This window comes from Lysinibacillus sp. 54212, from assembly GCF_036662795.1.
Classification (GTDB): Bacteria; Bacillota; Bacilli; order Bacillales_A; family Planococcaceae; genus Lysinibacillus_B.
This window is the reverse complement of sequence record NZ_JBAFWZ010000022.1, coordinates 1-57,671: the sequence shown is the minus strand read 5'-3', so window position 1 is coordinate 57,671 and position 57,671 is coordinate 1. Positions and strand designations below refer to the sequence as shown.

56 protein-coding genes, 1 pseudogene and 1 other annotated feature (1 of these 58 running past the window's edge) are annotated in these 57,671 nt (G+C 37.9%); of the genes and pseudogenes, 15 read left to right on the top strand and 42 right to left on the bottom strand.

The features are described 5' to 3' along the window. Both V4T18_RS14195 and V4T18_RS14190 read right to left on the bottom strand, forming a co-directional pair. On the bottom strand, positions 1 to 799 hold the 5' portion of the coding sequence (locus V4T18_RS14195) for a thermonuclease family protein (RefSeq protein WP_332650395.1). 11 nt of this gene lie to the left of the window's left edge; 799 of the gene's 810 nt are visible here — the first part of the coding sequence; it begins with the start codon at positions 797 to 799; its stop codon lies off the left edge, out of view. A 255-nt stretch (positions 800 to 1,054) separates the two neighbouring features. Beyond that, positions 1,055 to 1,636, bottom strand: a complete 582-nt coding sequence (locus V4T18_RS14190; RefSeq protein WP_332650393.1) for a phosphatidylglycerophosphatase A family protein — start codon at positions 1,634 to 1,636, stop codon at positions 1,055 to 1,057. 113 nt (positions 1,637 to 1,749) lie between these two features. On the opposite strand from V4T18_RS14190, the gene V4T18_RS14185 reads away from it, so the two are divergent. The 3 genes from V4T18_RS14185 to V4T18_RS14175 all read left to right on the top strand — a co-directional run bounded on the left by V4T18_RS14185 (position 1,750) and on the right by V4T18_RS14175 (position 3,505). Next, positions 1,750 to 2,469: an alpha/beta hydrolase gene (locus V4T18_RS14185; protein WP_332650392.1), complete on the top strand. Its 720-nt coding sequence runs from the start codon at positions 1,750 to 1,752 to the stop codon at positions 2,467 to 2,469. 84 nt (positions 2,470 to 2,553) lie between these two features. Next, on the top strand, positions 2,554 to 3,069 hold the full coding sequence (locus tag V4T18_RS14180; protein WP_332650391.1) for a YjcG family protein: 516 nt from the start codon (positions 2,554 to 2,556) through the stop codon (positions 3,067 to 3,069). Between the two features lie 64 nt (positions 3,070 to 3,133). After that, positions 3,134 to 3,505: a GNAT family N-acetyltransferase gene (locus tag V4T18_RS14175; protein ID WP_332650401.1), complete on the top strand. Its 372-nt coding sequence runs from the start codon at positions 3,134 to 3,136 to the stop codon at positions 3,503 to 3,505. Positions 3,506 to 3,580: 75 nt separating this feature from the next. Here V4T18_RS14175 and V4T18_RS14170 read toward each other — a convergent pair whose 3' ends face one another. The 6 genes from V4T18_RS14170 to V4T18_RS14145 all read right to left on the bottom strand — a co-directional run bounded on the left by V4T18_RS14170 (position 3,581) and on the right by V4T18_RS14145 (position 6,272). Then, positions 3,581 to 3,829 carry a stage VI sporulation protein F gene (locus V4T18_RS14170; protein ID WP_332650389.1) on the bottom strand — a complete coding sequence of 83 codons (249 nt, stop codon included), beginning with the start codon at positions 3,827 to 3,829 and terminating at the stop codon, positions 3,581 to 3,583. 13 nt (positions 3,830 to 3,842) lie between these two features. Beyond that, a complete protein-coding gene (locus tag V4T18_RS14165; protein WP_332650387.1) occupies positions 3,843 to 3,986 on the bottom strand; it encodes a YjcZ family sporulation protein in 144 nt (47 codons plus the stop codon). A gap of 63 nt (positions 3,987 to 4,049) precedes the next feature. Beyond that, complete coding sequence (gene spoVAE, locus V4T18_RS14160) at positions 4,050 to 4,424, bottom strand: stage V sporulation protein AE (RefSeq protein ID WP_442916945.1); 375 nt, start codon at positions 4,422 to 4,424, stop codon at positions 4,050 to 4,052. A gap of 5 nt (positions 4,425 to 4,429) precedes the next feature. Further along, entirely contained in the window at positions 4,430 to 5,422 is a 993-nt protein-coding gene (locus tag V4T18_RS14155; RefSeq protein WP_332650384.1) for a stage V sporulation protein AD, read from the bottom strand. Next, positions 5,416 to 5,871, bottom strand: coding sequence for a stage V sporulation protein AC (spoVAC, locus tag V4T18_RS14150; RefSeq protein WP_332650382.1), 456 nt, complete (start codon positions 5,869 to 5,871; stop codon positions 5,416 to 5,418). The genes V4T18_RS14155 and spoVAC overlap by 7 nt, the downstream gene beginning before the upstream one ends. Continuing rightward, positions 5,871 to 6,272, bottom strand: coding sequence for a YhcN/YlaJ family sporulation lipoprotein (locus tag V4T18_RS14145; RefSeq protein ID WP_332650380.1), 402 nt, complete (start codon positions 6,270 to 6,272; stop codon positions 5,871 to 5,873). The genes spoVAC and V4T18_RS14145 overlap by 1 nt, the downstream gene beginning before the upstream one ends. A gap of 136 nt (positions 6,273 to 6,408) precedes the next feature. On the opposite strand from V4T18_RS14145, the gene V4T18_RS14140 reads away from it, so the two are divergent. Beyond that, positions 6,409 to 6,924: a CotY/CotZ family spore coat protein gene (locus tag V4T18_RS14140; protein WP_332650378.1), complete on the top strand. Its 516-nt coding sequence runs from the start codon at positions 6,409 to 6,411 to the stop codon at positions 6,922 to 6,924. 321 nt (positions 6,925 to 7,245) lie between these two features. On the opposite strand, the gene V4T18_RS14135 is transcribed toward V4T18_RS14140, so the two are convergent. The 6 genes from V4T18_RS14135 to V4T18_RS14110 all read right to left on the bottom strand — a co-directional run bounded on the left by V4T18_RS14135 (position 7,246) and on the right by V4T18_RS14110 (position 11,931). Further along, entirely contained in the window at positions 7,246 to 7,542 is a 297-nt protein-coding gene (locus tag V4T18_RS14135) for a 4-diphosphocytidyl-2C-methyl-D-erythritol kinase (RefSeq protein WP_332650376.1), read from the bottom strand. Between the two features lie 53 nt (positions 7,543 to 7,595). Next, entirely contained in the window at positions 7,596 to 8,972 is a 1,377-nt protein-coding gene (mgtE, locus tag V4T18_RS14130; RefSeq protein WP_332650375.1) for a magnesium transporter, read from the bottom strand. A 135-nt stretch (positions 8,973 to 9,107) separates the two neighbouring features. Continuing rightward, positions 9,108 to 9,998 carry an RluA family pseudouridine synthase gene (locus V4T18_RS14125; protein WP_332650374.1) on the bottom strand — a complete coding sequence of 297 codons (891 nt, stop codon included), beginning with the start codon at positions 9,996 to 9,998 and terminating at the stop codon, positions 9,108 to 9,110. Positions 9,999 to 10,009: 11 nt separating this feature from the next. Beyond that, a complete protein-coding gene (locus V4T18_RS14120) occupies positions 10,010 to 10,804 on the bottom strand; it encodes an NAD kinase (protein ID WP_332650373.1) in 795 nt (264 codons plus the stop codon). Next, positions 10,804 to 11,475, bottom strand: a complete 672-nt coding sequence (locus tag V4T18_RS14115) for a GTP pyrophosphokinase (RefSeq protein ID WP_332650372.1) — start codon at positions 11,473 to 11,475, stop codon at positions 10,804 to 10,806. The genes V4T18_RS14120 and V4T18_RS14115 overlap by 1 nt, the downstream gene beginning before the upstream one ends. Positions 11,476 to 11,544: 69 nt before the next feature. Beyond that, on the bottom strand, positions 11,545 to 11,931 hold the full coding sequence (locus V4T18_RS14110; RefSeq protein WP_332650370.1) for a hypothetical protein: 387 nt from the start codon (positions 11,929 to 11,931) through the stop codon (positions 11,545 to 11,547). 128 nt (positions 11,932 to 12,059) lie between these two features. Between V4T18_RS14110 and V4T18_RS14105 the strand changes: the two genes are divergently transcribed. From V4T18_RS14105 to V4T18_RS14090, 4 genes are all read left to right on the top strand, one after another. Further along, a complete protein-coding gene (locus V4T18_RS14105; RefSeq protein WP_332650369.1) occupies positions 12,060 to 12,668 on the top strand; it encodes a CYTH domain-containing protein in 609 nt (202 codons plus the stop codon). 28 nt (positions 12,669 to 12,696) lie between these two features. After that, positions 12,697 to 13,422: a lytic transglycosylase domain-containing protein gene (locus V4T18_RS14100; RefSeq protein WP_332650367.1), complete on the top strand. Its 726-nt coding sequence runs from the start codon at positions 12,697 to 12,699 to the stop codon at positions 13,420 to 13,422. A gap of 161 nt (positions 13,423 to 13,583) precedes the next feature. Next, positions 13,584 to 13,988 carry a globin domain-containing protein gene (locus tag V4T18_RS14095; protein WP_332650365.1) on the top strand — a complete coding sequence of 135 codons (405 nt, stop codon included), beginning with the start codon at positions 13,584 to 13,586 and terminating at the stop codon, positions 13,986 to 13,988. Next, the gene (locus V4T18_RS14090) at positions 13,985 to 14,791 is read left to right on the top strand and encodes a DsbA family protein (protein WP_332650363.1); all 807 of its coding nucleotides are present in this window, start codon (positions 13,985 to 13,987) and stop codon (positions 14,789 to 14,791) included. Before V4T18_RS14095 ends, V4T18_RS14090 begins: the two co-directional genes overlap by 4 nt. Before the next feature lie 550 nt (positions 14,792 to 15,341). Here V4T18_RS14090 and pepF read toward each other — a convergent pair. The 4 genes from pepF to spxA form a co-directional block, all read right to left on the bottom strand. Then, on the bottom strand, positions 15,342 to 17,150 hold the full coding sequence (pepF, locus tag V4T18_RS14085; RefSeq protein WP_332650361.1) for an oligoendopeptidase F: 1,809 nt from the start codon (positions 17,148 to 17,150) through the stop codon (positions 15,342 to 15,344). Between the two features lie 49 nt (positions 17,151 to 17,199). Next, positions 17,200 to 18,336, bottom strand: a complete 1,137-nt coding sequence (locus V4T18_RS14080; RefSeq protein ID WP_332650360.1) for a competence protein CoiA — start codon at positions 18,334 to 18,336, stop codon at positions 17,200 to 17,202. A gap of 225 nt (positions 18,337 to 18,561) precedes the next feature. Further along, positions 18,562 to 19,215 carry an adaptor protein MecA gene (gene mecA / locus V4T18_RS14075; protein WP_332650359.1) on the bottom strand — a complete coding sequence of 218 codons (654 nt, stop codon included), beginning with the start codon at positions 19,213 to 19,215 and terminating at the stop codon, positions 18,562 to 18,564. A 406-nt stretch (positions 19,216 to 19,621) separates the two neighbouring features. After that, complete coding sequence (gene spxA / locus V4T18_RS14070) at positions 19,622 to 20,020, bottom strand: transcriptional regulator SpxA (RefSeq protein WP_332650358.1); 399 nt, start codon at positions 20,018 to 20,020, stop codon at positions 19,622 to 19,624. A gap of 441 nt (positions 20,021 to 20,461) precedes the next feature. Next, positions 20,462 to 20,676 (top strand) — a binding site (T-box leader). A 55-nt stretch (positions 20,677 to 20,731) separates the two neighbouring features. Between spxA and trpS the strand changes: the two genes are divergently transcribed. Then, the gene (gene trpS / locus V4T18_RS14065; protein WP_332650356.1) at positions 20,732 to 21,721 is read left to right on the top strand and encodes a tryptophan--tRNA ligase; all 990 of its coding nucleotides are present in this window, start codon (positions 20,732 to 20,734) and stop codon (positions 21,719 to 21,721) included. Between the two features lie 248 nt (positions 21,722 to 21,969). Here trpS and fabF read toward each other — a convergent pair whose 3' ends face one another. Both fabF and V4T18_RS14055 read right to left on the bottom strand, forming a co-directional pair. After that, on the bottom strand, positions 21,970 to 23,208 hold the full coding sequence (fabF, locus tag V4T18_RS14060) for a beta-ketoacyl-ACP synthase II (RefSeq protein ID WP_332650354.1): 1,239 nt from the start codon (positions 23,206 to 23,208) through the stop codon (positions 21,970 to 21,972). A gap of 17 nt (positions 23,209 to 23,225) precedes the next feature. Beyond that, the gene (locus tag V4T18_RS14055; protein ID WP_332650352.1) at positions 23,226 to 24,161 is read right to left on the bottom strand and encodes a beta-ketoacyl-ACP synthase III; all 936 of its coding nucleotides are present in this window, start codon (positions 24,159 to 24,161) and stop codon (positions 23,226 to 23,228) included. Positions 24,162 to 24,367: 206 nt separating this feature from the next. Between V4T18_RS14055 and V4T18_RS14050 the strand changes: the two genes are divergently transcribed. Then, entirely contained in the window at positions 24,368 to 24,559 is a 192-nt protein-coding gene (locus tag V4T18_RS14050) for a YjzD family protein (RefSeq protein WP_332650350.1), read from the top strand. Between the two features lie 206 nt (positions 24,560 to 24,765). Here V4T18_RS14050 and V4T18_RS14045 read toward each other — a convergent pair whose 3' ends face one another. Next, positions 24,766 to 26,886: an ATP-dependent Clp protease ATP-binding subunit gene (locus V4T18_RS14045; RefSeq protein WP_332650348.1), complete on the bottom strand. Its 2,121-nt coding sequence runs from the start codon at positions 26,884 to 26,886 to the stop codon at positions 24,766 to 24,768. Positions 26,887 to 27,065: 179 nt separating this feature from the next. Between V4T18_RS14045 and V4T18_RS14040 the strand changes: the two are divergent. Next, positions 27,066 to 27,380 (top strand): annotated as a pseudogene (locus V4T18_RS14040) (cyclic nucleotide-binding domain-containing protein); the annotation flags it as partial. Continuing rightward, positions 27,381 to 27,761 carry a Crp/Fnr family transcriptional regulator gene (locus V4T18_RS14035; protein WP_332650346.1) on the top strand — a complete coding sequence of 127 codons (381 nt, stop codon included), beginning with the start codon at positions 27,381 to 27,383 and terminating at the stop codon, positions 27,759 to 27,761. It begins immediately after the preceding pseudogene. Positions 27,762 to 27,816: 55 nt separating this feature from the next. Here the strand turns inward: V4T18_RS14035 and V4T18_RS14030 are convergent, their stop codons facing one another. Together V4T18_RS14030 and V4T18_RS14025 are read right to left on the bottom strand one after the other, a co-directional pair. Then, positions 27,817 to 28,131, bottom strand: a complete 315-nt coding sequence (locus V4T18_RS14030) for a metal-sulfur cluster assembly factor (protein WP_442916944.1) — start codon at positions 28,129 to 28,131, stop codon at positions 27,817 to 27,819. Positions 28,132 to 28,185: 54 nt separating this feature from the next. Beyond that, positions 28,186 to 28,944, bottom strand: coding sequence for a prolyl oligopeptidase family serine peptidase (locus V4T18_RS14025; protein ID WP_332650345.1), 759 nt, complete (start codon positions 28,942 to 28,944; stop codon positions 28,186 to 28,188). A 124-nt stretch (positions 28,945 to 29,068) separates the two neighbouring features. Here V4T18_RS14025 and V4T18_RS14020 point away from each other — a divergent pair, with 124 nt between their 5' ends. Continuing rightward, on the top strand, positions 29,069 to 29,875 hold the full coding sequence (locus V4T18_RS14020; protein ID WP_332650344.1) for a Cof-type HAD-IIB family hydrolase: 807 nt from the start codon (positions 29,069 to 29,071) through the stop codon (positions 29,873 to 29,875). Between the two features lie 62 nt (positions 29,876 to 29,937). Here V4T18_RS14020 and V4T18_RS14015 read toward each other — a convergent pair whose 3' ends face one another. The 12 genes from V4T18_RS14015 to V4T18_RS13960 form a co-directional block, all read right to left on the bottom strand. After that, the gene (locus V4T18_RS14015) at positions 29,938 to 31,746 is read right to left on the bottom strand and encodes an oligopeptide ABC transporter substrate-binding protein (protein ID WP_332650342.1); all 1,809 of its coding nucleotides are present in this window, start codon (positions 31,744 to 31,746) and stop codon (positions 29,938 to 29,940) included. Positions 31,747 to 31,957: 211 nt separating this feature from the next. Next, positions 31,958 to 32,854 (bottom strand): ABC transporter permease, encoded by an 897-nt coding sequence (locus tag V4T18_RS14010; RefSeq protein WP_332650341.1) that lies wholly within the window; start codon positions 32,852 to 32,854, stop codon positions 31,958 to 31,960. A gap of 31 nt (positions 32,855 to 32,885) precedes the next feature. Further along, positions 32,886 to 33,848, bottom strand: coding sequence for an oligopeptide ABC transporter permease (gene opp4B / locus V4T18_RS14005; protein WP_332650339.1), 963 nt, complete (start codon positions 33,846 to 33,848; stop codon positions 32,886 to 32,888). A 1-nt stretch (position 33,849) separates the two neighbouring features. After that, the gene (locus V4T18_RS14000) at positions 33,850 to 34,806 is read right to left on the bottom strand and encodes an ATP-binding cassette domain-containing protein (RefSeq protein ID WP_332650337.1); all 957 of its coding nucleotides are present in this window, start codon (positions 34,804 to 34,806) and stop codon (positions 33,850 to 33,852) included. Then, the gene (locus tag V4T18_RS13995) at positions 34,803 to 35,816 is read right to left on the bottom strand and encodes an ABC transporter ATP-binding protein (RefSeq protein ID WP_332650334.1); all 1,014 of its coding nucleotides are present in this window, start codon (positions 35,814 to 35,816) and stop codon (positions 34,803 to 34,805) included. Before V4T18_RS13995 ends, V4T18_RS14000 begins: the two co-directional genes overlap by 4 nt. A gap of 971 nt (positions 35,817 to 36,787) precedes the next feature. Further along, on the bottom strand, positions 36,788 to 38,266 hold the full coding sequence (locus V4T18_RS13990; RefSeq protein ID WP_332650333.1) for an alpha-amylase family glycosyl hydrolase: 1,479 nt from the start codon (positions 38,264 to 38,266) through the stop codon (positions 36,788 to 36,790). Between the two features lie 167 nt (positions 38,267 to 38,433). Beyond that, positions 38,434 to 38,796, bottom strand: a complete 363-nt coding sequence (locus V4T18_RS13985) for a YisL family protein (RefSeq protein ID WP_332650331.1) — start codon at positions 38,794 to 38,796, stop codon at positions 38,434 to 38,436. Positions 38,797 to 38,918: 122 nt separating this feature from the next. After that, positions 38,919 to 39,821, bottom strand: a complete 903-nt coding sequence (locus tag V4T18_RS13980; RefSeq protein ID WP_332650329.1) for a fumarylacetoacetate hydrolase family protein — start codon at positions 39,819 to 39,821, stop codon at positions 38,919 to 38,921. A 57-nt stretch (positions 39,822 to 39,878) separates the two neighbouring features. Then, entirely contained in the window at positions 39,879 to 41,054 is a 1,176-nt protein-coding gene (locus V4T18_RS13975) for a DUF418 domain-containing protein (RefSeq protein WP_332650327.1), read from the bottom strand. 119 nt (positions 41,055 to 41,173) lie between these two features. Then, positions 41,174 to 44,905: a helicase-exonuclease AddAB subunit AddA gene (addA, locus tag V4T18_RS13970; protein ID WP_332650325.1), complete on the bottom strand. Its 3,732-nt coding sequence runs from the start codon at positions 44,903 to 44,905 to the stop codon at positions 41,174 to 41,176. Beyond that, the gene (addB, locus tag V4T18_RS13965) at positions 44,883 to 48,422 is read right to left on the bottom strand and encodes a helicase-exonuclease AddAB subunit AddB (protein ID WP_332650324.1); all 3,540 of its coding nucleotides are present in this window, start codon (positions 48,420 to 48,422) and stop codon (positions 44,883 to 44,885) included. Before addB ends, addA begins: the two co-directional genes overlap by 23 nt. A gap of 99 nt (positions 48,423 to 48,521) precedes the next feature. Beyond that, the gene (locus V4T18_RS13960; RefSeq protein ID WP_332650321.1) at positions 48,522 to 49,133 is read right to left on the bottom strand and encodes a TVP38/TMEM64 family protein; all 612 of its coding nucleotides are present in this window, start codon (positions 49,131 to 49,133) and stop codon (positions 48,522 to 48,524) included. 213 nt (positions 49,134 to 49,346) lie between these two features. On the opposite strand from V4T18_RS13960, the gene V4T18_RS13955 reads away from it, so the two are divergent. Together V4T18_RS13955 and V4T18_RS13950 are read left to right on the top strand one after the other, a co-directional pair. After that, positions 49,347 to 50,015: an AzlC family ABC transporter permease gene (locus V4T18_RS13955; protein ID WP_442916946.1), complete on the top strand. Its 669-nt coding sequence runs from the start codon at positions 49,347 to 49,349 to the stop codon at positions 50,013 to 50,015. Positions 50,016 to 50,031: 16 nt separating this feature from the next. Continuing rightward, positions 50,032 to 50,340: an AzlD domain-containing protein gene (locus V4T18_RS13950; protein ID WP_332650317.1), complete on the top strand. Its 309-nt coding sequence runs from the start codon at positions 50,032 to 50,034 to the stop codon at positions 50,338 to 50,340. Between the two features lie 265 nt (positions 50,341 to 50,605). On the opposite strand, the gene V4T18_RS13945 is transcribed toward V4T18_RS13950, so the two are convergent. From V4T18_RS13945 to ftsE, 7 genes are all read right to left on the bottom strand, one after another. Further along, positions 50,606 to 50,830: a DUF2198 family protein gene (locus V4T18_RS13945; protein ID WP_332650316.1), complete on the bottom strand. Its 225-nt coding sequence runs from the start codon at positions 50,828 to 50,830 to the stop codon at positions 50,606 to 50,608. A gap of 12 nt (positions 50,831 to 50,842) precedes the next feature. Next, on the bottom strand, positions 50,843 to 52,045 hold the full coding sequence (locus tag V4T18_RS13940; RefSeq protein WP_332650314.1) for a PDZ domain-containing protein: 1,203 nt from the start codon (positions 52,043 to 52,045) through the stop codon (positions 50,843 to 50,845). A gap of 44 nt (positions 52,046 to 52,089) precedes the next feature. Continuing rightward, positions 52,090 to 53,523 carry a S41 family peptidase gene (locus V4T18_RS13935; RefSeq protein ID WP_332650313.1) on the bottom strand — a complete coding sequence of 478 codons (1,434 nt, stop codon included), beginning with the start codon at positions 53,521 to 53,523 and terminating at the stop codon, positions 52,090 to 52,092. A 79-nt stretch (positions 53,524 to 53,602) separates the two neighbouring features. Continuing rightward, positions 53,603 to 54,172 (bottom strand): TlpA family protein disulfide reductase, encoded by a 570-nt coding sequence (locus tag V4T18_RS13930; protein WP_332650312.1) that lies wholly within the window; start codon positions 54,170 to 54,172, stop codon positions 53,603 to 53,605. Between the two features lie 251 nt (positions 54,173 to 54,423). Then, positions 54,424 to 55,683: a murein hydrolase activator EnvC family protein gene (locus V4T18_RS13925; RefSeq protein WP_332650310.1), complete on the bottom strand. Its 1,260-nt coding sequence runs from the start codon at positions 55,681 to 55,683 to the stop codon at positions 54,424 to 54,426. Between the two features lie 25 nt (positions 55,684 to 55,708). Then, positions 55,709 to 56,605: a permease-like cell division protein FtsX gene (ftsX, locus tag V4T18_RS13920; protein WP_332650308.1), complete on the bottom strand. Its 897-nt coding sequence runs from the start codon at positions 56,603 to 56,605 to the stop codon at positions 55,709 to 55,711. Beyond that, a complete protein-coding gene (ftsE, locus tag V4T18_RS13915) occupies positions 56,595 to 57,281 on the bottom strand; it encodes a cell division ATP-binding protein FtsE (protein ID WP_332650306.1) in 687 nt (228 codons plus the stop codon). Before ftsE ends, ftsX begins: the two co-directional genes overlap by 11 nt. Between the last annotated feature and the right edge of the window lie 390 nt (positions 57,282 to 57,671).

Below are 57,671 nucleotides of genomic sequence, written 5' to 3'. Positions count from 1 at the left end.
CTGGAATAAATCCTGCAGCTTCTGCCTCTTCTTCTGTACAGAACATTTCTTCTGCTACTGTATTTTCATAATCCCGTTGACCCGGCATATGGTAGATTTTATTACCTTTTGAATTAATGTTTCCTTTAATTACACAACTGTTATTTGGGTTAGTTGTATTAGATTCGTCATTTTCTGTACCGGACTCATCTTTTGTAGCGGCAAAATAAACCTCTTTGTCATAGCCACGATTCGTCACATAATCCTCAACTGACCAAATACCTGCTGCTGATACTTGTGCCGTTTTTTGAATCGACTTAAACCAATCTGCATGCTTTGTATTTGGATCATAAATATAAGCTACACGTGCTAATCCATTTTTCAACAATTGCTCTTGGACACTAATACCTTCTTTTGTATAAACATATGCTAACAATCGTTTATATTTATCACGATAAGAAACATCAAATTCTAAATAAACCGTATCTTGTCCAGCTAATAGCCCCTTTACAAACTCTTTAGCTTCTGGTCCATACGGTTGCTCCCCTAACGTTTCATGATTAGTTTCGGGCGTGTCTACAAGTAGAAAGCGCACTTTTTCTGAGCTTCCATTATATTTTACTCTTATCGTGTCGCCATCGATGATTTCTTGTAGCGCGTATTCTTCAAATTGGCTTACATCATGCTTTTCAGCCGCTTCCTTTGTTGAAGCTACAATAGCTTGTATATCCTCTGTTTTAATAATATCTGTGCTTGTTTCTTCTGTACATGCACTTAAAAGTAATGTAGAAAAGAACAAAGCTAAATAGAATTTTTTCAAATCCGTTTCCTACTTTCTTTTCATAAAACCAAAAATCCCCAGTTAATTTAGAAACTGAAGAGCTGAAACTTTATTTAAATATTAAATACAACACAACAGCAAAAATAACAGTTCCGCTAGTAATTAACGTTTTAATATCTTTGTCACTCATTTTCAGTACCTCTCTTCTAACTTAATACTTAGCTTGTACATTTATTAAATAATACGTCAATACCATTAAAAACGCCATTTACATGAATAGTAAATGGCGAAAAGTTATAGATCCTCTTTTGATTTTGCCTGCGGTCCAAGCACTACTGGCGGCACATCAGCAAATGTCTCGCCCTCTTCCTCTAAATCGCGCATACGGTGAGCGATTCGAGAAGCCGCGCAAGCCGCAATGCTTCCGATTAAATCGTCTAGGAATGTATGCACTCCATGACCTGTTTTTGTATCAAGCTTTTCAATAATTCCAATTTTCTTTTTATCTAAATGACCGAATGTAGTTACAGCTATACTTCCATATGTAAAAACAGATCCTAGTGCAATAGTTTCATCAACACCAAATAATCCTTCGTCATTTTCAATGATCGATTGTAGAGGCTCGGATAACATTTTCTTTTCTGCTAATTCATCCAGCTCGATACCCACAAGTACTGCATGCTGTACTTCACGCTTACGCAATACACGCTCAACAGATTGAGTACAATGCTCAATCGTTAAGCCTTTATTGTATGGCACTTGCATTTCATACACAATTTCAGCTATATCTAATACTTTTACTCCACGACGTTCTAACGCGTCATGTGTTGCCTTCGATACTTCCTCAGAAGAAATTCGCACATTTTTATTTTGCATTGGATATCCTCATTTCTTTTTTAATTCCTAAAACTTTTAGACCACCTTCATCATACAACTTTATTTTTCAATATGATACAATTTCTGTACAACTTAGAGAAGGAGTGACAAATGTGGAGAAAGGAACGGTGAAAGACTTTACTTTTTATAGTGAAGCTTTACAAGAAGAGTTACAGCTATTAATTTATATCCCAGCTAATTATACTCCACTATATAAATATAATATTTTAATTGCTTCAGATGGAAAGGATTATTTCCAATTAGGAGGCATTCCGCGCTTAGCAGATGAACTTATTGACGATTATGAAATTGAACATTTAATAATCGTCGGTGTACCGTATAAAAGCGTACATGATCGCAAGCTGAAGTATATCCCTTCTGGCGAGCAACATGAGGCATACCTACGCTTTTTGGCGCATGAATTAGTGCCATATTTAGATGGAGAATTTTCTACAAATGCACTTGGCGCCTGCCGCGGTCTTATAGGAGACTCGATGGCTGCAACCGTGTCCTTACTAGCTGCAATAAAATATCCAAATGTGTTTGGAAAAGCAATATTGCATTCTCCATATGTAGACGAGCTCGTTATGGAACGCGTTCGTCAGGCACAGCATTATGAAGCATTGTCGGTTTATCATGTTATTGGGACAGATGAGGATGAGGTCGTTACAACCGATAAAACAGTGAAGGACTTTTTAACGCCCAATCGAGAATTGCATTCACTGATGGTAGAGATGGATTTTAACACATTTTATGATGAATTCAAAGGGAACCATACATGGAAATATTGGAAGCCTGACTTAAAGCGGGCTCTAATAGAAAATTTCGGTTAAGCTGTGGTATTCCGGTGCGCAAAATATGTTCAATCTGTTATACTTAAAGAAATTGAAAATTATAATTTCGGGAGGTAATGAACTTTGAAATACGGCATTGTTGCATTTCCGTCAAAAAGATTACAAGATTTAGCGAATATGTATCGTAAACGTTATGACCCACATTATGCACAAATAACGCCACATATGACGTTAAAGGATACATTCGAAGCGGACGAAACACAGATAGAAGAAATTTCTAAAAAGCTAGGTGAAATTGCGAGTAGATTCGCTCCGTTAAACGTTCATGCGTCACGTGTCAGTTCGTTCTTCCCAACTACGAACGCAATTTACTTCCGTGTTGAACCTACTCCTCAGCTTGAAAAAATTCAAAAGGAAATTCAACAGAGGCTACAAATCGGTGAACCGAAGCATATTTTCGTTCCGCATATTACGATCGCTCAAAAAATGACTGATTCAGAACATGATGATATTTTCAGTCAGCTTCGTATGATCGGTGTAAATGAGCAAGAATCCATTGACCGTATTCACCTTCTCTACCAGCTAGAAGATGGCTCATGGACAACATATGAAACCTTTAGATTGAGTGGAGCTGAATAAGTTGACGTTTCTTGTAAAATTAGTAACAAATGATAGTGAAAAGAAGTTAGCTTTCGATGTACGTATGAAGGTATTTGTTGAGGAGCAAGGAATACCTCATCATTTAGAGGTGGATGAGTTTGATGATCAGGCCGCTCACTTTATTGTTCAGGATGGCAATCAAACCATTGCTGCAGCCAGGCTTCGGGAAATCTCCCCAGGAATCGGGAAAATTGAGCGAGTTTGTGTATTAAACGAATATCGTGGAAAGCGGCTTGGTATTCTAATAATGGAGCATGTTGAAAAATATGCTGCCGAACATCGATTCAATACATTAAAGCTAAACGCTCAAGTGTATGCCATTTCTTTTTATGAGAAGCTTGGCTATAAAGTAACTTCACCTGAGTTTTTAGATGCCCACATTCCACACCGGGCAATGGAAAAAGCGATTAAATAGTTCGCGTGCAAGAGCATCTCAAGGTAAGAATCCTTGAGATGCTTTTTTAGTGTTGGCTAGTGTTAGGGTGTCCCTTTATTTCATCATTTTTTGAATTTGGCTTAAGTCTAGCGATTTACCGTCTCGTAAAATGGAATGTACAATTTTATCTTCTAAGTCTTGTGATATTGGTTTTTTAGCTAATTTGCTAACTTTACGAACAATTTTTCGTACTTGTCGTTCATCAGAAAAGTCGGCATACTGAATTGCATTAGCTAATGCTAAAATTTCTTCAAATTCAACACCCGTCTTACGCTCGATTTGCTTAAAGAAATTCGATTCCACTTATCGTTCCTCCTTATACAATGACGCTACCGACGATAATTAATAAAATAAATAACACAACGATTAATACGAAAATGGAGCCATTATTAGTATCCGAATAATTTGGACTACAGCCTTGCTGCCAGCCTTGTTGCCAACCACAACCATATCCGCCCATAAAAAACCCTCCCTTCTAATTTGTAGTGTATGTTAGCACTACATTAAAAGGGAGGATATTTGTCTAGTCGATTGTTCCTTTTGGACGAAAGATTAAAGCGGCAATAAATCCGAAGACGATTGCAGCACTAATACCTGAGCTTGTTACCTCAAACATACCAGTTAATACGCCAATCCAGCCATGTTTTTCAGCCTCTGCAAGCGCACCATGTGTAAGCGAGTTCCCAAAGGACGTAATGGGTACAGTTACCCCAGCACCAGCTAAATCGATAAGTGGCTCATACAATCCAAAGCCATCTAAAATGGCGCCAGCAACTACAAGCGTCGATAATGTATGACCTGGTGTCAATTTAGCAACATCCATTAAAACTTGTCCTATCATACAAATAATCCCACCTACTACAAACGCAAATAAGAATGAAAAGCCGATTTTCCTCACCTCTTTTAAATAGAAATTTCAACTGCATGCGCGATACATGGAATAGTCTCACCCTGTTGAAACGATAAAGGTGATAGGAGAGCCCCTGTTGCAACAAGTAGTATTCGTTTATAGCGCCCTGTTTTTAGTTGTGCATCTACATAGCTAAAAAAGACAGCCGCTGAGCAGCCTGCACCACTTGCCCCTGCATTGAAGCGTTCATCTTCTCCAAAAAATTCATCACCAGCATCCCGTAGCTTTTGCAATTGCTCTTTTTTAATACCATCCTCAGCTAACATTGCCTTTAATAGCTTCAAGCCGATTTTCCCTAAATCACCTGTAAAAATCGCGTCATATTCATTTAATGTTTGATTACGTTTCTTTAAATGAGTTTGAATTGTATCACAAGCGGCAGGTGCCATCGCTGCCCCCATATTAAACGGATCATCCTGTCCATAATCTACAATCTTCCCAACCGTTGCAGCAACGACAAACGGTAACCCCTTATGATATTTACCGATAAGTGTATAGCCTGCAGCAGTAACAGTCCACTGAGCTGTAGCAGGCTTCTGTGCTCCATAATCTAATGGGTAGCGAAATTGTCTTTCTGTCGCATTATGCTGACTACTTGCACCAGCAATCGCTAGCTGAGAGGCACCCAGCTCCGTTAATAGGCTCGCAACAATAACAGAGGATATAGATGTCGCACATGCTGAAAATAAGCCTATAAAGGACACGGCAAGCTCCCTAGCCGCAAAATTTGTCGGTGTCATTTGATTCACTAAATCTCCACTTAAAAAGAAATCTACATCTAAGTTTTTTATTTCTGCCTTTTTCATAATTAAATCACAGGCCTCTTGAATTAACGTCATTTGCCCACGCTCGTTTGTTTGCTCGTGAAACCGCTCATCATCCATTATTGAATCAAAATAAGATTTAAAAACACTTTGCTTTTCCAACGGTCCTGTTACTGCAGCACATGCAAGCATAGATGGTTTAGTTTGAAAAACAATTACCATGTAACCACCCCTAATGACACGAGAATTAATTTAACTAAGGCGACAAAAAAAGCGGACACAACACCGAATAAAATGACAGACCCGGCAAGCTTAAACATATTGCTGCCTACCCCTAAAACAAGCCCCTCAGAACGATGCTCAATAGCTGCCGAGATAACCGCGTTACCAAACCCTGTTACAGGAACTGCACTACCAGCACCAGCAAACTGTCCGATTTTTCTATATAACCCCAGCCCCGTCAGGATCATTGCTAAAAATATCATTGTAGCGACAGTAGGATTCCCTGCTGTTCTTTCTGTAAAATCAAAAAAAATAATATAAAAGAAGGAGATAGCTTGTCCTATTGCACAAATTATTCCACCTACTAAAAATGCTTTAAATAAATTCATCCCATACGGTGTTGGTGGGCTTATTTGCTGCTCTATCTCTTTATAGCGTTCCTCGTTCATTATGTTTCCTCCTTGGATAGCTTTTTTAAATTGTCAACTTCATCCCTTATTTTTTGTGTATCCTCTTCTGTAATTAGCTTGGATGATTCCCAAAATATTTTAAAATCGGTTGAGATAATGAGCTCTAAATTCGGAAAAGCTTCTTCTAATTTTTCTGTAATATCCTTTTCAATACTTTGCTTTTTTAAGCGCAGCCATGGCTTTACCTGAACTGCCACAAGCATTTTGTCATCGATTATAATAATATTTGCTTCTTCAATTTTTCCATTATCAGTCAAAATTTCCTGTGCCGCTATTTGTTTTTCCTCGTCGTATGTAGCATGATACGTTTCTATTTTTTCCTTCGAATTACATGCGGAAAGAATCATTGATAAGCATACGATACAAAAAATCTGCCTCATGCATGCGCCTCCTTTTTAATTAAAAGTATTCTCTGCAAAATAAAATTTTATTCATATGTACCCTAATCAATCGCCCGATTCACACTTTATTACTGTCATATTGTAGAAAGGACATTACGTTCAAGGAGGTGAAAAAATGGGCTGTGGAAGAGAAGGATCAGTAGGTTCACGTCATTCAAGTGGCTGTGTATGTGAAGTCGTTCAGGCGATTTTAGATATTCAAAATCAAGCTGTGCGCGACGATTGTTCTTCATGTACAACAAACTGCTTTTTAGAACCACTTGGTGGAATTGTTAGCCCTGCTCGTAAGTCAGCAGATACACGTGTATTTACACTTTCTACGAAAACTGGAGTACCATTTTTAGCATCGTTTACATCATCAGAAGAAAATTATTGCAATTACTGCTTCTCAATTTACTTTAGAGTTGAAGACGTCTTTGATGATTGCTGTGCAACTTTAAGGGTGTTAATACCATTAGATGAATCAGGCAATGTTGTTGACTTACTAAATGAAGATGGCACAAAGTTAGCACTAGGCAACGTTTGCGAAGTAGTAGACTTTGCTGCATCTGAAAGCTGTATTACAGTTGATTTAAACTGCTTCTGTGCTGTTCAATGTATTGCAGATGTCGACTTAGAGATTTGTAACTAAGAAAAGCGGATGCACCCTGTTTAGCCCCGACATGTGCTGGAAGACCCGAATCGAAAGCTTCTTTTTTGCTTTCGACCGAGGGGATGAAGCAACCTCGAGGGGCTGGGGGCTGGAGCTAGACACATAAGAAAAGCGGATGCACCCTATTTAGCCCCGACATGTGCTGGAAGACCCGAATCGAAAGCTTCTTTTTTGCTTTCGACCGAGGGGATGAAGCAACCTCGAGGGGCTGGGGGGCTGGAGCTAGACAATGCTCCAACCACAAAAATTTTATACTTTCTTAGAACTAAAAAAGAGCGTGTGCGAAATGCACACGCTCTTTTATTTTGTTGAAATATTCTCAATTGATTCTGCATCTAACCATATTTTTTGCTGAAACGTATTAACAAGTACTTCATTCCCATTTAATTTTTCTACAACACCAATTAACTTCTCCCCATTTTTTAACTTAATAAATAGTTGTCGTTCTTTATTAATTGGGCGTGAGAAAAACCGAAGCTGATGTAAAATAAGCGGCTGCACCGGCTCCTTTTTCACATAAATTGATGTACTTTCTTCCTCCGTAATTTGCTTTGCCGGTGGAGGGGATGGAATATAAAGGAGAGGCAAATGCTCCAACGTTCCACATCCTTTTTTCCTTACGATATGCTTTGATTCTTATTTTGTGACAATCACATAATTTGGTTTAAAAATGCCGTTGCTAATCCTAAGTATATAATTATACTTGTCACATCGTTTAATGTTGTAATAAACGGACCTGATGCCACAGCAGGGTCAATTCCTAATTTATGCATAAGTAATGGAATGAACGAGCCTGCAAGTGTTGCCACCAAAATAGAACAGCAAATTGCTCCACCAACTAATAGACCTAGAAGAATTTGTTGCTTCCAAAAAAAGATAATACCGACAACAATAACGGCACAAGCAAGCCCCATCGTTAGCCCTGTCAATAATTCCCGTAGTAATAGCTTCATTTTACTTTGCTCACTAATTTCACCCGTTGCAATACCACGGACTGCTACGGCAAGTGCCTGTGTTCCACTATTTCCTGATGTTCCCGAAATCAGCGGGATAAACAAAGCAAGCATCGCTACCCTATCTAATGTTTCTTCAAAATGTCCCATTAAATTTGCAGTTAGCATACCAAGAAATAGTAAAATGATTAACCAAGGAAGGCGACTTTTTGCCGCTTTTAGTGGACTTGCATCAATATCATCGACTTCTGAAATACCGGCTAGCTTGGAGTAATCATCAGAAGCTTCTTCATCAATAACATCGATAATATCATCAACGGTAATAATCCCTTGTAGCTCTCGCTGTTCATCTACAACAGGCACGGCTAAGAAATTATAGTCTTTTATAATTTGTGCGACATCTTCTTGATCATCGGTTAAATTTACGTAAACAACTCGATCACTCATTATTTCCCGTATGAGCATATCCTCATCTGCAATGATTAAATCACGTAACGAAATAACACCTGTTAATTGATGCCCATCATTGACTACGAATATATAATAAATGGTTTCTGCAGTTGGCGCTTCCTTGCGTAGCACTGCCATCGCCGAACGAACTGTAGAGCTCTCTAGAATTGACACATACTCGGTCGTCATAATAGCACCGGCAGTATATTCTGCATAGCTTAGTAATTCATTAATTTCTTCTACCGTTTCACTATCCATCATTTCTAAGTAGCTTTCACGGTGATCATTATCTAGCTCGTTTAATACATCTACCGCATCATCGGTATACATATCAGAGAGCATGGCAGCCCCATATGCTGTATCCATTTCCTTTAAAAAATCTTCGTATTCATCATCTTCGAGCTCAATCGCCTCGAAAATTAACGCCATTTCTTGAGGAGATAGAAAATTATACATGATCTTACGTATATCAGGTCCAACCTTCTCGTAAAATTGTGCTTGATCGTATGGATGCAGGGCTAAGAACTGTTCACGAAATGCCACAATTTCATCATTCAGTAAGAGCTGACGTAGGAACTGTTCGTCAAATTGCACATCATCTTTATCATTTTTTTGTTCGATCATGCTTATCCCCTCCTCTCAAACTCCATAATAGGTTGCATTAGTACCATTCGTAAATATATTTTTTCGAACATCACAAATATTTTACAATACTAGCTTAAAATACGAAAAGATGCTCGAGATTCGAACATCTTTCACCTATTTTAATATTAAACTGATATCTGATTCAGGACCACTATAAAAAATAACTTCCTGATTTGTTAGAGGATGGTTAAAACTTATTTGCACACAATGCAATGCTTGCCGTTGAATAAGCTTTCGGGAACCACCGTATAACTCATCGCCAACTAGCGGATGTCCAATATGCGCCATATGCACGCGAATTTGATGGGTTCGTCCCGTGTGTAGTTTTAAACGGATATGAGAATAGGGCTCGCCATCTTTCACAAACTGTTTTAGTATTGTGACATCGGTATGCGCAAATTGTCCGTCCTCACGTACTTCTCGCTCAATTATGCTATTTTCTTTTCTTCCGATAGGTGCAAGTATGGACTGTTCCTCTACATGACCATGAACAACTGCCTCATATTCTCTATGGATAGCTCCTGCTCGCTGCATCATACTCATTAAATGATGAATATGTGAATGCTTTGCAATACACATAAGACCTGACGTATCCCGATCAAGTCGAGTTACAATATGAACTGTAGACGCAATATACTGAGTCTCGAAATAACCTGCTACATAATTGGCAATACTTCCGTCGGGATGCTCTCTAGATGGTATCGTACTCTTATAAGGTGGCTTATTTACAATAAGTAGCGCTTCATCCTCGTAAAGAATATCAAGCATCCCATGCTGTGGAAGAAGACCAGCGCTAACTTCCTCACGAGGAAACTTGATAAGAATTTCATCATCCACTTGCAATCGATATCGGACATTTCTTTCTTCATTATTTACTAAAATTTCGCCACCATCGAATTTAATAGCGGTGAGAGCACGCTTTGAAATGCCAAAATCGCTAATTGCCTCACGTAATAATTGTCCCGACCGCTGTGCTTTAAAACTAACTGTAAATCGATTATCCATTGCGTCACCAGCTATTCATTTGAAACGAATGAGTCATGCACACGCTCCCAAAAAGGAAACGGACGGAACCTTGCAAATCGTACTCGTTCATTTGCTACATTAAATGTAATCGATTTAACATCTGATTGTATGACTTGAATATGATCTATTGTCATATTGAATTTCTGATCGTTGACAGGCTTTAATACACAATTATGATGTGCCGGTAAAACAAGTGAAGAGCCTACTGTACGAAATACACGATTATTAATCGATGCCATTTCTGTTATTTGAAAGGCGTGTAGAGTAGGGTGAATAATTGCCCCACCAAGCGCCTTATTGTAAGCTGTACTTCCAGAAGGTGTAGATACACAAAGTCCATCTCCACGGAAGCGTTCAAAATGAGTGCCGTTCAACTCCACGTCCATTACAAGCGTCACATCGGGTGACTTTATTGTCGCTTCGTTTAATGCTAAATAAGTACTAGGCTCTGAATTATGACGATGGACCTGAACTTCAAGTAACGGGTACTCAACCGAATTAAATTCCTTCTTTGCAATCGAAAGAACTAATTTTTCAAGCTCAGATGGCTTCCAATCTGCATAAAAACCTAAATGACCTGTATGAATCCCAACAAATGCAACTTTGTCTAAACGATGTGCATAGCGATGAAAAGCATGTAGGAGTGTACCATCTCCACCAATAGATAGCACTATTTCTGGTTCTTCCTCATCTAATATAAGACCAAAATCCTGCAAATATACTTTAGCTAGCTCCATTAGTTCATTTGATTGTACATCCCGGCGTGATTGAATGGAAAATTTCACTATTTTTCACGCTCCTTTTCTGGATTATTCGTTAGTACTGCTAGATCTTCTTTATACTCACTAAAATATGTCTGCGCATCCTGTATTTCACTACGAATTAGACTCATTTCCTCATCTAAACGAAATGCCGCTTCAGCAGCACTTTGCAGACGATTTTTAATTTCCTCTGGAAAGACACCCTTATATTTATAATTTAACGAATGCTCTATCGAAGCCCAAAAATTCATAGCAAGTGTACGAATTTGAATTTCAGCAATCACAATTTTTTTCCCTCGTAGCGTTTCAACTGGGTATTCCACAATCATATGATGAGAACGGTATCCACTTGGCTTACTATGTGTAATATAATCTTTTTCCTCGATGATTTTCATATCATTACGTTGCCTAATTAATTCAGTGACTGCCGAAATATCATCCACGAATTGACACATAATACGTAAGCCCGCAATATCCTGTAGTTCCTCAGCTAATTTATCGGAAGGTTCAAACGGTACTCCCTTTTCGAGTGATTTATCATAAATGCTCGCTAAAGGCTTAACTCTTCCTGTTACAAACTCAATAGGTGAATTTGCATTGACTATACCAAATTGCGAACGTATCCCTTTCAATTTCACTTTTAATTCGTCTACCGCTTGCTTATAAGGGCTAAGAAAAACGTCCCATTGTCCCAAACTAAAACCTCCCAAAATGAAATAAAGTACACATACCTTTATTCCAAAAGCAAATCTTTGTTTTTATTGTTAATTTCCAGCTAATACTTCTTTAAAGGCTTCTTCTACTGCGGCAACAAATATGTCACCGTAGTTCCCATTACCTTCTATATTAAAAATCAGAGCATGTAATTCTTCATAAAAATTTGATAATTCTATTGTTGTTTCTCCTATAGTTAAAAAGGGATCTTCTTCATTTTTTAGCATTTTCACTAAAGCCGGCCAAAGCGATTCACTAAAACTTAAATAGCTATATGTGCCTGCTTCCTCTACAATATAGATAAATGCTGTATTATCTGAGTCTGCAATAACTCTCCCAGCAGGTTGAATTTGAATTTGTGCAGGGCTTTCGCTTAGACTAAAGTATAATTTATTATGTAGGGCAAAATTTTGCTCAATCTTATATACGTTACGCAAATGACTTTCTTCCTTTCAAGTCTTTCTTTTCATATTTTAACATAAGGCACTGTTTGATGCAGTCTGCATTTTACATAAAACGCGCTTGTTTTTGGAAGTATAATAAAATTACAAGGAAGTTCACTTAAATGGTACGGAAAGGACGAAATTTTATGAGCCAGCATCTTGAAATTGAATTTAAAAACTTATTAACAAAAGACGAATATCACAGGCTACTTCAGCATTTTAACATTGAGGAGCAGCAAATTCAGCTTCAAGAAAATCACTATTTTGATACGCCAGATTTTCATCTTAAGAAAGCTTATAGTGGATTACGTATTCGTGTACTCCCAAATAAAATCGAATGTACATTAAAAGAACGCTCTTCACAGCACGGTCATTTAGAAACAACTGATAATATAACAGCAGATCTTGCGGCCGAGATGATTCGAGGTACTACCTTTTCTGCACCTTCCGTAGAGCAACGACTTTTTGCATTACAAATCCCCATTGAGCAATTGGAGCTTTTTGGCTCACTCAAAACAAAACGCGTAGAAATCGATTATCAAGGTGGCACTCTTGTGTTTGATCATTCTTTTTATTTGCAGTGTGAAGATTATGAGGTAGAATATGAAACAAAAGATGAAAAAATAGGAAATTCTATTTTTGAGAGTCTATTAATTGAGTTAGGAATCGAAAAAAGACCAACACCTAAAAAAATTGCACGTTTTGTCGAAGCATTAACAAAGCAAAAGTAAGCCATTTTTGGCTAGAAGGGATGATGACATGGATATCCAATCACTAAAATCATTAATGGAGATTCAAGCTATTCAATCTATAGGCAGTAAAGAATCCAATACTAATTCTGTTTTAGGGAAAGATTCCTCTGCATTTACTGACTTAATCCAAGAGCTTCTTAATTCTTCATCGAATGAAAAAAATACTAGTTTAGAAAACCTACTCGGCAGTGTCCAGTCAGCAGGAAATGCAAATGATTCTGCAAGTACATATTTAGAAGCTCTTTTATATGAAGGAAAGACAAATATTCCTAATAGTTTATATGGGACAATACTCGCTAGCACAAATACACCAAAGCATGACGTACAGAGTAGCGGAGGAAGTTCCTCGCTCGATGGGAATGAGTATAGAGACATCATTGCACAGGCATCTGCACAATACGGTATACCTGAAAAGTTAATTCAATCTGTCATAAAGCAAGAATCGAATTTTAATCCTAATGCGATCAGCACAGCAGGGGCAACAGGTCTTATGCAGTTAATGCCTTCTACTGCCAAATTTTTAGGTGTTTTCGACTCAAAAAACCCAACACAAAATATTATGGGTGGTACAAAATATTTACGTCAGATGTTAGATAAATTCAACAATAATCTTGAACATGCTTTAGCAGCATACAATGCTGGGCCTGGCAATGTGACAAAATACAACGGCATACCACCTTTTAAAGAAACACAAAATTACGTTAGCAAGGTGTTAAATTATTATAACTCTTAGCTCATTAACATCTGAGGAAAATTTTTAAAAGAGCGGTTTGGTTGTGAAAAAGAGTCGACGTTGATAAAATGAATATATCGTCTTAAGTATTATTTTCTTAACACGTTGATGTATACCTTTTTTCGTATACACAAGAAGAATGCTATGAAGGAGTATCACCTATGAATCGAAAATATACGATTCCTTACGAGGAGCTTGGTGCTGAAAAGTTGTCCGAACTTATGCATGCCTTCTACGCACGTGTAGCAAAGCATCCAAAACTTATTCCGATATTTCCGGAAGACTTAACAGAAACAATTCGTAAACAAATTCAGTTTCAGACCCAGTATTTAGGTGGGCCTAATTATTATACAGATGAGCATGGACATCCAATGATGCGTGCTCGACATATGAACTTTAAAGTAACACCTGATCGTGCACAGGCTTGGCTTGAATGTATGGCTGAAGCGATGGATGAGGTAGGCCTTGATGGTAAATTTAGAGAAATTTATTACCAACGTCTTGTTTTAACTGCTCATCATATGATTAATGCACCAAATGAGGGTGAGGAGGATGAATTAGAGTGAATAATATCCAACTATTAACGCAGCCTTCCGCACCTTCAATTACGACAAAACCAGTAGAATTATATATTTTCATCGACCCTCTTTGTCCAAAGGCGTTTGCAATGAAGCCAATCATTCGCAAGCTGCAATTAGAGTACGAGCACTATTTTACTTGGCGATATGTCTTAAGTACGGAACTTTCCTCGCTTAATTCATTGTCTAATCGTATGAAGGGCTGTTCATCAGGTGCACAAGTGGATATTACGCATCCGGTTTTACCTTCTATTGCCATTAAAGCTGCTGAATTACAAGGAAAACGAGCTGGCTCACGATATTTAACGAAAGTGCAGCATTATGCGGCATTAAAAACAAAAGATGTTAATTCTCATGCCAATCTATTACAAATAGCTGAGGAAGTCGGCTTAGATATGAAAGAATTCTCGCTCGATTTCGGCTCAAAGGAAGCGGCACGTGCTTTTCAATGTGATTTGTATATTACACGTGAAATGGACGTTGATGAAGTACCATCTATCGTATTCTTTAATGAATGCATTGAAGATGAGGGTCTTAAAGTAAGTGGCTCCTATAGCTATGAAGTATATGAGCATATTTTACATGAAATGATTGGTGAAACGCTCGTTCGTCAGCCTTTACCAACGATTGAACAATTATTTACACGTTATGAAATACTTGCAACTGCTGAAATAGCAGAAATTTATTCTATCGATACACAGGTTGCTGAGCGCGAATTAAAAAAGCGTATGCTCCAACAAAAGATTGATCGTATTACAAATGAAAGTACAACGCTTTGGCGTCTAAAATAACGAACTTATTTCTATTATTCCCTACACCTATTGAACTAATTCAGTTCAATAGGTGTTTATTTTTGTTCTGTATTGATTGTAGGATGGAATGAGGTTGTTTCCATTCGTGCTGTGAAAGCGTTTAAAGAAGTGAAGAAGCATCTCGGCTAGTAGCGTTAATTCCAACTCATCTTTCTAGATAAACAAAAGAGGCGCCCTAACCTCGACAGATAGGACGCCTCTTTTTCACAAAGGGGATGGGAGAAATGTTCACGTTCAAACAAAGGGGTGTATGTTTGTTTTGTGATTTATTTCACGATTATTACTTTATCATAGAATAATAATTGTTGCAATGGAACTGAGCTTGTTTCACAAAATCGTCAAATAGAAAGCGTTTGCATCAGCCTTTATATATTAACATTTCTTTACTAATCTTTAGAATAAATAAAGAAAAACAAGCATTTTCAACAAATTATATTTTAAATAAATTAGCAAAATAATGTTATTTAGAGAAAAACAAATTTTAACACAGAAAAAAGCTACTAGAACGAATTCTAGTAGCTCCGCCAAATTAGTTATTTAACAATAATTTTTCAAGTTCATTTAGTTTTTCTTCAAACACTTTACATGCTTCTGCAATCGGCTCCGGACTTTCCATATTTACTCCAGCCGCCTTTAATACTTCAATTGGGAAGTTTGAGCAGCCTGCTTTTAAGAAGTTATTTGTATAACGCTCTACTGCTGGCGCGCCCTCTTCTAAAATTTGTTTACTTAATGCTGTTGCCGCACTTTGACCTGTAGCATATTGATACACGTAGTAATTGTAATAGAAATGAGGAATACGTGCCCACTCTAAACCAATTTCCTCATCAACAGTCATCGCATCACCGAAATATTTCACGTTTAAGTCGTAGTATACTTCTGTTAGCTTATCTGCCGTTAATGCTTCCCCATTTTGATCCATTTCATGAATTAAATGCTCGAATTCAGCAAACATTGTTTGACGGAATACTGTACCGCGGAATCCATCTAACCAATGATTTAATAGATAAATTTTCTGCTGCGGGTCCTCAATTGTTTTTAATAAATAGTCAAATAATAACTCCTCATTACAAGTAGAAGCTACCTCAGCCACAAAAATAGAATAGCTCGCATAAGGATATGGCTGATTCTCACGTGAATAATAGCTATGCATACTGTGACCGAATTCATGAGCTAATGTGAATAAATTATCGACATTATTTTGCCAGTTCATTAATACATAGGGATTCGTACCATATGTTCCAGATGAATAGGCGCCACTTCGTTTTCCTTTATTTTCCATGACATCAACCCAGCGGCTATCTAACCCTTTTTGAACAGCTTCCTGATATTCCTTGCCAAGCGGAGCAAAGCTATCTACCATTAACTGCTTTGCCTTGTCATAAGGCATGTCCATTTTAACTTCCTTCACAAGCGGCGTGAACAAGTCGTACATATGCAGCTCATCTAAACCTAGTACTTCTTTACGAAGCGCTACATAACGATGAAGAAGCGGTAAATATTCATGCACAGTAGAGATTAACTGATCATATACCTTTTCTGGAATAAAATTATTGCTCATCGCAGCATGGCGGGCCGATTTATAATGACGTACCTTTGCATTTACATTTTGAGCCTTTACATTCCCAGCTAGTGTAGAGGCAAATGTATTGCGGAAATTCCCGTACGTTTCATAAACAGCTTTGAAGGCTGCCTCTCGCACTTCACGATGATCGCTTTCTAAAAACGTAATGTAGGAGCCATGTGTTACACGTACTTCTTCGCCCTCTTCGTTTTTAATTTTAGGGAATTCTAAGTCAGCATTATTTAAGCTACTAAACGTATTACCCGATGCACCCGTTACCTCTGATAATTGGGCTAATAATTGCTCCTTATCAGCCGTTAAAATATGTGGTCGTCCTAAATTAATTTCCTTTAGCATTTGCTCGTAAAGCTTTAAAGGCTCAAAATTTGAAACATAATCATTTATTGTCGCCTCGTCTAAAGCTAAAATTTCAGGCGTTAGGAATGACCAAGCCGCGCTTAATTTTGCCCCAAGTGACTTTACACGACTTTCCATCGCCTGGTACTTACTATTCGTTGTATCTTGGTCATGCTTTAAATGACTATATACGTAAAGCTTGCTGAAATCTTCGAATAATTTGTCCCCAAATTGAAGTGTTTCATAAAGGCTTTGTGCACTTTCGGCTACCTTCCCTTGATAACCTGCTGCTTCCGCTTCTAACGCTTCAATTCTTTTAAATTCTTGTTCCCAGTCTTCATCCGTTCCAAAAATCGGTGTTAAATCCCAAGTTAACTCCTCTGGTATTTCATTACGCAATTTAATTTCTTTTGCCATTTGCTTTACCTCCATTTATTCCGAAATTCGAAATTACCATTTTATTTTCTCAATTTTTCCTCAATATTGCAATATATTCGCCATACAGTAAATGAATGAGTTCAGTTTTATTGTATGAACAATGAATCGATTGAATATTTAGCTTTTGCATAAGCCCAATATAGCGTTTTACAGCATCGAAGGTTTTCACTGTCTCTTCTATTTTTACCCATTTTAAATAATAATGGATTGCACTATCATTGACATTCTTCATAGAGAGATCGTTTTCCTGTAAAAAATAAAATAGAGCAAGCTGCCATTCAGCAGAAAATAGGGAAATCGACTCTCTCCCCTTTATAGGGATACCGATAAAATAGGGTATCTCTTCTCGACTAAGACGTAATTCATAAAGGGCTCGTAAAAATAAATCATGGACTCCTTGTCTGCTATAAAATAATTTTGTGTTAAAAAATTGCTTACAGTGTCTGTGATAAAAGGAGAGCATTTGAGAAAATTCATGAATAGGAATTGGCTTTGGGACATAAAATGGGAATTGCTGCTTTTCTAACGATAGTGTCTTGATGTTTGCAATATAAATATTCCCTTGTACATAAAGTAAATGACCTAAATAATAAAACTTTTTTGATTCAGAATCATACGATATTAAGTACGTTTGCTCCTTTACCGTCTCGAAAAATTGTTTATGCTGCTCATTGAGCGAAATTTTGGCTATACCTGAGGAGTTTAATTTAAGTTTGGGAGTTTTCACTAACCAAATCGGAAGAATCTGCTTGCTTCTATATCCATCATTTCTCATTTGAAGCATTTCTGGTGAAATAGGACTGCATTGGAATTCGAGTGCATAGTTTTTATTATTTTTTGATACTAACAAATCTGGCCGTTGCCTTAATTGTGGTAAATACGCTTCTAACTTTACCTCTAATCCTAGCTGTGATAGTTGTGTATAGAGCTGTTGCTTTCCTAAAATATGCTCGTATGACTCACCTTCTGAAAAATTAGTATCACACGAACTATTCTTTTGATGTGCAAAATGGGGAATTTTTATCGCACCAATTTTTAGTTGGAGCGGTTCTTGACATTGTGGACAATAAAATACAGTTGTTTTTCGTAATTGCTTTAAGGCTGCTTCTGTTATTCTTGGCGTTAACATAAATACTTCATGTTGTTTCGTTAATGCAACAAGCATAATTCACCTCCTTGCCCACATTGTAAGGAAGCTGGAAGAAGCTTGCAAGTGGAAAGCTAAAAATGCGCCAAACTCGAAATTTGGAACTTAAAAAAAGTCTCATCAGGCAAAATTGATGTTAATTGTTTTATGAAAGTAAAGAGGAAGCGTCCTGTTTTGCAAGCTCCAAAAATTTATACTTTTTACATAAAAAAATCCACGCAATTTCCAGCGTGGATTACAAAGTTAACCGAAATATTCTACTACCATTTCAAAAGCATTTTCTGCCATAATGACATCCCCGTACTCTTGAAGACGGTAAATCGTTAATCTCGATGGTTTTAAATATTCTTTTATAAGAGCCAACATATTTTTACGTTCACGCTGCTCATCGAATTCCGTAAAATCAACGTGTAAATAATATTGTCCCTCAAATTTATATAATGAAGATGCTAATCCGAATGATACAATACGTTTTGCTAAAGGAATGAGCTCATCGATATCCTTAAACGTAAAACGAGCATTTGTAATAGGTGACTGCTCTTCATTTGAGTCATTATCAAGTGTCTCAAAAATAACACTTTCCATTTCACGCAATTGCGCTGCTACTTCTTTATTATCTTCGAAGCCTTCAAACATTTCTGTATCGTGATCGGCATTCATATTGGCACGCGTTACAATGACTTCAAGACCCTGCTCTGAGGCATTAATATGAATCCAAATAGGACCGTCTAAATCGAAGTAATCTTCCGTATTTACTTCACCAATAACATCCCAAAAAAGTTCTTCACCCTTTGAGCGATTGTACCAAATTTCCTCGCGACTATAGCCACGATCCTCAATATCACTGTACGTAATAAAAAGCTTCAGCGTATTTTCGTTAATGCGTTCGATGTCCATTAGACTTCAACTCCCTTCACAGTCATTCGTTGAAACACATGTAGTACAATATTGCTTAATATTTGATTTTTTCAACATTTTTCATACATGCTATTTCCAACCTATGAACACTTTAGAACATTTAATCAATTACACCCCAACGTAATGTCGTTCAGATTTTGAATTGTCCTTAATGAGATATTAATTCTTTTCAAAAACCGAAACATCCATCGGAAGCGTTATTGAATTTCTATAACTCTATTGTATGATGTTCCTATACAAAATGAAAAGGAAAAAACACCAATCCTTCATAAATTATTTGAATATTGAAATTGTATTGTACTACAAGAGTGAAATCAAGCGCAATTTTTAGAATAAAAAAAAAGATGTTACGGCTATTTCCATTGTAACATCTCATTATCGGTATTTAATTGACCAATCGTTGGGCTTCTTGTAATTGATAAGCACGTACTTTACGTGGTAGGAAACGACGAATCTCATCCTCATTATAACCAACCTGTAGACGCTTCTTATCTAAAATAATCGGTCGACGTAATAACCCTGGATATTCTTGTATTAGCTCGTATAATCGTTGTAATGGTAGCGTTTCTACATCGACATTTAATTTTTGAAAAATTTTTGATCGAGTAGATATAATCTCGTCTGTCCCGTCTTCTGTCATTCGTAAAATTTCTTTAATTTCACTAAGGCTTAATGGCTCAGAAAAAATATTCCGTTCTTTATATTGAATCTCATGTTCTTCAAGCCAAGCCTTCGCTTTTCGACATGATGTACAGCTGGGTGATGTAAATAAAGTAACTAACATCCCTTACTCTCCTTTCTAGAATGATCTAATCTATTACTGCTTCTTACTTTAGAATAAATTTAATGTAAAACTGTATCTTCATTATACAACAATATCTAAAGTTTGAATATAGATTGTCAACAAAAAACAGCTCTTCTAACGATAATACTTTTTCGCTTTTTTTCTATAAAAAACATGTTTTTTGTTTCGATTTTTTTCTAAAATCTTATTTAAACAGTTTTTTACTTTATTTCTATCGTAGTAATTTATCTTTATAATTTCTCATTTATTTTTATTCAATTGAGAATAATTATAGCTACATTCTAGAATTAAGTAGGATACATCAACATACTGTTCTATTTCCATTAAAATTATGTCCCATTGCCAAAAGTTTATACACCTATTTTACTCAAAAAGATTGCTTTTTCTGTGAAATATATAATATAATTTCAAAAATGAAATGTAAAAACGATGACGAAGAGTAGTACATTTGATTCGCATTCCCTAAGAGAATCTGTGGTTGGTGAAAACAGATGGATGCACAAATGGAATGGACTTCCGAGTTAGCCCTGTGAACTAAAAAGTAGCATGGCTCGTACCCTTCACGTTACGAAGAAAAGTGGCCAAAACTGGCAAGCTGGGTGGTACCGCGGATTCTAACATCATTCGTCCCTTTTCGATACTGATCGAAGGGATGCATGATGTTTTTATTTGTTTAAGGAGGGTTTTTCCATGCTAACTATTTTTTCTGGCGTACAGCCAACAGGTACAATAACATTAGGTAACTATATTGGTGCAATTAAGCAATTCCCTGCACTACAGGACGAGGGGCAGGCAATATATTGTATCGTCGACCAACATGCAATAACAGTACCACAGGACCGTTTAGAGCTACGTAAAAATATTCGAAGCTTAGCCGCTATGTATATTGCCGTAGGGATCGATCCGAAAAAGTCTATTTTATTTATTCAGTCTGAAGTTCCTGCACATGCACAGGCTGGTTGGATTTTGCAGTGTATCGCTTCCATCGGAGAGCTAGAGCGAATGACACAGTTTAAAGACAAATCAAACGGCAAGGAATCTGTATCTGCCTCACTCTTAACTTATCCACCACTAATGGCAGCCGATATTCTACTATACAATGCAAATCTCGTGCCAGTTGGAGATGACCAAAAGCAGCATATTGAGCTCACTCGTGACCTTGCAGAGCGCTTTAATAAACGATATAACGATGTGTTAACGATTCCTGACATTCGTCTACCTAAAGAAGGTGCACGAATTAAATCATTACAAGAGCCAACGAAGAAAATGAGCAAGTCCGATCCGAATACAAAAGCGACAATTCGTTTACTGGATACACCAAAGGAAATTGAGAAGAAAGTGAAAAGTGCTGTCACTGACTCCGAAGGCATTGTGAAATATGATGTAGAAAATAAACCAGGCGTTTCCAATTTACTAACGATTGAATCTGCCTTATCGGGTGTAGCGATTGCTGATTTAGAAAAGAAATATGAAGGTAAAGGCTATGGCGACTTCAAAGCTGGTGTTGCTGCTGCTATTATTCAACACTTAACACCTATTCAAGAGCGTTACTATTCTTTAATTGACTCACAGGAGTTAGACGACATTTTAGACGAAGGTGCTGCAAAAGCAAATACGATTGCAAGCAAAACCCTTAAGAAGATGGAGAACGCAATGGGATTAGGTCGTAAACGACGCTAAATAAAACTAATAGTGAAAAAATTGCAATATAAAGCTCGCTTGTTTGTAAAATGTACTTGATTACTGCATTCCATGAATAACCAAGTGTGCGATAATTTAAATACAATATACAATGACTAATCGACATCACACTCAAGCCATAACATACTATAAACACAACAAAGCGAAACACAATTTCATCCTTTCATTAACGTGGATTGGTTTTACAAAAAATGCCTGTAACAAAATTACTTGTTACAGGCATTTTATTATTGAAATTTTTTAAATAGAAGGCTTGCATTATGTCCGCCGAAGCCTAATGAGTTACTCATAGCGTATTCTACACTTGCCTCACGCGCTTCATTTGGTACATAGTCTAAGTCACATTCTGGATCCGGATCATGTAGATTAATAGTTGGAGGTAAAATACCTTCTTTTAAGGCTAGAAGTGTGAAAATAGCTTCAATCCCACCAGCAGCACCTAATAAATGTCCAGTCATTGATTTAGTAGAGCTCATCGCAAGCTTATACGCATGCTCCCCAAATACTGTTTTTACAGCTTGCGTTTCAAATAAATCGTTGTAAGGTGTACTCGTACCATGTGCATTAATATACCCTACTTGCTCTGGAGCTACATTAGCAGTTTGAAGCGCTTGACTCATTGCGCGAGCTGCCCCTTCACCATTTGGAGCTGGTGCCGTAATATGATGCGCATCGCCTGTTGCACCGTAGCCTAAAATTTCACCATAAATTTTCGCACCGCGCGCCTTCGCATGCTCTAGCTCCTCTAGAATTAAAATCCCTGCACCTTCTGCAATAACAAACCCATCTCGGTTTTTGTCAAACGGACGTGAAGCTGTAGCCGTATCTGAATTTAATGTCAATGCTGTATTGGCACAAAATCCTGCAACTGCCATTGTAACGATTGGTGCCTCTGCTCCACCAGTAATCATAACATCTGCATCACCGCGCTCAATCACTTTAAATGCATCGCCAATGGAGTTAGTTCCTGATGCACATGCTGTAACTGAACATGAATTAATGCCCTTTGCACCTAAATAAATTGATACTTGCCCTGAAGCCATATCCGGAATCATCATTGGTACGAAGAATGGACTTACACGACGAACGCCGCGTTCCTGGAAAGTTAAAAATTGCTGCTCAAACGTTTCCATTCCGCCAATACCAGAACCAATCCAAACACCTGTTCGTGGTGCTAGTTCTTCTGTTATCTCAAGATTGGCATCCTTTTTCGCCATTAAAGCTGCCGCTAATGCGTAATGTGTAAAACGGTCCATTTTACGCGCTTCTTTACGATCAATAAACTCTTCAATATTGAAATCCTTAACTTCTGCTGCTACTTTTGCCGGGAATTTTTCAGCATCAACACGTGTTAATGGTCCAACTCCTGATTTCCCTGCTTTAATTGCTTCCCACGTTTCTTCAATTGTATTTCCTAAAGGCGTAACTGCCCCAATACCTGTTACAACTACTCTACGTTTTGTCATTTAAAGTTCCCCTTTCTTTATTTTCCCCAGCGAATTGTTACGGCTCCCCAAGTAAGGCCGCCACCAAATCCAACGAGTACAAGTATATCATCGTCTTTAATTTTACCAGCTTCTAGCTCCTCAATCATTGAAATACCAATAGAGGCTGCAGAAGTATTCCCATATTTATGAACAGTTTTAGACATTTTCTCTTCTGGTAAATTTAGTCGTTCACGTGCCGCTTCCATAATACGAATATTCGCCTGATGTGGAATTAAAAAATCACAATCCTCTTTTTGTAAGCCTGCTTTTTCTAGCACATTGATTGCGGATTCGCCCATTTGACGAACTGCAAATTTAAATACTTCACGACCATTCATAGCAATTTGATCATTTTCATCTAGATATAAGTATTTACCACCTGTACCATCTGCACCAAGCTCAAACGATAAAATCCCGCGTCCTTCAGAGACTTTAGATAAGACTGCTGCACTTGCGCCATCTCCGAATAATACAGCCGTATTGCGATCCTCCCAGTTTGTTAGCTTAGAGAGCTTTTCAACACCTACTACTAAAACATTCTCATAGCTGTTACTTTCAACAAACTGTTTTGCTGTAACTAACCCGTAGATAAAGCCAGCACAAGCTGCCGAAATATCCATTGCTGGGCATTTAGCTCCAAGTCGTTCCTGGATTTGACATGCTACACTCGGAAAAGCTTGATCCGGCGAAACCGTCGCTACTAAGATCAGGTCAATTTTTTCAGGGGATAGCCCTGCATCTTCAATTGCCCTTTGAGCTGCATAAAAACCTAAATCCGATGTATCTTCATCATCTGCCGCGATATGTCGCTCCTCGATACCTGTTCTTGAACGAATCCACTCATCCGTCGTATCAATCATTTTTTCAAAATCAAAATTTGTTAACACCTTTTCAGGTATATATTTTCCCATTCCAATAATTCCTGCGTTCATACAAAGTCTCCCTTCACAATTAAGACTAATTATTAGCACTTGGTCATAATTATAGCTCACAAAAATTTATTACACAATGGAAAATTTTTTTGATTCTTCACGAAATGTTCTCAAAAGTTTATTTTTCTTTTTATAAAACGTATGTTATGATATTGAGGGTGTAATTAAACAATACGATACAATAATGTTTGATAGAGGTGAAATTAATGCAATATATTATGACATTCTTTTGGTCATTCCTACTAATTTCTATGTTAAATTATGTAGTAAGTTCTGTAATGAACGTAGATTTTAATTTCGTGACAGGTGTAATTGTTTCTGTAGCGTTTTCAGTATTCGTTCTAGTAATCGCTGCCATTATTCCAGATGGTCCTGTTGCAGATGCTGATCATCATTAATTTATGAAGCGTTCCTTAAAGGGCGCTTTTTTATTTTGGGGACAGTATATCTTTCTTTCGTTAATTCCCGAGCCTATTTTGTTGATTTCTTCACTCTTACCGTTGATTGCAGAACTGATTTCGTTAATCTCCATTGATAAGAGATCTCTTACCCACTTCCACACTAAAAAAGCTGCCCCTATTACTAGGAACAGCCCTACTTCAAATTATTTAATCACAATTTCTCCATTACTCATTATTAATTCAATTTTGTCGCCTGGGCCGACCTCACCGCGAAGTAATTCCTTTGCAGCAGCCGTTTCTAAATGGCGTTGAACAAATCTCTTTAATGGGCGGGCACCGAATTGCGCATCTGCACCGTGCTCAACAACAAAATCAATTACCTCAGGACTTACAACAAGCTCTACCTCCTGCTCAGCTACTCGCTTTTGTAGCTGCTGAACATACTTCAAAACAATCGCGTGGAAATGCTCGTTCGTTAACGAATGGAACGTTATAATATCATCCATACGATTTAACAGCTCTGGCTTAAAATGCTGTCGTAGAGCCACCATCACTCTATCCTCTATAGCCTGCTCGTCTGAGGCGCCTAATAAATACTCAGAGCCGATATTAGATGTCATAATTACGACCGTATTGGAGAAGTTAACATTTCTTCCTTGGCTATCTGTAATGCGTCCATCATCTAATATTTGCAGTAAAATATTCGCTACATCGGGATGAGCCTTCTCGATCTCATCTAATAGTACGACTGAATATGGATTTCGGCGTACTGCCTCTGTAAGCTGACCGCCCTCTTCATAGCCAATATAGCCTGGAGGTGCGCCGACTAGACGAGATACGCTATGCTTTTCCATATATTCACTCATATCAATTCGAATGAAATGATCCTCTGAATCAAAAAGCTGTGCCGCTAGTGCTTTCGCTAGCTCTGTTTTACCAACACCAGTTGGACCTAAAAATAAGAAGGAACCAATCGGCTTTGTTGGATCTTTAATACCGGAACGCGCACGCCAAACAGCCTCTGTCACGAGCATTACTGCCTTCTCTTGCCCAACCACACGCTCATGTAATGTATCCTTTAAGCGCAATAATTTCTCTCGTTCCCCTTCCACAAGCTTTGTGACCGGAATACCAGTCCAACGAGACACAATAGATGCAATTTCCTCTGCCGTTACTTCTTCACGTAGGATTCGATTTTCCGCAGATTCTGATATCGCCACTTCTAAATCTGTTATCTCTTTTTCAAGTGCTGGAATTTTACTATATTGTAGCTCTGCCGCTTTATTGTAATCGCCTCGTGCCTGAGCATCCTCAGAATCACGTCGATACTTATCAAGCTTCTCTCGCTTTTTTTGTAAGTTTTGGATACTTTCTTTTTCTAACTCCCATCTCTTTCGCATTTCAGCGGACGAAGCTTTTAATGTCTCAATATCCCCTTGCAACGTTTCTAAACGTTTTTTACTCGCGTCGTCCTTTTCTTTCCGTAGCGCCTGCTCTTCAATTTCGAGCTGCATCAATCTGCGTGTAACAATATCTAATTCCTGTGGCATGGAATCAATTTCCGTACGAATCATTGCACAGGCTTCATCGATTAAATCAATCGCCTTGTCCGGTAAAAATCGTTCCGTAATATAACGATTAGAAAGCTCTGCCGCTGCAATAATTGCACGGTCATGAATACGAACACCGTGATGCAGCTCAAAGCGTTCCTTCAAACCGCGTAATATCGAAACTGTGTCCTCAATAGACGGTTCACGTACCATCACTTGCTGGAAGCGGCGTTCTAGTGCCGGATCCTTTTCAATATACATACGGTACTCATCAAGTGTAGTAGCACCGATACAATGCAATTCACCGCGAGCTAGCATCGGCTTCAACATATTGCCTGCATCCATCGCGCCATCCGTTTTACCTGCACCAACAATCGTATGAATTTCATCGATAAATAAAATGATGCGCCCTTCTGATTCCTTTACCTGCTTCAGCACACCCTTTAATCGCTCCTCAAACTGACCTCGGTAGCTTGCCCCAGCGATTAAAGCACTCATATCTAGCTCATACAATAGGCAATCCTTTAACCCTTCAGGTACATCCCTACGTACAATACGCTGTGCGAGCCCTTCTACAATGGCTGTTTTACCTACACCAGGCTCACCAATTAGTACGGGGTTATTTTTCGTTTTACGCGTTAGAATACGAATAACATTTCGTATTTCCTCATCACGCCCAATAACCGGATCCATTTTGCCGTTCTTTACTTCTTCTATTAAATTTCGTCCAAACTGCTCTAGCGGTGGACGATTATCTTGCTGCTGAAATTGCATCTTCATCCCTCCAAAAAGTTTGACCTTCTTTGACTAATTTGATTATAAAACGGTTTTATTAAAAATGCAAAATAATCCTTCACAATATTTTTACTCTTATTTCCATTAAATGTGTGCTATCATTATTTTGAATATTTCAGTTCATTCTCTTCACACACTTCAGTAAGGATGTGATTTAAATCGTTACTTTACACAGTATTTCAACGAAAATTTATCATTTATTTCAAGAGCATGGATTAGGCATACATGTAGAAAAGGGAAACTATATCTTTCGTGAAGGTGAACGTGCGGAGAATATATTTTTTGTATTACAAGGCGCCATTCAAATAAGTAAAGAAACAGAGAGCGGAAAGGAATTAACGATTCGAATTTGCGGAACAGATGGGATTATTGGAGAAAGTTCACTATTCTGTAAGCTTAATTATCATTCGACTACCGCCAAGGCACTTGAGCCAACGAATGTACTTGTACTACCAACAGCCACATTAGAGCTTTTGTTAACGGAGCATCCATCTTTACTAGTTGAATATTTAACGTGGTTACAAACTGAAAATTTGAAGCATCAAAGCCGAATTCGCGACCTTGTCTTAAATGGCAAAAAAGGGGCATTGTTTTCTACTTTAATTCGACTAGCAAATACATACGGTGAATTTCGTCATGATAATGAAGTGTTCATTAATTTCACATTAACAAATACTGAAATTGCGAATCTTTGTGCAACAAGCCGTGAAATGATTAATCGCATGTTAAACGATTTAAAAAAGCACAACATTATTACTTTTGACAAAGGATATATTACCATTTTAGATTTGCAATTTTTAAAAGATGAAATTGCCTGCGAAAACTGTCCGTTGCATATTTGTCGAATTGATTAATAATCCTTTTACATTAGAAAAATCCCGCCTTCGAGTGGAAGACGGGATTAATTACTTAACGGATACCTAATGCCATTTTTGCATAGCGTGACATATTATCTTTTGACCACGCTGGTGTCCAAACGATATTTACTTCTGTTTCTTTTACTTCAGGTAATTCAGCTAGCGCTGTTTTTACTTGATCCACAATTACGGGACCTAGAGGACAGCCCATTGAAGTTAATGTCATTGTTACGGTTGCTAAACCTGCATCATCTAAATCTACATCATATACTAAGCCTAAGTTGACAATATCAATACCTAACTCAGGGTCAATTACGTTTTCTAATGCACCTAACATACTGTCTTTCATATCTTGATCGATTGCCATAGTTGAAACTCCTTTCACAACGGTGATAACAGTAATCATATCAAAAGTTACGAATTATGCCAAATGTTGTGCTAGCCATTCTGTTACTTCTAACATCCCATTTCTTGAAACAGCATGTCCCGCCTTTTCGTCTAAAATATAGCGAGCCTTATGTGCTTTATTTTCCTTTATTAAATATTCATAAAACGGATAGGTCATATAATAAGGTACAACATTATCTTGCTTTCCATGCCAAAAAATAGTGGGCACTCGTTCAAAAATTTCTAAAGAGGAATCGATATTATACTGTGCTAACCTATCTAAAACAGCCTGCTGCTGTTCCTCTGCTATTGGAATCTCTATCCCCTGTTCCTTAAGCTGCCTAACCTGATACTGCGCCATGTCTGTATAGCTTGTGATTCCCATTAGAATTCCAGCTGTTTTGATCCAATTATAATTTTTTAAGCAACCTGCTGTTGTAATACCACCCATCGATGTACCCGCTACCCCAATTGCTTCTGTCGTTAATACATTTCGTTTATGGAGTTCTTCATAAATTATGCCGACATCCTGTATATAGTTTAAAACGATTTCCCAAAACATGCTATTCATTTTCGCCTCTGAGTAGGATTGCGTTCGTTCACCGTGTAAATAGGCATCTGGTAAAATAACTCGCACTCCTTTTTCAACCAATGTATACGCATAATGTAAATTATGTTCTTTCGCACTTAAAAATCCATGTAGAAAAATGACAACAGGTGTTTCATTTGTCATCTCTTCCTTATATACATGTAATATCGGTATTTCATTCCAAAGTTCTTTTTCTACAATCACTCTATTCACTCCTCAACCACTATGTAGTTATAGCGTAACAAAAAAATCCAATTTAAGTTACAAAATTTTGACGAACCGTTTATTTAAACGATAAAATTGATAAAGGTAGAGAGGAGGTACCAAAATGAAGCAGCATTTAATCGTGTTAGACTTAGATGGTACATTATTAACGGATACAAAAACAATATCTCCATATACTAAAGACATTCTTTCAAAAGCAAGGCAGGCTGGTCATCAGGTGATGATTGCAACTGGTCGACCTTTTCGTGCTAGCCAGCTGTATTATAATGAGCTTGCCTTAACGACTCCTATTGTTAACTTTAACGGTGCACTTGTACATCATCCAAGAAACAAGGCATGGGATGCTATGCATTCACCGATTGCAATGAGCGTTGTTCATGATGTCGTCGATTCTATTCATAAATATGAATATAACAACCTTATCGCTGAGGTTATGGATGATGTTTACCTGCACAATGATAATGACGAACTAATGAATATTTTAAATATGGGTAACCCACGTGTCACTATGGGCAATTTAAAATTTAATTTACTTGAGGATCCAACAAGTTTACTTATTCAGTCAAGTGAATCGAATGTGCCTATTATTCGTCAGCATTTGCATGATGTTCATGCAGAATTAATCGAGCATCGTCGCTGGGGCGCCCCGTTCCATATCGTAGAAATTGTGCGTAAAGGGCTAAACAAAGCAGTAGGTATATCAAAAGTTGCTCATGAATTTAACATTCCACGTGACCGCATTATCGCTTTCGGTGATGAGGATAACGATCTTGAGATGATTGATTATGCAGGAATTGGCGTTGCGATGAATAACGGCATCCAGGAGCTAAAATCTATTGCCAATGAAATTACATTAAGCAATAATGAGGACGGAATTGGTAAGTTTTTAGAGGATCGATTAAAGCTATAATAAAAAAAACTCTCGGTTTGGCGGTATTGCCAAGTCCGAGAGTTTTTTATTTGAAACATTAATTATTGAGCAACTGGTTTGTCAGCTACTAACTCAACATCATGTAAGTTACTAAATACTTCGTTTGCATAATCAATATTCCAGCTTTTCACACGTTTGTTTACGATAGCAAGCTCTAAACGATATTGTAACGGAACAACTGGTGCATTTTCAGCAATATGTTGTTCAAACGCAAGGAATTGCTCTGCACGGAAATCTGCATCAAATGATTTTGATGAATCGATGTCCTTTAAGATTGTTGTTAACTCAGGTGAAGAATAACGCGTGAAGTTAAATTCAGCTTTGTCTGAATATACACCCGATGGAGATGGGTTAGAGCCTACACCCCATGCAGCCATAAAGATATCGATGTTTGGATCATCAGCTTCTACTTTATCGTAGAAAGAGTTGAACTCGATTGTACGACCATCAGTATAAACAACTTTTAATCCTACTTCTTCCCAGTTTTGTAACCAGAATGCAGAGATTTGCTCTGCTACATCGTCACCAGACATTGTAGCGAATTTAATTTCGAATGGTTTACCAGCTTTATCTTCACGGATACCGTCGCCATCAACATCTTTGTATCCAGCTTCGTCTAATAAAGCATTTGCTTTCTCTGGGTCATAAGAATAACCCTCTAAAGATTTATCATGGAACGAAGTGAATACAGGTGGTACGATCGCATTCGCACGTGTACGTAAGCCATCATAGAATACTTCATTTACTTCTTCAACGTTCATAGCATAAGCCATAGCTTGACGTAATTTTACGTCACCCATTTTTGAACCTTCGATATCAGTTGCAACTGTTCCGTTAGCTGCATCCCATTTACCTAGCTTGAAGCCAATATAGTTATAGTAAAGCTCAGGACGAGCAAGAATATCAATGTTAGTTAATCCTTCAATTTCAGGATATTTTGATGATCCGAAGTATGATGTAACATCATACTCACCTGATTCTAATGCTTTCGCAATTGAAGCAGATGGAACTACTTTTACAATAACGCCGTCTAATTTAGGAGCGCCTTTCCAGTAGTTTGGATTCGCTTTATATTGAACAGACTCACCAGAAACTACTTTCTCAACAACAAACGCGCCAAGAGTAACTGGATTTTTACGAATTGCATCATGCTCTAATAGATCCTTCACTGCTACACTTCCAAGAATATGTGAAGGCTCAGCATAGTATAATAACCCGTCACCACCAGAGAAAATACCAGGTGAAATATCTTTTAATTGAATTTCTAACGTTGTTTCATCAACTTTTTTAAGACCAGAAATTGTTTCTGCTTTGCCGTCATGGTACTCAACAGCACCTACGATATTTTGGAAATCAGAATCATAACGAACACCTTCGTAATCCTTGTGACCAATAATGTTGTAAGGTAGGATTAAGTCTTCAATTTTTAAAGGTTCACCGTCAGACCATTTAATACCTTCACGGATTTTAACTGTTACTACTTTAGATTCTTGGTTAACTTCCATCGAAGCAATACCTTCATTAGTAAATAAGAAGTCGCCATCAGTTTCGAAAATTTTGTTTGAAGCAAATTTTAATAGTTCATCATCGTATCCATCTTCATATAACGCATACGAGAAGATCCCTTGGAAAGGCTCATCCTTTTGCATTGCAACCATTAAAGTACCGCCTTTAATAGCTGTACCTTCATTTTCAACTGAAGTTTCGAAAGCCAATTCTTTTGGCTCTTCTTTTTTGCCACCATCATCTTTGCCAGTGTCTTTGTCTTTATCTCCATCGCCGTTACAAGCAGCTAATACTAAAAGTGCTGCAAATAACATAGCTAGAAGAGACCATTTTTGTTTCTTCATTTCTTTTCCTCCCTTTTTTCTACTTTAGCTAGCATTTCAAAGTAAAATACAGCTAATTTATACATAACATACCTACCTACAAATGGCAAATATGAGAGTACCATAATTGTATAATAATTCTAGTACATAAACACCTTTAATAAAATAACCAATATTCAGTCTATTATAGTTATATTGAAAGGACTGCAATAAGTACAGCCCTTCCAATCTATTAACCTAAACGTTGTTTCGCATCTGCCGAACGGCGTAGAGCTTGCCCAACATAATTAATCATCAGCATTAATATTAAAATTAACAGTGCCGCTGGTAGCCATATCCACCAATACGTAGATAAAACAAGTGGATTATTAGCATAACTTACTAAAGTTCCAAGTGATGGCGTATCAGGAGGCAAACCAAAGCCTAAATACGAAAGACCTGTTTCAATCCCTACATTACCAGCAAAATTCAATGTTAACTCAATAATAAGAATCGAACTTAAGTTTGGCATAATTTCTTTGAATATAATGACAAAATCATTTGTTCCTAGAGTTTTAGAAGCATTTACATAATCGCGTCGACTTTCTGTAAGCGCTTTAGAACGCACAAGTCGCGCTGTACCTGTCCATAAGAATAAGCTCATAACTCCAATGAACGTCCATTTATCATATTTCGGTACAATTGTAAGGAATACGATAATGATCATTAATTGTGGAATTGTAATAAAGAAATCAATAATACGCATAAATAAATTATCAATCCAGCCACCAAAGTAGCCACAAATCAAACCAATTAAAATACCGAAAGTACCTGTAATGATTGTAATCCAAATCGCAATTTCAATTGAGTTTCGTGCACCGATAATAAGCTGACCGAAAACATCACGGCCTCCTACATCTCCGCCTAACCAATAAGCTGCACTAGGCTCCGCATATTTTCCACTTAGAGAAATACGCATAACCTCTACTTGGTCTAACAATAATGCCCAAATAAATATTCCTATAATAGTGATCACAAGTGTAACAAGTGAAAACATTGCTATTTTATCTTTTTTGAACTCTCGCCAAATTACCTGCATACCTGTAGGCGGAGAGCTTACTACCTCTTGATTAGTTTTTTCTTTAACCATTTTCAATCTCTCCTTTACATTTTAGTTTTGTCTATTCAATCCTAATACGAGGGTCAACAATACTCATAATAATATCGGATAATAGACTACCTAATAATGCTAAGAAGCCATATAACATAACTAGTGCCGTAATAACACTATAGTCACGAGATAAGATTGATGAAATAAATAAGTGTCCCATGCCTGTGTAAGAAAAAATTTGCTCGATAAAAATTGACCCACCTAATAATCCTGTAATTGTAAAACCAAAGAATGCGGCTACTGGTAATAATGAGTTACGGAATATATGACGTGTATATACTTTGCGCATCGGTATTCCTTTACTACGTGCAGTACGTACATAATCCATCGTTTTTGCATCAATAACCTCTGTACGTAGGTATTGAATAATAGCAGTTGTTCCTAATAGAGCATACGTAATGGCTGGTAGTAGCATGTGATAAATCTTACTCATAATATATCCTAGTGTTCCTGGATCCTGTTTTACATCAACAGAACCGCCTGTTGGGAACCAGCTAAGCTGATAGCCAAAGAAGTATAAGAATAATAATCCTAATACGAATGTTGGAATGGCATAACTTATAAAGCTATATAGCACTACACCACGGTCAAATAACGTATTATTATAGCGCCCTGCTAAAATTCCTAATGGAACTGCAATTAAATAAAGTAAAAACGCACTTAATAATGATAACCAGAACGTATTTAACGCACGCTCACCAATAATCGTCGTTACTTGTACTTTATACGTATAACTTTTGCCAAAATCACCTTGGAAGGCATTACCCATCCAACGTGCATATTGCTCATACCACGGGTCATTTAATCCTGCCTTTTCTCGTAATTCTTCAATCCGAGCTGGATCCGTTTCTGGTGTAATCATCCCTGTAAACGGGTCACCAGGCATAAACTTCGCCATAAAGAAGATAAGTAAACTTAGGACAAATAATTGTGGAATCATAATTAAGAAACGTCGAACTATCGTTTTCCACATATTAGATTCCCTCCTTTACTTGTAAGACTGAACTCGTAGCAGCAACAAAATGAGAATTTGATACAGGTACTAAATCAAATACCCGTCCATTTTTATCAAAATATTTAGAATGTTCTTGCTTGTAATGTTGCTCTACTTCAATACGTTCACGCTTACGCTCATCACGACCGACTGGCGATACATCTGGAATCGCAGATAATAATCGTTTTGTATAAATATGCTGAGGATTGTTGTAAATATCATGCTTCGCACCTGATTCTACAAATCTACCTTTATACATAATAGAAATATAGTCACACATATGCTTCACAACACCTAAATCGTGTGAAATGAATAAATAACTTAAGCCATATTCATTTTGAATGTCCTTCATAAAGTTTAAAACCTGTGCTTGTACAGATAGATCTAATGCCGAAACTGGCTCATCTGCAATAATTAGCTTTGGATTCGTTGCTAGTGCACGTGCAATCCCTAATCGTTGCTTTTGACCACCAGAAAATTCATGTGGATACTTTAATTTTGCATCCTCTGGCATTCCTACAATGGCTAACAGCTCACTAATTTTTTTCGATTCTTCTTGAGGTGTTAAGCTTAGGAAGTTTCGAATTGGTTCAGCTAAAATATCTTGTACACGCTTACGCGGATTCATCGCTGACGTTGAGTCTTGGAAAATCATTTGTATATCACGGTTATAGGCTGAATTTCGATCACGACGTTTATTCGTTACATTTTCACCTTCATAAATAATAGTACCCGATGTAATTTTCTCTAAACCTATAATCGATTTACCCGTTGTTGATTTACCACAACCAGACTCACCTACTAAACCGTAAGCCTTTCCCCGTTCAAACTCCATTGATACACCATCAACAGCATGCACTTGGTCGATAACACGATTAAAAAATCCACCGCGAATCGGGTAATGGACTTTTAAATCATTAATTTGCATAAAGCTCATGATGTTTGTCCTCCTTCTTCGCCTTTAAAATAAAAATCCTTATAGCATGAGCATCGTACAAAATGTCCTTCTGCAACTTCATGCAATCGTGGATCTGCCTCATGAGTAGATTCTGGAATCCATGAAATGCGAGGTGCAAAGCGGCAACCTTTTCGAGGTAGCTTCACCAGCGAAGGAACAATCCCCTCAATCACATTTAACTTCTCATCGCTGCTATTCATCTGTGGAATCGAATTAAATAATGACCGCGTATAAGGATGCTTTGGATTATTAAATAGCTCTTGAACTGAAGCCATTTCAATAATTTGACCAGCGTACATAACTGCAACTCTATCAGCTACTTCTGCTACTACACCAAGGTCATGCGTAATTAAAATAATGCCTGCTCCAGTTTCCTCCTGAAGATCCTTCAATAAATCTAAGATTTGCGCTTGAATTGTAACGTCTAATGCTGTTGTAGGCTCATCAGCAATAATAATTTGAGGCTTACAAGAAATAGCAATTGCGATAATTACACGTTGACGCATTCCACCAGAAAGCTGGTGAGGGAATTGTCTAGCAACACGAGGTGGATTCGGAATTCCTACCTGAGTTAAAAGCTCCAACACTCGTTTGTGGCGCTGCTCTTTCGTTAATTTCGTATGATAAATCAAGCTCTCCTCGATTTGTTCACCAATTCTCATTAATGGATTTAGGGCTGAAAGTGGATCCTGGAAAATCATACCGATATCTGAACCACGAACCTCGTTGAATTGGTCCTCAGTCATCTTTGCTAAATTTCTGTTTTTAAATAGGATTTCACCTTGAATACGTGTTTTATTATGATCATGTAACCCAATAATAGAAGTGGCTAGCGTACTTTTCCCGCAACCAGACTCTCCCACTATAGCAAGAATTTCATTTTTTCTTAGTGTTAGAGAGACACCATCAACTGCATCGAAGTACGTATCTTTAATTCGAAAACCAGTATGCAAATCATTGATTACTAAAAGCTCGTCTGTGGATTTCAAATCTTTACTCCTTTCTAAATTTACTAGTAGATAAGAATATTCCGAAAATTTACTACATAATTTGTTTAGTGATTCTTTACAATAAATCACTTCTTTATTGTTGAAATTTACATTCAAATAATGTTGATTTGAATTATACCCTTATAAAATATTTTTCGTCAATATATACAACAATAATCATTGCAATATAGGATAATATAATATATATCATAGTAATTCGACAATAGTTTTTTTGAAAAAATACACTTTACCGCTTTAATGCGCTAGATTATTTGTGTAAATTCCATAATTCATCTCAATCGACAGCCTTCTAAAAAAATGCCGTATATTATATTGAAAAAGTATTACCTTTGTATATTTTAGGTATTTTAATTCAAAGATAAGTATAAAACAATACAGTTAATTCTTCAAAGTGAATGCTCATTCAACAAGTGAATATTATACAAAAATCTCTTGAAATTTGAATCAATTTCACAATGATAGTTTCATCAACAAACAAGAACCGGAAAGCGACAAAAAACTCCATTATCCCCATCATTACGCTACATACGAATACGTTCCTCGGACAGCACTGAGACGTTTTACTTTCGCAATCAAACACGGTTTCGCTACGTTCTATCCAAAATCACGGTTCACTTATTATTCTTGCTGAAAGCTTTGCTCTGTTGTGAAAGGCATGTCAGCAGCCATAAAAGCAGTCTTCCACTTGGCTTAAATGCCTGTGCTTTTTCTTTGAAAAACATTTTATGAAACTAACTCAATTAAATTCTTATTTTATTTTATATATGTGCAATTTTCTGAAAACAGTCGTCGCAACTAAAAATAGACAACGTTATTACAATAAACATACTTAAAGAAAATTACAATTATTTTGCTTATAGTTTTATTTTTTTGTCACTATCTTCATAAGTGATTTCAATAAAAAACTACAGGCAGATTAATTCATCCAATTGCCTGTAGCCTCTTATTTATTACTTAGCGTGAGTGTTTTGCTCTGCACGTCGTTTACGGCCACGTTTAACAATTGATATGACGAAAACCGTAAATAATACATATACAATTCCTAATGCAACAAGGTATGAAACGTTAATCCCTCGTTCATCAATCACTTGGTATACCTCAACCATTTCTCGATCTAAAATAATTGGGTAATACCCTTCCTTATTTTCTCTAATTATTTCACTTTCGAACATCCCGCGAATTTCTTTACCTTCACCAATTAACTCTGGCGAAATGTTTACACGGTCTGTCACACTCGTATTATTTATAACAACAATCCATGTTTCCTTTTCTGATTCACGCTTAAATGCTAGGAAGCCATCCTCATTTTTTAGTATTTCAAAATCGCCACTACGTAATGTATCAGATTGATTTCTTAAGCTTTGCAGGTTTTTAATAAAATCGATTAGTTCTTCATCTGTCTTAAAGTTATAATATTGGTGCGATTCTGGACCTACCTTACCATTCATCGCGATTTCTGATCCGTATTGAATGACTGGTACACCTGGCAATAATAACGTAGCAGCGTAAGCCATTTTCATTCGTGTTGGTGGATGACCATGCTGTCCATCAAATACATCATACGTAAAACGATTTGTCCATAAATTATCAAACATTATTTGCGAAGGAACTTGTCCTTCATGTAAATACGGATCCACATATTTTGTTATATTAGACGAATCTAAATCAACATTTTTATATATATTTCGATAGATTTTATTTGTTTCTTCATAGTAGCTCGCATCAAAATGTGCTGGGCTTTCTTCATTAGAAATTACATAAATATTCGAATCAATCGCTTTAATCTCATCGATTAGTTCATTAACAAATTCCGTACTAGCCCCATCTAAATTTGTTAAGCGGATACCGCCAACTCCATATGTAGATACGAAAGTAATTATCGCTTCTTTCAATGCTGCTTGCACATCTACATTTCCTAAATCAAAGCTAGCAATACCATTAGCCTTATCACTAATCCAATCAGCCTTTGCAGCATCCTTCACCCATTCATGATTCTCACTCACTTTTGACAGGGGAAAATCAACCATGACTGTCATATCTTTTTCTTTAAAGGTTTCTACAACCTGCTTAAATTCATCACTAGTTCCAAAATGGGGTTCCAGCTCTGAATAGCTAGTTATCATAGACCCGTCATATTTTTCTGTTGTAAAAATCGATCCAACAGAAACAATTGAAAAGCCCATGTTTTGAATATGGTCACTACGGCTCATTAAACCCGTAAAGTCCCCGCCTGCAAATTGTGTATTATCCTGTGTATTGACGTTTATATCATTTGATGCCGTACCATTAAAAAAACGGTCTACTAATAAATCATATATACTTTCATCAGCGATCGTTCGCGATTCCTCAGCTTGAATTGTAGCCGTCTGAAACGAGGCCGCTAGCAGTAAGCTTGCTGCAGTCGCGCTGATCCATTTTTTGAATCCCAAATTTAATCCCTCTCTTTCAAAGCAATCCAACGTCATTTTACCAAAAATTCTTGTGTTGGTCCCCCTATTTTGAATTTTATTAGCATAAATCAAATCTTAAATGCGTCTAAAAGGTGAACTTAGACGCAAAAAATCTACGAAGCACATTTGCCTCGTAGATTTTTAAATTATGAAAAGTTCATTGGAATTCCGTTGAATAAGCCTAGGTATAGTGTCACGAAGAAAACGATCGCGAATAATACCCAAAACATCGTCGTCGATTTCCCTTTAGTCTTGCGGACTAGGATCATTTCCATAAAGCCAATTACTAGAATACCGAATAACACTTTTATGTCATATATCATTCCGAAGCCATCACGATAATTCATGAACAGTGCTCCACCCGAAATAATAATTAGAATGTACATCAGTCGTAGTCCCATATGTACACCTTTATTCGGCTTACTTGCTACTGCAGCAATGAAAAACAAAATAATTGCAATTACCCAAGTTGTAATGTGTAAATGCGTTGTACTAGTTAAAAAACCCATTATTTTCCCACCTCATAATTTTCTTTACATGCAACATCCTACCATGTTAGAGTGAGAGTTTTCAATGAAATTGATTTCGAGTTTCAACCTTACTAAAAAAATGTGTCAGTTCAACGTCACGCTTACTCGAAGCGATTTGCTAATGTCCCGATTCCTTCGATTGACACTTTTACTTCGTCACCAGCTTTTAAATAAGTAGGTGGTGTCATCCCTTTTCCTACCCCATCTGGTGTGCCAGTTAAAATAATATCGCCTGGCTCCAGTGTGACATACTTTGAAACTGTCGCAATTATTTCTGCTATTGGATACATCATATCCTTTGTTGAGCCATTTTGGCGTACCTCACCATTTACCTTCGTCACGACAGATAAATTTTGAGGATCTGGAATTTCATCCTTTGATACGAGGTATGGCCCAAGTGGACATGTACCATCTAGGCTCTTCCCTAAGAAGAACTGCTTATGCCTCTCTTGTAGGTCACGTGCCGTAATATCATTTCCAATTGTATAGCCAAAAACGTAATCATATACCATCCCTTTAGGAATGTTTTGACCGCGCTTGCCAATAACCACTGCAAGCTCTCCCTCATAATCTAGCATTTCTGTTTTATCCTTATGAACTGGAAGAGTTGCTTCATCAGCTGCGATTGCTGTTGGCGATTTGGTAAATACCATTATATGCTCAGGTGAACCAGCCGCTCCCATTTCAATGGCATGCTCATTGTAGTTTTTACCGATACAAAGTATATTTTTCGGCGTTCTTGGGATTGGCGATAGCCACTCAATTTCTGTAAATGTAAGCTTAAATTCATTTGCGTTTTCACTTTTTTGTGCGGCATCTACCAATTTACGAGTTTGCTCCACAAAATCAAAGCCGAGTGAAATACCGTCAATGATCGTAGACGGGAACGTTGGAAGCACTTGAAGCTGCTGTTGAATTTTTAGTACATCCCAAACAGCGTCTTCTTTTTTCACTTTCGGTCCAAATTTTACTTGTCCGTTATACTTAAATGATAATAGCTTCATAGTTTTAAAGCGCTCCTTCTTTTTTCTACATCATACATTAAAATTGAAAGAATTTCCTTACTTTTCTGAATACATTTTCCCGTAAGTTAATCTTTTTACCGCTGCTTCGAGTGGGCCCTGTGTAAATTTCGATAGCCATAGCTCTGCTAGGATGACTTGAATAGCAAAAATCGCGAAAGCAATGTAAACGGCAGTTGGTACGTCAATTTCTCCATATAAGCCAAAACCAAAATTATAAAATATTATCGTACAAACGATAGACTGCATAATATAGAGTGTCATGGACATTCGACCAGCCTTTGCAAGTGGCGAAAATACTTTATTCATCACAGGAATATAACTTAGCACAACAAATACAGCAATATATCCGACCGATAGAATGGGTCCTCCAATAGATACTTGAATATAATCATATAAATATATTTTTCCTAAGTTAATTGGCAAGCTTTTTAAAATAATACCTATTGCAACAAAAAGTACTGCAAAGGAAATCCAAAGCCCCTTAAGTTCTTTCGCCCGCTCTAATAAACGCCATTTGGCTGCAGCAGCCCCAATAAGCATATACGGTAAAATAGTAAATAAAGCCGAGAACCACATTCCTATTCCCATTTGGATTTTGAGATCATGTAACCGTTGCATAAAAGCGTCTAGCCAGTTCCCTGTGCCATAAGCAGTAATGGCATTTTGTAGCATCGTAATATCAATTGCGATTTCATCCATCCCAATCATTAATGCACCCGCTAAAGCTAAAATCCCTAAATAGAAGACATGCATCAAGGCATTTAATGCTAAGCCAATACTCAGTAACCAGCCACTCTTTAAACGAATAAAGACTAAGACAAAAAAGCCACAAAATGCATACATAGCAAGAATATCACCCCACCAAATGAAGAGGGCATGAATCATTCCTATAATAAATAAAATTAGTAATCGCTTGGATGCAAATCGATAAAAATCACGGCCTGTTGCCTGTGCTTTCATAAACTGCATCGCTAGCCCATATCCAAAAAGCATGGAGAATAATGGATAGAAGCTACCTTGAACGTAAATATCTAATATTTGATGCCAAATAATATCCGTCGCTTCTGTAAACCAAGTACTTAAATCCAATATGTGTGGCATTGGTAAATAAAAGCCAAACATATTGACTAGTAAAATCCCTAGTAAACTGAAGCCTCGAATCGTATCTAGCGTGTGTACTCGAGCGTTTAATTGCGTTGGTTGAAAGTTCAACTCTTCGCCTCCTTCCTATCTCCTTCTATGTTACAATATATCCCTTATCCTTCCTATCACTGTTCAAGATGTTATGAAAAGTTAACATTTTTTCAGAAACTAAGATGTTCTTTCCCCTTCTACAAGGTCACAACCTCACCGATGTCATATAAATAAAGCACTTTTTCATCGATTGTAATTCGTTTAATGGATCGGATTGCTTCATCATAAATGGCAAGCTGTAGACCGTAACGATCCTTCATTTCTTGTGAAAGGGCTGGCTCTTTATTATACGGTGGTCGAATCTTATCTGTTTTATAATCGAGTAGCACCCAGCTTCCTTCACGATCCTGGAATAAACAATCAAGAACTCCTTGTACAATTTGCGTGTCCCCTTCTGCATCTTTACGACTAAGTGTAAACGGCACTTCACGAAGGAGATGAGTGGCTTCTTTGAATCGCTGGCCTATCGATGTCGAGAAAAATGCTAATACATCTTCCATATTGATTACTTCCGCCTCTTGCCGCTTAAGAAGCTGTCGATCAACTAAGCTTTGTAGAAAGGCATTTCCTTCCTCTAAGCTAGTAAACCCTTGCTGTGGCACATGCTGCATAACAGTATGGACAACCGTACCAATCTCGGCTCCAGTTAGTTTCTTCGCCTGAATAAAGCTTGGGCGCTTTGCTAGCGTTGATTTCGTTTTACTAAATGCGTGATAGAGCGGCTCCTCTTCCTGTTGCATTGCTTGGAAACGTTTTATTTCAGACACAGACGTTTTTGATTTCTTTTTAACCGCATGCATGTAAGGATACTGGGTTGTAAAACGCTCTGTTAATAGTGCTACTAGCTCTTCATTGACTCGTTGCTGAACACTTTCCTGCTGCACTTGCTCTTCCTCTACTTTTTTTGCTCGAAGTGAATCATTCCCTAGCACCTTAACAGACCATAAACTATCCCTTAAAGCTTCCGCTTCCGGCTCAGCATCTGTTATCGAAAGTGTTAAATAATCGTTATGACGCGCCACAGCAGGTCCTACCCAATCTAAATAGCTGTTAGCATTCGCACGTAAATAATTCGGTAAGATCACATCTGGTGGTAAGTCCTGCAGTAATTCCCACTCTTGCTTTTTCTTCTCCCAATTTTTCACTGACCCAACTAAAATGAGCTTCTCCTTTGCACGTGTCATCGCTACATATAAAATACGCATTTCTTCCGCTTTCATTTTGGCAATCTTTTTTTCTTTCATTGCTAAATATGGCAGAGAGGTATACATAATCCGCTGCTCCGGATCAATGGCCTTTACCGCAATCCCGAAATCCTGGTCAAATAAATAGGAGCCTTTAAAATCTTGTTGGTTAAACTGATGGGTCATGCCTGCTACAAAAACGACCGGGAACTCTAATCCCTTTGAGGAGTGAATTGTTACTAAACGAACGACATCATCTCCTTCGCCGATCGATTTCGCAATACCTAAATCATCCCCACGTGACTTCATCCGGTCAATAAAGCGTAGGAATCGGAAAAGCCCTCGGAAGGATGTTTTTTCATAGGCAAGTGCTCGGTCATGAAGTGCACGCAAATTCGCCTGACGTTGTTTGCCCCCTACCATAGCGCCCACCATCTCATAATAATTTGTTTGTAAATAAATATCCCATACAAGCTCTGCTAGAGATCCACGGCGAGCAAAATCGCGCCATCCCTTTAGCTGCTCCATAAATTTTTGTAGCTTTCGCAGAGTTTCTGGATGTATCGAGTCGGCACCTTCCTGCAAGTATGTTTTTAAAGCCTCATAGTAAGGAACATTGCGCTTTGCGAGACGAATTTCTGCAAGCTCATTTTCAGTTAACCCGATAAACGGGGCTCTTAACACAGAAGCTAGCGGAATATCCTGATACGGATTATCGATCACTTTAAGTAAATTCAGCATGATCATTACTTCTATTGCCTCAAAATACCCTTTAGATGATTCGGCATATAACGGGATCCCAGCAGCCTTAAATTCCTCGGCTAGATCGGTAGACCATTTCATCGACCGCATTAATATCACAATATCCTTATAGCGAATCGGCCTAGAAGATTGGTCCTTCGGGTTATAAACTTCATAGCCGCTATCAATCATATGACGAATACGGTTAATAATATAACGAGCCTCCTGCTGAGAGCGTTTCATATCCTCTAGCTCCTCGGCTTCAATTGAGGATTCCGTTTCCAATACTTCCTCATTTGATTCGTTCATTGCACCTGATTCATCTAAAATAACAAGCTCTACTGGTACATTCTTTTCACTATAGCTCGCTCCAAATTTAAGGGCGGCCTTGCTATCATAGTTAATTTCGCCGACCTTTTCATCCATCACTTGCCCGAAGACATAGTTCGTGCTATTTAATACTTCTTGGCGGCTTCGGAAGTTTGCATTTAGATCAATTTTCATCCCTGTATTTGTCGGGTGCTCCTGGAATTCCTTATATTTTCGTAGGAACAGTCGTGGCTCTGCTAATCGGAACGCATAGATTGACTGTTTCACATCACCAACCATAAATAAGTTGCCATTCGCTTCATCGCCACTTTTTACAAGCTGTAAAATCGTCTCCTGTAGCATATTTACGTCCTGGTACTCATCGACAAGTACTTCTTTAAATCGCTCCTGGAAATCCTTTGCAACAGCGGATGGCAAAAGGGTATCTCCGTCTTTCTCCATTAAAATTTCGAGTGCATAGTGCTCTAAATCGGAAAAGTCCACAAGACCGCGCTCTAGCTTCGCTGCCTTGAACGCCTCGCTATAAATAATTGTAAGCTTGACAAGCGTTTCGATAATCGGCTTCATCTGACGAATTTCTTGCACTAAAAACTCCGGATTCCGAACGAAAAATGTTTCCTTTATCGTCTTTACAATATCCTTTGCAATATCACGATTCTCCTTCGCCTTCCCCTTTGCATATTCGTCCGGATTGTCCGCCTTCTTGACGGTCGGCATACGCACCCAGTTTGCCTGCCCCATATGGTCGTATAAATCCTGCCATGTTCCCTGTTGGATTTTTTCAATTGCCACGCGAACAAACGCCTCTTCAGCAATGGCTACCGGTTCATAGGCACTTAACCCAAAATCTGCGGTTGCGAGGTTCTTCATTTCTGTAAGGTTGTTATGAGCTGCCATTAAGGAATGCTCGATCGATTGCTTTAAATCCTGCACAAACGGTAAATCATCCACGACTGCATTCTCCGGTAAATCATAGGCAGTCGGTAAAGTGCGGAGCCAGGCATATGGGTCCGGCTGTACACGAGACATTTCATATAATTGCTGGATTAGCTTTTCAATTTCTTGATCGCTACGATCGGAAGTAAAGCTATCAACTAACAGATACACTTCCTGCTGTGATAAAGTTTGCTCCTTTTCCCCATACGCTTGCTCTAAAACCTGGGCTAGTACGTCATCTCGAAGCAGGGCCACCTCATCCTGACTCGCAATTCGGAAGCCAGGATCCAAATCAATCATATAAGCATACTGACGACAAATGGCTAGACAAAAAGAATGTAACGTAGAAATTTGCGCCTTATTCACAAGACTAAGCTGACGACGTAAAAACTGATTATATGGGTCCTTCGCGATTGCCTTTTCAAGCGCCTCTGCCATTCGACTTCTCATTTCGGCAGCGGAAGCATTGGTAAATGTTACGACTAACAATTGATCGACATCAATTCGCTTATGAGATGGAGCTAAAACCTTTTGGATTAAACGCTCGATCAGGACTGCTGTTTTACCAGAGCCGGCAGCTGCTGCAACGAGCATATCTTGTCCCGATGCCCAAATCGCCTTCCATTGTTCATCCGTCCATTGTGCATTTTCTGGTTTAGTTGGAATCATGCAGACCACACTCCTTTTTCACTCTATCTAGTATCGCTGCTGGCTTTTGTGGATTGAGCTTATGATGGCTCTGCGTACCATCGCTTGGATCAAACTGACAAATGGCTTTAAAGCTACAATAATCACAGGCTGTTTTATTTTTTAACGCGTAAGGCGTAATAGATGTTTTCCCTGAGAAAATTGCATTTCCTGCTTCCCTATGCTTTTCCATTACAAATTGCTGTAGCGCTGGCATCGAGCTTTCATCCACTACTTTAGAATAGGCGCCTAACGCACCTTTATTTGTAACACTAACAGGAATGACGTTTGATTTTTTATTTTCAAGAAGCTCCGTATCCATCGCCTCTAGAACGTCTAACTCACTCGTTACAAGCCCATTCATTCGATAATTCTCTAATCGTTGCAATTCACGTACACTTTCATCAACATACTCCTCTAAACGAATTAATGGATCATGCACATGCACATAGAGCATTCCTGCTGGAGCAATGATTATATTTTTTTCTGTATTCGGCAATAGACTCGATGCATTTTTTAAGGCAACATCTAAATATGTTAATAACTGCAACGATAGCCCGTGATAAATCTCATTTAAATCGAGATCTCGACTAGAGGATTTATAGTCAACCACTCTGAGGAAAACTTGATTCTCCTCTTCATAAGCATCAATTCGGTCAATTTGTCCGCGCAGGATCATTTTACGCTTACCCTCAAGCTCAATTTCTAGTCCTGGTAATGCATTCTCCTCATCGGTTGTTGATTTATCATCCCGCTTACCAAAAGGCTTTTCATGAACAATCGGCTGAAACTTCGATACTTTTGCATGCTGTGTTAAAGCAAATAGGGTACGAGCAACAACACGAATTAATTTTTCTTTAATGTACGTATATCGTGCATTGCTTTCTAAAATACGATACGAGAAAATACCGACAAGTGGCTCTACCGTCTCTCTAGCCTGTCGTAAACATTCCCTATACGATGTTGGCGGCTCATTTTCCGATGTTAGTATCGTCCGTAACGCCTCGTGGAATAAATCGCCCATTGCAAATGTTTCAAGCTTATATTCTGCGCGCTCTTCTAAACGAAGACCGTACGAAGTAAAATGCGAAAACGGACATCGGAAAAACTTCTCTACTCGAGAAACACTTGCTTGAAGGCTATCTCCGTATAAGGCAATCGTATTTTCTTCTGTTAATGCCTCTGCTGTATTTTTCTTATAGAGAGGCTTTGTTACCCTTTGAAGTATTTCATTCCAATAGGGATCACGCTCATAAAATGCTTGCAATGCATTCCATTCCGGTGCTAGCCCTTGTGTTATTTCAGCATGCTTTAACTGCATCGTTAAATACGCTAAAGACGGACCCGGTTGACGCAAGTATGACAGCACCTTGCCCTCATCCAATTCTTCAATCGGATCAATTAAAATTTTGTGATGCGGAAGCGTTTTTTCACCGCTCACCTCAAATAGTTTGCTCATACGGTTGATATATAAGGATGGAAGTAAACCTTTACTTTCCTCATCAGCACTTGAATACGTCAAATATAAGCGATGTGTTGGTGATGAAATAGCACGGTACATTAAAAAAGCTTCCTGCAAAAGCTTACTTTTAGTATTTGGTGCTAGCTCATAATCAATTTCATCAAAATACTCACGCTCAGCATCTGATAGTAATCCTTCCTTATCAATACGCATCGGATAGACGCCATCATTTACTCCGATAATAAATACGACCTTCATATTATCAAAGCGTGAATACTCTACAGTGGCAACCGTCACCTCATCTATTGCAGGTGGAATGCCTGCAAATTGTAAGGAATCAAATCCCTCGTCTAGTATTTGTATTGCTTCTTCAAGCGTTATCTCCTGCTCGCCAAACATTAATACAAATTGGTCGAGCACGTTCACCCAGCCATTCCATACTTGATCATGCTCACTGCCATATTCGAAGGCTGCCGCTTCTAATTCCTGCTCTTTTAAAATCTGTAGCTTTTCATACACCTGTAGCTCTTCTACAAATTGATAAATAGCAGTGGCAATCTCTAGTCCACTCCTTGCTTGCTTTAACGACTGCTCCAGTATTCCTAACGGTGTACGAATCATATCACGCGCTTCATACAATAAATCTTGCATTGCAAGCTCTGCATCGGTTTGCACGGAGGTTATCTTTTCTAATGTGCGAAAACGTTTATAGATCCAGCTGTTAGCATCCTTCCAACGATTCCCTACAATTCCCTTTGCGATGACAAAGTTTTCAAGCCTATCAATCTTTTCTCTTATACTGTGTCGATTCCCATCAATCGGGAAAAATAAGTCTGTTTTAACACCACGAAATATCGGCTCATATTGCCAGTTTGATACAATCGACTCAAGGGCAGATCGTGTCAGCTCGATTAACGGATGATGTAGCATCGGACGCTTTTCATTAGAGAAAAATGGAATGCCATACTGTTTAAAGGTGGTCGAAATGATTGGATCATAGACATCCGCTTGTCGATACATAATCCCAATGTCCCTATACCGCAAGTCCTCTTCAGTTACAAGCCGCTTTATTTCCCGGGCAATACCTTGTATTTCTGCTCTACGGTTCGCTCCTTCAATTAACTGTACAAAGCCATTTCCTTTCTGAGACGTAAAAATCGGTGCGTGGAAATTACGCTCAACATGCTTTAAATCCTCATTGGTGAAACGGAATTGTTGTTCGAGGTGAGTACGTGGCTCTACCTCTATACCATTTTCAAATGCTTCGTTTATGAGCTTGTCATAGGAAAAGGCTGCACGGTGAAATAATGCTTCGGGCTCCGCTGCAGCACTTACTTCATCAAACGGTAACACAACAGTTACTCTCTTCGCTAAGGCGAGTAATTGTTGCACAATGGCAAACTCTCTTTTCGTAAACATCACGAAGCCATCAATATAAATATGTGCTTCTTTTATTTTTTCTGAGTTTTTTAGCCTCTCTACGAGTATTGGGTAAAAGCCCTCTCCATCTACGTAGCTATCTCCAAGTTTAGCTTCGAGCTCACGTAAAATAATTTGGAAATCCTTCATTTTTGAAATTAACGTACTAGATGCATTTGACTGCTCTAATTGTTCAATCAAGCCGGTAATTGATTCGCTCGTAATATCATATTGGCTAAATTCACGTAAGAGCACTTCTACCTCTTGTGTAAAGCCTCGTTTACCTGCTGCTTGACGAAAAAGGGCAAATCGTTCTTTATTTTCTTCTAATATTCGACGTATTAACATGCGATATCCAAAGCTATCAATTTTGTCCTTTGCAATCCCCCCTGTCTCCTGTAATATAAACCAAGCTAAACGCTTAAACGGTAATACTTGCGCACGCATAATCCCCTGCACATCATATTTATGTGTAAGATCATACTCAGTTGAAAACGACATTTGATCAGGTACAATGATAAAAATTGGTGGTCCTAGAGGATTTGCTTTTAAATCTTCTATAATTTCTTGATGAATTCTCGTTGTTTTCCCGGACCCCGCTCGCCCAGAAACTATTTTTAAAGCCATATTCATCCCCCTCTTAATCTATTATTTTTATTTTACACTCTAATAAACGTTCGTGTAGATAAATAAATAAACACAGCTCCTAAATATGTAGGAACCGTGCTACCTTTTGTCAATATTTCTTAAATCCCGCTCTACTCTTTTATTTAATCGAACTTCAACTGCTTTGCCGATAAACCATAAAGCAATAATTGCTAGGGCTGATAAGGCTAGGCGAATGGGACTTTTAATAAGTGCTGTTAGATCATGTCCAACAAAGCTCATCAATAAAATCATGACCATTTTCCCTAAAACAATTGCTGCTAAGTAAAAATGTTTACGAATATTCGATAGGCCGGCAACGATATTAACGAGAACTGACGGTGTAAATGGGAAGCATAAAAGCACAAATAGTGGACTTAGCCCATTCATATCGACCCATTTAATAAACTTTTGTACACGGGCATTTTTTGTGAAAAAGTACAGCCTAGGGTGACGTCCATACTTTCTTACAATTAGGAACACAATATAGGAACCAAGTACTGTTCCTATCCATGAAAATAAAAACCCCCAAAACAAACCAAATGCATTTACATTTGCAACAACAATTACAACTAGTGGTATAAACGGCAAAAACGCCTCTAGTAATGGTAAAAAGATTCCGATAAATGGCCCAAGAGTTCGATAATACGCCTCTAACCGTTCTAAATTTTCAATCGTAAGCCATTCTTCCATTCGATACCACCCCTTATAATCTAACGTAATAACGTTTCACATATTCTAATACCTAGTGAAACACTATATATTATTTTGTATTTCCTTGTTTAATTTATTGACGAATTGTATACTCAAATAAACATTTCTGAAAATTATTATATACTATTAACACCTTAGAAGGAGATGCATCACTTGAAAAATCTTGATTTTTTCTCAGGTATTAAAGCAGGCATGCCGATTGCAATTGGGTATTTCCCTGTCGCTTTAACCTTTGGCCTGCTAGCAAAAACGACGGGTCTTTCTATAGTAGAAGCAACAGCAATGAGCATTTTTGTTTATGCAGGAGCCTCACAATATGTTTCGTTGACACTTATTTCAAAAGGTGTAGATCCATTTGTAATTGTACTAAATACGTTCATTTTGAATATTCGTCATTTCCTTATGTCCGCTTCTTTAAACGAAAAGACGGAAGCTGCTCCCAAATGGATGAAAGGATTATTTGCTTTTTGGGTGACAGACGAAACATTTTCTGTTTTAGCGACTCGTAAAGAAGAACGTATCCCCATGTCATTTGGTTTCGGCGTAAATCTCATCGCTTACTCGAGTTGGTGTATTTTTACAGCTGTCGGTCATTCTATTGGCGCAAACTTACCAGCCTTTCTGCAGGCGGCTATGTCGATTGCGCTCTATGCCATGTTTATCGGCTTACTTGTCCCATCCATGCGCGGGAATCGAAAAGTATTGGCTTTAGCGGCAATTGCTGCAGCTATAAACTGCATATTTTATCTGACTGAAATATTGTCCACTGGATGGGCAATTATCGTATCCGCTCTAGCTTCTGCCCTTCTTGTAGAGCTTATTTATTTACGATATGAGAAGAAAAAAAGAATAACTACATAATAGAGGAGGGTTTGAAATGGGCATTTCCTATTGGTGGATGATTTTAGGGATGGCACTCGTTACGTATTTACCACGAGCAATTCCATTAACCTTCTTACAAGGAGTAGAGCTACCCCCTTTTATTTCAGGCGTTTTAAAAAATATTCCATTCGCTATTTTAGGGGCACTTATTTTTCCGGCCATTCTTTCTGTACAAGAGGGCGACTACTTCTTTGGTATTCTAGGTGCAGTCGTTGCATTCGGTATTGCCTATGCAGGAGCTAACGTCATTTTCGTTGTCCTTGGGGCAATTGTCGTATTATCCTTTTATAGCTTACTATTTTAATAGGGGGGCTAGATTAGTGAATTTTATGAATGTAAGGCAGTCTTTCATCGGTTACTAGCCAGATTTTCGAGAATACTAGCCACTTTTGGCGAAATACTCGCCTAATTTTTGAAAATACTAGCCATTTTTCTAAAAATACTCGCCTAAATTTGAAATTTACTCGCCAAAGTTGAAGTTCAAGTAAAAATCAGTCGCTAAATAAGATTACAAGTCTTCACAAGAAGGGGCTGTTCAGAAATTTGCTTTTCTGAACAGCCCCTTACGATTATTTTTTCATTAGCCAACTTGCCGCTGCAAAGCCCATCGTTAGGGACACTGCATCCGCAGCAAAAATTATCGGTGGAGAGGAATACCCCTCATAAACGCTTACCGATATTATTGCAATGGCTAAGCACAGTGCAACATAGCGATTATACGTAATGCGCGTAAATAGCAGGACAAGCAACCCAGGTACAAGGAGAGCAAGCATTAATTTTTCTACTAGATCCATAGTAAGCTCCCTTTAACGCGCTAGTAATAACCCTATTCGGTGATGATCATCGCTATGCACAACATGCTGTGTCAGTCGAAGCTCATTCTGATGATCGAGCACTTCAATTCGACAATGTGCAGCATTAATTTGCAGTGCCTCATATAATTCACGCTCCGTATATACATGGCGACCATTTACCTTTTTAATCACTTCTCCAGTCACTAAGCCCATTTTTTCAGCCGGTGAATTCGGTAATACTGCTGCAATCATCGCGCCTGTAGACGTTGGTACAACTGCATATGTGTCCATCCGTTGCTGCCATTTATATTGTAAGGACAAGAGTAAGCGCATCGCGGCACCTACAATCAATGTAATCGTTCCTACTAACGGCTCAAAATAAGAAATTAACCCACCAATAATAACTAGCTGCCCAACAATCATGACGGATTTTCCAAGCTTCGCATAAAAATAATGTGGTAATGTTTTACGCGTCATTTGTTGGAAACCTATGACTAACGGAAATAAGACAACTGAATAATGCTCTGCCCCTAAGGAAAACTGCGGCCAATAAGGAAAATATGCTTGGATCGCCTCACCCGGTACAACAAAAAATACAGGCAATACCCACAGTTGCTTACTTAAATACGAAACCGCCTTTAATCCGCGCTTCGTCTGCTCCGTTATCGGAGATGCGTATTTTTCGCCCTGTTTCCGAATAAGCAGTCCTTCTGCTACAAGTGCTAATCCCGCTAGTAAACAAATCGTAATTGCTGTAGCATCATGTAAGGCAAGCCCACTGAATTCAATGCCTAAAACAGTAAATGTCCAACCCGCTTCCTTCACTACAACTAAAACAATAAAGCTTACCGAGAATAACACAATTGGTGATAATAAATGATAGGAGTATCCAATCAATGCCATAAGAGTTACGACTACGAGAATGAATAGAAATTGTACCGGGACAACTAAACCTGCGCCAATACTTATAATCGACAGAATGATTGCCATTAGCAATCCTTTCAATAAACTATCCTTTAACTCCGACCAGCCACTTAAAATACGAATATTAAAATATTTCCGTTCTCTTTTCACGCGACGGTAGCCTAAAAATATTGTTACAAATAGAGCTATATATAATAACGGATTTATAAAAAATCTCCCTAACGCTCGTAATAATTCTATTAAACTATCCCATGCCATAATTCCACCTGCCGTCCATATCATTACTGTCATTGTATCAAAAGCCTAGTTCTTTGCGTAGTTAAATTTGTACTGTTTTAACTATGGACTTCATGCATGATAAAGCTAATGCCCATTTGTAGCTGTAAATCATTTTCGTTTTTCTCTTTGTATAATAACACCTCTGCCTGCATTTTTTCGAAAAACAATTCATCTAAATGGGTTCCCTCAAATAGATCATGACGCTCCCGGAATAACGACACGGCATCAGCTGTTTTCTCATCAAAATAGCCATCCTGCCTCACAATATGGTAGCCGAGTGCATGCAATATTTTTTGTGTATAACTAATTTCCTCGCTAAAATCGCCTACCTCAAAATGACCACTGAGCGGCAAAAGCTCCACAGTATATAAAATATGTTGTTTCGACTCAACATCTGGTTGAATTCCTTTTTGATGAATCCATTCCTTATTCGGTGTAAGCCATTTATTTGTTGATAGCTTTAATTGCCCCCCATTCGTTAATGTCCACGATTCTTGTACAGTGCCCTTACCAAAGCTTTTCGTACCGATTATAGTCCCTTTCTCCCAGCTTTGTATTGCACCACTAAATACTTCACTTGCAGATGCACTTCCTTCATTTTGAATAACTACAATTGGTAACTTACTGAATGCCTCCTGTAGCTTTTCTGTTCCTTTTAAATTTTCCGTTTTTAAAGCATTCATCGCCCCATCGCCATCTTGCATATAAGCAAATGTTTTCTGCTTTTTTTCCATTGTACTAATAATCGCTGCGACACTATGTAAATAGCCCCCTGGATTATCTCGCACATCTATAATGACTCCTTTTATATCTTGCCCCAGCAGTTGAGACATCGCATTTACCCATTGCTCTGCTGTATCCTCGGCAAATAAGGTGATTGTTATATATCCAATTGACGTATCTTCTACTTTCAAGACCGATGCTTCTACAGTTTTATTTTTCATCGCTTCTCGTTTTACCGATACTTTAATGTGCCGCTCTAAACTTGGGCGGTATAATACTAAAGCAACCTCCTGTCCTTCCTTCCCTTGAATTAGTTGCATTACGTCTCCCATCGTTTTGCCATCTAAACGTACGTCATTAATTTGCACAATTTCATCAAGTGGGCGAATCCCTGCTCTTTCAGCTGGAGAAGACTTTACAGGTGAAATTACGATAAACTTTCCATTCTTTTCGGCAATCTCAACACCAATACCTACCTTTTCCCCTGCCAACGATGCCTTATGCAATGCCGCCTCAGACTTCGTATAATAAGTACTATACGGATCTTTAATGGATGAGGCCATCCCTCGTAATGCGCCTTCCACTAATGCTTCATTTTTCGTATCATAAACAGACTTCTCCTGAATGAGCGAATATAATTGCTCAACGACTTTTAAATCACTTGTCCCATCCGGTTGCTTAGAAGCAATTTGCTGTCGAAAGAACAATAATGACGCGATAGCGAAAGAACCCAAAACAAGAAATAAAAAAATTCGACCTTTACGCAAAACGTGCACCTCCTACTACTCAAACTATGAATAGGAGGGGGTAAACATACTCGTAAAAGCCGAATTACAATGAATTTTGTTAGTTTAATGCTTGCACATAATTTTTTAATGCGTTTTCGTCTAAAGGACCAATAAATTGTCGTTGAATACGTCCTTCTGTATCTATAAAGTAAGTTGTAGGCAAGGAGAGAACTTGATATAAATTAACTACACTCTCATCCTCCATAAGTAAAATGGGAAACGTTAACTTGTAGCTATTGACGAATGTTTGAACATTTTCAGCACCCTTATCAGAAAATGTTGCGTTCGCTGCTAGTAGTACTACATTATCCTCTTCTGCATACTGGTCATAATACGATTGTAAATGGGGCATTTCCGCTTTACACGGTGGACACCATGATGCCCAAAAATTTAGAATAACTTTCTTCCCTTTAAGCGCAGATAGTGTCACCGACTCTCCATCCAAAGTTTTTAATGTAAAATCAGGTGCAATCTGTCCCTGTCCAACACCCTGCTTTTCCGTTAATTCAACTTCGTATCCGGGGTCGACGATAGCCTCCTTCGTCGTGGCCTCCTTTTTAATATAGCCCACTAACATAATGACAACGAGTGCTAGAATCATCAATAATCCTATATTTTTCTTGGTCATGATACCCCTCCATTTAATAAATTTACGGTACTATCCAAACAGAATACAACTATTCATAATGCTACGTTACCGTACTTTCAATATCTTTATATACCATTGAAACCTTTTAAAAATGTATGCACTTCTCGGGAAACATACCCCCTATTACTAAAATGTTAACACACTCTATACAATATTTAGTGATTTTTGACTCCAGCCTTTTTTACAGAAAAAAAAACAAAGCTCACGAAATTGCGAGCTTTGTTAAATACTTATAACGAAATATAACGTAAAGGATTTACTGCATTTACACCATTGCCCTTCCAAGGACCCTCATGAATTTCTAAGTGAAGGTGAGGACCTGTTGAGCGACCTGTATTACCCATCGGTGCAATAACTTGTCCTTTCGACACAGTATCACCTGGCTTCACATAGAATCCATTTAAATGTGCGTATACGGATGTCACAATTTTTCCATTTACTGAATGTGTAATCATAATTGCATTACCGAAAGTAGAAAGTGGCTTAGCTACTGATACGACTCCATCGGCTACTGCAACTACTGGTGTACCAACTGAATTTGCTATGTCAATTCCGTAATGCATTCTCGTTCCAGAACCGATATTACGATAGCCATATCCTGAAGTAAAACGACCTTGTGCCGGTCTTGTCCATGTACCATCTGAAATGACTGGTGTCCCACCATTTGAACCGCCAGAAGGCTTATTCGCTTCTTGCTGACGCGCAATTTCAGCAATACGCTCCTGCTCTTGTTGAATTTGCTTTTTTAAATCTTCGCTTAGTTCAAGTGTTGCATAGTATTCATCTTCTAATACCGTCTTTTCACTAGCAAGCTTTTCTTGTTCTGCTTCTAGTTCATCAATTAAACTATTTTTCTCTTTCTTTTGAGAATCTAGTGTTGCACTTAATTTTTCTAATTTCTTTTTGTCTTCTTCTAAGCTCGTTTTCTTTTTCTCAAGCTCTAGTTTCTGTTCTTCTAATTCCTTTTGATCTTCTTTTTGATCACGCATAATTTGACGATCTGCATCCATTAATGTATTCACTGCAGAAAAACGGTCAATAAAATCTACGAAACTATTTGCGCCAAGTAAAACATCTAAATAGTCTACTGAACCTCCAGCTTGAATCGCACGTGCACGCTCTGCTAAAAGCTCATTACGCTGATCTATTTTAAACTGAAGTGCTTCAATATCCTTTTGCAAAGTAGAAATATCATTATTTGTTTTATTAATATCTGAAGCTACCTGCTCCATTTTTTGGTTTGTACTTTTAATTTCATTATCAAGCGTTTGAATTTGTGTTAGTAACTTGTCCTGCTTGTTTTCAATTGTTTTTATTTCAGTACTCTTTTCATTAATAGAGCCCTTTAGTGCATCCTTTTTTTCTTGAATCATTTTATTTTCTTCTTTTAAATCAGATAAAGTGGACGCATATGCAGCCGGCACTTGCGCGATTAATAGAAATGCCATTAGTACGGCTAATAATTTAAAAGGTTTGAATTTCTTTTTCAATGGGTAGTGCTCCTTTCAATGCATCTTATATTTTCAGGAATTTTCGGACCGACATAAAGCTGCCCCAAATACCGATAACTACACCTAGCAATAATAGTAAAGCATTCACTTGTAATAGTACCGGCGTTACATCTAGCAGCTGTAATAGCTCCCCTTGCATTCTCGGTGCTAAATTTTTGTGAAGATTATAGTAAATGATAGAAACAGTTGTGATAGGTACTAAGGCGCCTAATACCCCAATCCACATCCCCTCTAATACGAACGGGACACGTACAAAGGAATTTGTCGCTCCTACTAATTTCATAATTTCAATTTCATCTCTACGAGCAATAATCGTAATTCGAATTGTATTGGATATTAAGAACATCGCTGTAAATAATAGCCCCACAATTAATACTAATCCGATATTACGCCCTATATTTAAAGCACCAAATAAATTCTCAACCTTACCTTTGCCATATAACACTTGGTATGTAGTATCAAGCTTCTCTATTGCTGCTGCGACTTGTGCTGTTTGCTGCGGATCTACTGCTTTCACATATAAGACATTGTGTAATGGATTATTTTGCTCGAATAGGGTTAATTCGTCTCCAAAATTTTGTACGAGTTTATCCAATTCTTGCTCTTTCGTCGAATATTCCACTTCTGATACATCCGGCATATTTTTAATTTCTGCTATGAGCTTTTCTTCAGCCGATTTCAGCTCCTGCTCATCTTGAATAATATCAATTAATACTCGGATTTCTACATCGTTTTCTAAATCATTTGCAACCTTATTTAAGTTCATCATAATTATCGCAAATACACCGACCAATAACAGGGTTACTGTAACGGCACTAACTGAAGCAACTGTCATCCAGCTATTTCGCCCAAGAGATTTAAAGCTTTCTCGGAAATGACGACTAAGTGTTCTAGCTTTCATAGCCGTAGTCACCTCCATATTCATCACGAACAATCATGCCGCCTTCAATTGCAATTACACGTTTACGAATCGTATTCACTATTTCTCGATTATGTGTTGCCATTACAATAGTTGTACCTCGTCGATTAATTTCTTCAAAAATGTCCATAATTTCCCACGAAGTATCTGGATCTAAATTACCTGTTGGTTCATCAGCTATCAATACTTTCGGCATGTTCACTATAGAACGGGCTATCGATACCCGCTGTTGCTCTCCACCTGAAAGCTCACTTGGTAGCATTCTAACTTTATGCTTAAGACCAACTAATTCAAGCACTTCCATCACGCGCTTGCGAATCGTTTTAGGATGCTCCTCAATTACCTCCATGGCAAATGCTACATTTTCATACACAGTTAAACGCGGAAGTAGTTTGAAATCTTGGAACACTACACCGAGTTGACGACGTAAATGAGGGACTCTTGCATTTTTTAACGTGGATAAATCAATGCCTGCTATTTGTACCTCACCTGATGTTGGTCTTTCTTCACGATACATTAATTTAATAAAAGTGGATTTCCCAGCACCACTAGGACCAACCACATAGACAAATTCACCCTGCTTTATATTTACTGAAATTCCATTTGATGCAACAACACCATTGGGATACTTTTTGATGACATTATTCATTTGTATCATATTATTGAAACCACCTAAATTCTACGACTAATATTTTTTACATATTCAATTATATCACTTTATAAGACTATTTTTATTACAGTTTCATTTCATTCTGTTTCTAAATTGATTATGAATACATACTTAAGACTTATTTTTAACGCTAACTATATCAATTTCATAAACCATAAATTCAATAATATATAGGGACATTTTATTTAAAACGAATAATAATCATTAGATTTCCGCGGTAGAAATGAGGAGGCTCCTCGGACGCCCTCAGGAAAGTAACCCCGACTTGTGGTGATGATATCCACAGAAAAAGAAAAAACAGGCTGCGGAAAATATGCAAACCTTAAAGTGGTACCCAAGTCAAGGACAAACTAAAAAAAGAGATTAAGCTACTAAGAG

Coding starts and splice junctions, on each gene's coding strand:
- V4T18_RS14030 (WP_442916944.1), bottom strand. CDS start 28,131: ATGGCAATCGATCAAGATATGAAAGACAGTATGTTAGGTGCATTAGAA.
- V4T18_RS13955 (WP_442916946.1), top strand. CDS start 49,347: ATGCCGATTGCAATTGGGTATTTCCCTGTCGCTTTAACCTTTGGCCTG.
- V4T18_RS13985 (WP_332650331.1), bottom strand. CDS start 38,796: ATGGGTTTTTTAACTAGTACAACGCATTTACACATTACAACTTGGGTA.
- V4T18_RS14105 (WP_332650369.1), top strand. CDS start 12,060: ATGGTACGGAAAGGACGAAATTTTATGAGCCAGCATCTTGAAATTGAA.
- V4T18_RS14020 (WP_332650344.1), top strand. CDS start 29,069: ATGAAGCAGCATTTAATCGTGTTAGACTTAGATGGTACATTATTAACG.
- opp4B (WP_332650339.1), bottom strand. CDS start 33,848: ATGTGGAAAACGATAGTTCGACGTTTCTTAATTATGATTCCACAATTA.
- addB (WP_332650324.1), bottom strand. CDS start 48,422: ATGGCTTTAAAAATAGTTTCTGGGCGAGCGGGGTCCGGGAAAACAACG.
- V4T18_RS14050 (WP_332650350.1), top strand. CDS start 24,368: ATGCAATATATTATGACATTCTTTTGGTCATTCCTACTAATTTCTATG.
- V4T18_RS14145 (WP_332650380.1), bottom strand. CDS start 6,272: ATGAGGCAGATTTTTTGTATCGTATGCTTATCAATGATTCTTTCCGCA.
- V4T18_RS14000 (WP_332650337.1), bottom strand. CDS start 34,806: ATGAGCTTTATGCAAATTAATGATTTAAAAGTCCATTACCCGATTCGC.
- V4T18_RS13945 (WP_332650316.1), bottom strand. CDS start 50,830: ATGGATCTAGTAGAAAAATTAATGCTTGCTCTCCTTGTACCTGGGTTG.
- V4T18_RS14100 (WP_332650367.1), top strand. CDS start 12,697: ATGGATATCCAATCACTAAAATCATTAATGGAGATTCAAGCTATTCAA.
- V4T18_RS14165 (WP_332650387.1), bottom strand. CDS start 3,986: ATGGGCGGATATGGTTGTGGTTGGCAACAAGGCTGGCAGCAAGGCTGT.
- mgtE (WP_332650375.1), bottom strand. CDS start 8,972: ATGATCGAACAAAAAAATGATAAAGATGATGTGCAATTTGACGAACAG.
- V4T18_RS14175 (WP_332650401.1), top strand. CDS start 3,134: ATGAAGGTATTTGTTGAGGAGCAAGGAATACCTCATCATTTAGAGGTG.
- ftsE (WP_332650306.1), bottom strand. CDS start 57,281: ATGATACAAATGAATAATGTCATCAAAAAGTATCCCAATGGTGTTGTT.
- spxA (WP_332650358.1), bottom strand. CDS start 20,020: ATGTTAGTTACTTTATTTACATCACCCAGCTGTACATCATGTCGAAAA.
- ftsX (WP_332650308.1), bottom strand. CDS start 56,605: ATGAAAGCTAGAACACTTAGTCGTCATTTCCGAGAAAGCTTTAAATCT.
- spoVAC (WP_332650382.1), bottom strand. CDS start 5,871: ATGAACGAGGAACGCTATAAAGAGATAGAGCAGCAAATAAGCCCACCA.
- V4T18_RS14125 (WP_332650374.1), bottom strand. CDS start 9,998: ATGGATAATCGATTTACAGTTAGTTTTAAAGCACAGCGGTCGGGACAA.
- V4T18_RS13930 (WP_332650312.1), bottom strand. CDS start 54,172: ATGACCAAGAAAAATATAGGATTATTGATGATTCTAGCACTCGTTGTC.
- pepF (WP_332650361.1), bottom strand. CDS start 17,150: ATGGCAAAAGAAATTAAATTGCGTAATGAAATACCAGAGGAGTTAACT.
- fabF (WP_332650354.1), bottom strand. CDS start 23,208: ATGACAAAACGTAGAGTAGTTGTAACAGGTATTGGGGCAGTTACGCCT.
- V4T18_RS13980 (WP_332650329.1), bottom strand. CDS start 39,821: ATGAAGCTATTATCATTTAAGTATAACGGACAAGTAAAATTTGGACCG.
- V4T18_RS14080 (WP_332650360.1), bottom strand. CDS start 18,336: ATGCTTGTTGCATTAACGAAACAACATGAAGTATTTATGTTAACGCCA.
- V4T18_RS13940 (WP_332650314.1), bottom strand. CDS start 52,045: ATGACAGTAATGATATGGACGGCAGGTGGAATTATGGCATGGGATAGT.
- V4T18_RS13950 (WP_332650317.1), top strand. CDS start 50,032: ATGGGCATTTCCTATTGGTGGATGATTTTAGGGATGGCACTCGTTACG.
- V4T18_RS14190 (WP_332650393.1), bottom strand. CDS start 1,636: ATGCAAAATAAAAATGTGCGAATTTCTTCTGAGGAAGTATCGAAGGCA.
- V4T18_RS14010 (WP_332650341.1), bottom strand. CDS start 32,854: ATGGTTAAAGAAAAAACTAATCAAGAGGTAGTAAGCTCTCCGCCTACA.
- V4T18_RS14045 (WP_332650348.1), bottom strand. CDS start 26,886: ATGCAATTTCAGCAGCAAGATAATCGTCCACCGCTAGAGCAGTTTGGA.
- mecA (WP_332650359.1), bottom strand. CDS start 19,215: ATGGACATCGAACGCATTAACGAAAATACGCTGAAGCTTTTTATTACG.
- V4T18_RS14095 (WP_332650365.1), top strand. CDS start 13,584: ATGAATCGAAAATATACGATTCCTTACGAGGAGCTTGGTGCTGAAAAG.
- V4T18_RS14055 (WP_332650352.1), bottom strand. CDS start 24,161: ATGAACGCAGGAATTATTGGAATGGGAAAATATATACCTGAAAAGGTG.
- V4T18_RS13960 (WP_332650321.1), bottom strand. CDS start 49,133: ATGGAAGAATGGCTTACGATTGAAAATTTAGAACGGTTAGAGGCGTAT.
- V4T18_RS14015 (WP_332650342.1), bottom strand. CDS start 31,746: ATGAAGAAACAAAAATGGTCTCTTCTAGCTATGTTATTTGCAGCACTT.
- V4T18_RS14140 (WP_332650378.1), top strand. CDS start 6,409: ATGGGCTGTGGAAGAGAAGGATCAGTAGGTTCACGTCATTCAAGTGGC.
- trpS (WP_332650356.1), top strand. CDS start 20,732: ATGCTAACTATTTTTTCTGGCGTACAGCCAACAGGTACAATAACATTA.
- V4T18_RS14155 (WP_332650384.1), bottom strand. CDS start 5,422: ATGGTAATTGTTTTTCAAACTAAACCATCTATGCTTGCATGTGCTGCA.